Genomic DNA, 56116 nt, shown 5'->3' on the forward strand with positions numbered 1-56116 from the left:
CCAACGGCTGCGTAGATATAAAAGATGATAAACATCAACAACATCACGTAAGACAGTTGCGGCAGGGCCTTAAACAACGACACCAGCAAAATACGCAGTTCGGGGATGATAGATATCATCCGCAGTACCCTGAATACCCTGACCAGACGTGCCACCAGTGCTAAATCTGTGTCGTCAGCTGGGATTAAACTGACCAGCACGATCAGGGTGTCGAAAACGTTCCAGAAATCCCGGAAAAAATGCTTTTTATTCGGTTCCGCGATAAAACGTATGGTGATTTCCAGCAGGAAAAAGGCACTGATAAACCAGTCCAGCAGCAACGTGACAGACTGAATGGTTGGTGGCATCTCGTAGGTTTTTGCACCAACCAGTAAGGCGGAAGCAATGATGACGGCAACAACAATGGACTCAAAAAGTTTGTTGCTGCGAATGGCGATAAAACGTTGTTGTAAGCCGCTAATACGCATAGACGTGTGGGGTCTGAATGAAAATTAGCGGCTTACTTTATGGATTTCCTGGTTAGTGTCAATGCCAGACGACTTTGTCGCTTAAGGCTTCAGCAAACAGGGCTTGATAATGGTTCTCGATCGCGTGGCGACGGATTTTTAACGTTGGCGTAATCAGCCCGTTGTCCGTGGTCCAGCTGTCGTGTAATACCCGAATGCCATCGAGTTTTTCATGCTTTTCCAGCTGTGGGTTGACGTCGTGCAACAAACTCAATAATTCATCGATGACGTCCTGCTTTGCCATCGCTTTGGCATGGTCAGACAGTACAACCAGCGCGACCGGTTGAGCGAGTTCAGTTCCAACCACACAGGTTTGTTCGATCAACACCGAGCGTGCCAGCATGGCTTCTATTGGTGCCGGAGCGACGTATTTGCCTTTGGCCGTTTTGAAGATGTCTTTTAGACGGCCGACAATATATACATAGCCATCGTCATCAATCTTTGCCTGATCTCCGGTTTTGAAAAAGCCATCTTCGGTGAAGCATTCTGCGTTTAGTGCGTCTTGTTGGTAATAGCCCTGCATGATGGCGCTGGTTTTGATTTGCAGCTCACCTTCGTCACTGATGCGCAGCTCTGTATTGGCTAACGGGCGACCGATGCTGGTGGCTTTATCGGCGCGAAATGGTAGTTGGGTGGTGCCTACTGCGTTGGTTTCTGTCATTCCCCAACCCTGACAGATATCGACGCCAATCCGCATGTACCAATCCAATAGGGACGGCGCAATAGGCGCGGAGCCAGATGCGAAAACTTTTGCCTTATGAAATCCCAGTGCTTTTTTAATTTTGTATTTAATCAGGCTGCTAAGTAGCGGGATGCGCAGCAAGGTATCGAGTTTTTTCTGTGGCATTTTGGCCAGTACACCAGACTGAAACTTTTGCCACAGCCGCGGTACGGAGACAAACAGGGTAGGTGCTGTATCACGCAGGTTATCGGCGAAGTGCGCCAGTGATTCGCTAAATGACACCTCAATTTTTGCCTGATATTCGGCAGCGTATAAACACAGACCTTCGCCCAGTACACGTTCAGTAATGTGTGCCAGTGGCAGGTAACTGAGCACTCTCTCATTATCCAGCGACAGCGCAGAGGTAAAATTAAGTAAAAAATTATGGCAACCATTAATGTAAGACTGGAATGTGTGCACTACGCCTTTCGGCACACCGGTTGAACCGGAGGTGTAGATAATGGTCATCACATCACTTAAGGATCGTGCCGGGAATTCCACCGTGTGGCTATTGTTTAGCAACTGCTGCCATTGATACTGACAGGCGATAGTGGGATACGGGAAAGAAATCGTGGCAACGTCAGACCCAAAGACACCTTCATAGGATGCGGCATTATCCAGCTTACCAACAAACGCTGCTTTGGCCGCACTGTGCTGCATGATATACGCAATGGTGTCGCGATCGGCAGAAGGGAAGATCGGTACGCTAATGGCGCCGGCTAGACCGATTGCCCAGTCACTCAACATCCATTCCTGACTGTTTTTGGCAAAAATCGCCACCCTGTCGCCCGGGCAAATATTGATACCGGATAAGCCCGCGGCCAAAGCCTGAACCGTTTGCCAGGCCTCACCATAGGTCATGGTGTGCCATTGGCCATCTACAGGCTGGCGGAAAAACACGGTATCAGGATGTTGGCTGGCAATGTATGCGAGTTGCTGGGCGGGTAATCGGGGTTCAGACATGCGGGGCTCCCATATAATTATTTTTTTGGCCGATTTCTTTAAAAATCGGCTGACTGATCTATAAACCTTGGTACAGCTTTTTACCTTGTTTCCTAATTAATTCAAATACTCAGCTATATTTTTGTGAGTTTATACACAGAGTAACAGGTTTCCTGAGGTTGGTCGGTATTGGTCAACCGCTGGTTATACGGATTGAGTGAGGTTATTTGTTACATGGATTATCAAATATCGGCAAATACGTTTCGTCAGGCATTTAATCTCGCCCCAATGCAATGGGGCGTGTTGGCATGTTGTGCTGCCATTTCACTATTGTGTTTGATGTTCGGGTTAGTCTGGTTGGGCTGGGTGCTGCTGTTGTTGGGCATCCCTGTCGCCGTGGCAAAAACATCGGGACCGGCACAGGAGCAATCGAGTGCAAATGAAGAGCGGGAACGACAAACTCAACGAGATAATTTACAAGCGGTTGGATTACTGACATCGGAATTAGCTAAGGTGTTGGCTGAGTGTGAAAGTAATCTGAACGATATCAATTCCACTCAGGATGACGCGATTAATACCCTGAGTGAGTCGTTTATTAATCTGCAACGATTGGTACGCGAGCAAAACGCCTGTATCGGTGCGCTGATTAAAGCCGATCAGCAAAGTGGCGAATTATATTCAGAGCGGATGCGCAGATTTGCCGGAAGCACTGAAAAAACGCTGGATCAGTTCATTCAGTCCACCGTGCAGATGTCCGCGTCCACGATGGAGCTATTGGAAAAGGTTAATAAGATTTACGAGACCATGCCCACTGTGGTCAAAGCCTTAAGTGATATTGATGACATTTCCGCCCAAACTAACCTACTGGCTTTAAATGCAGCGATCGAAGCGGCGCGTGCTGGTGAGGCGGGACGAGGTTTCGCGGTCGTCGCCGATGAGGTCAGAGCCTTGTCCAATCGCTCCACGCAGTTCAGTGGTGTTATTAAAAAACAAATGGAAAGTATCCGCAGTCAGATTGACCAGCTTACTCAAGACGTGGGCGTAGTTGCCTCTCAAGATGTTAGCTATGTAATTGAGGCCAAAAAAGAGATTCAGAAAGCGTTAGATGACATCATTGTTAAAGCTGAAGCGGACTCCAGCACTACGCGTACATTGGAAGACATTGGGATTCAGTTGGACAAAGCTCTGAATAATTCCATTCGCGGCCTACAGTTTGGCGATATCAATGGCCAAAACCTGACCTACACAAAAGAAACCCTCAGATTTGTAAAAGATCAGCTGCAGGATCTGCGTAACAAAGATGTCGACGAAATAGTCGATACGCTGCACAACTATCAGCAAAAAATGAAGCAACGGGTCAATGTGGACCATAACCCGGTTTCTCAATCCAGCGTTGAAGCTGGCGAAGTTGAACTGTTTTGATAAGGAGCTAGTACGTGTCAGATGAAAGAGTAATAAGCTTGCCGGAACGTTTTGATTTTTCATATCACAAGCAATTTACCGAGGATTATCAGGGGGTATTGGCACATCAGGATGTAAAGCGGGTTGTACTGGATTTCACCCGCGTGTCTTATTTGGACAGTTCGGCACTGGGCATGATGGTATTGCTGCATAAACGCGCCAAACCGCGGGGAATTGAGACCATCGCGCGCGGTGCAAAAGGCACGGCGGCCGAAATTCTTGAAATGGCCAATATGAAGCACCTGTACCGGATTGCCTAACGATGAAGCCAAAGTCTGTCTTGCTTGCAGACACAGATCCCGAGTTTTCCTCATGCGTTAGGGAGTTTCTGCGCCAACATGAGGTCGCGTTGATCTATTGGGTTTCGGCGATTCCCATGTCACTACAAGTGAAGGAGTTTAATCCGGACTGTGTAATTATCACCTCGCGGATGTTTGCCACTATTACCCCTGAGCAATGCGGGCAATTAGCTAAACACACCCGTGTGTTGCTATTGCTGGAAGAGGATATCGAACAGACCGATTTATTAGCCTGGATTGATGAGGGAGTGGCTGATTTCCTCGGGCTGCCAGTTAATTTAGACCTGCTGTGGGCCAAGATTAAGCGCATGACGGAGTTGAAACGGGTTTATACCCGTTTGGAAGAGCAGGCTAAGTTACAACAGGTTTTGATAGACGAGAAAAAACAGGAAGAAGAGTTGGCTCGTCACGTTTTGCATCACATCAGTAAGTACGATGATGACGCGGAATCTGATAATTACTATCAAATTTTTATTCAACCCTCAGATACCTTTAACGGTGATTTTGTTGCCACTATGCAAAGTCCTGGTGGCAATATTTACTTTTTATTGCTTGATGCCACAGGGCACGGTCTGGCGGCTGCTATCAGTATCTTACCAATCACCGGCGCGTTTCGTGCCATGGTCAGCAAAGGGTTAGAGGTAGCCGCCATCGCCCATGAATTGAATCGTAAAATTCATAATGAGTTGCCGGATGATCGATTTGTTGCCGCCTGCTTGCTTGAAGTCAATCTGCATACCAACGAGTTATTGGTGTGGAACGCCGGGATGCCGGACGTGCTGTTAATTGATGACAATCAGGAGTTGCAGGTTCGGATTAAATCCAGTCACCTGCCGCTGGGCATTTTATCACCACAAGAATTTTCGCCAAAATTTGCAAAATTCGGACAAGAGCTTATACATCATATTGTTGCCTGTAGTGATGGCTTGATTGAGCAAAGTGGCACGAATGGCGAATTATTTGGCATGCGAGGATTACTCGAAGGAGTGCAGCATTTCAATCTGGATGACAAATGGGTAGACAAGTTAATTGGCGAACTGCGCGAGTTTTCAGAAGGGGTTCCGCAGGAAGACGATATCACTCTGTTTCATCTGGACCGTCGCAAAATTGAGCCCTTCCGGGAAACGTTAGGGGCGCAGGTTCAAAGTGAGCATGGCGAACTGCGGCTGGAATTGTTGGCTAAAGGGACTCAGTTAAAACGATTTGATGCACCCGGTCTGATTGCGAAAGTTCTTGAATGTACTAGTCTTTTTGTTGATATCAGGCAGCGAGCTTTTACCGTTGTCAGTGAACTTTTTAACAATGCACTTGAACATGGCGTGCTGGGGTTAAGTTCAACGCTGAAACAGGATCCAGAAGGGTTCGCAGATTACTATCAGCAGCGCGAAGACCGGTTAAACAACGTAAAGGAAATTGATTGGGTGCGCATCACAATGCGGTACGACCCGCGTGAACACTCACTGTCTTTTGACGTGGGTGATTCAGGATCGGGCTTTGATGTTGATGCGCTGAATCATACGCAAAATGAGTTTTCAGGTCGCGGACTGGCGTTAGTGCGCAAACTAGCCCACACCGTGACTTGTATTCCACCAGGCAATGTAACGCAGGTGATTATTAAATGAGGGAGCTATGAGCAAGAGTATCTTAATTGTCGACGACTCTTCATCAATTCGGCAGATGGTAGAAGTGACCCTGAAAAGTGCCAGTTATCAGGTGACTGCAGCAGTTGATGGGCAGGACGCATTAGATCAATGCAAATTTAAGCGGTTTGATTTTGTATTGACCGATCAGAACATGCCTCGGATGGATGGTTTGACGCTGATTAAGAATTTACGCGCGATGGCAGCCTATAAAACCGTGCCGATTGTAGTGCTAACCACCGAAGCCAGTAACGATATGAAAATGCAGGGCAAAGCAGCAGGAGCAACCGGCTGGATGGTCAAGCCCTTCGATCCGGATAAGTTGCTGGAAGTATTGAAAAAAGTCTTGGGCTAAACGGGAGCTAGCGGATTATGTCCATCGATATGGAACAGTTTCATGCGGTGTTTTTTGATGAGAGTCAGGAGCATCTGGATGACATGGAACAGCTATTGATGGAATTGGATTTGGGCGATCCGGATCCAGAACAATTGAACAGTATATTTCGCGCTGCACATTCAATTAAAGGCGGCAGTGGTATTTTTGGTTTTGACGCACTGACTGGTTTGACTCATGTGATGGAAAACCTGTTGGATCGGGCGCGTAAGGGCTCTATGCAACTGACGGTTCCCGTGGTTGACCTGTTTTTACAGACCGTCGATTTGCTTAAGGGAATATTGCAGGCTTATCGCAGCGACAGCGCGTTACCCGAGGAAGCAATCGCTGAAGGCATTCAGGCTCTGGAAGCGGTACTAAACAATGAGAATCCGCCGGTTGCCAACGATGAGGCGGAAGAAGACGCCGGCTTCGGTTTTTTCACTGACATAACCCCAGCGGAAAGTGATAACGGCGATGGTTCACAACCCAGTGAACAACAGGATGAGTGGGAAGGCTTTGGCTTTTTTGAGCCGGTTGCGGAGGTGCAGCAAAAGGCCAGTGAAGAACAGGGTTATGGCTTTTTTGAAGAGCCAGATCCAGCCAAGTTTAACAACGAACCGCAATATGGTTTCCATAAACCGCTGGACGAAATCAGGCAGGAAGCTAAATACGCGGCGGTGCAATCAGAGGGGCCGAGTACCACAGGTGAGGCTATTCCAAGGCGAGAAGGACAGGATAATGCCAGAGTTGCGCGTCAGTCCACGGCCACTAAGGAAAACACGTCAATCAGGGTCGACACCTTAAAAATTGACTCCATGGTCAATTTGGTCGGCGAACTGGTGATTACCCAGTCCATGCTATCCATGATTAGTGAGGAAGTGGTGGGGCATTGCCGGGAAAAACTCCAGTCTGCCATCGCCGAATTACAGCGTAACACCCGTGAAATTCAGGAATCCGTGATGTCGATGCGGATGTTGCCTATCAATATGACCTTTAACCGTTTCCCCCGTGTAGTAAGGGATTTATCCAGTAAGTTGGGTAAAAAGGTGGAATTGATTATTGAAGGTGGCGCTACTGAGATTGATAAAAGCATGATCGAAAAGCTGGTGGATCCGCTTACCCATCTGGTGCGCAACAGCATCGATCATGGCATTGAAAAAACCGATGTGAGAGTCGAACAGGGCAAAAGCGAGACCGGCACCGTTATCCTGCGTGCGGAGCAAAAAGGCAGTTCAATTGTCATCAGCATTATCGATGATGGTGCCGGCTTAAACCGCCAACGTATTCTGTCCAAAGCCAGCGAAAATGGTCTGCCATCAGATCCGGGCATGTTGGATAAAGAAGTATGGCAGCTCATCTTTCAGCCCGGTTTCTCCACTGCCGCAGAAGTAACCGATGTGTCTGGGCGAGGCGTTGGCATGGATGTGGTGAAACGTAACATCGAAGAGATCGGTGGGCGTATCGAGATTGAGTCCAGCGCCGGCAAAGGCTCGGCATTTTATATTCACTTACCGCTAACTCTGGCCATCGTCGATGGTATGTGCGTTTCCATTGGCGAACAAATTTATGTGATCCCTTTGGTCAACATTCTTGAGTCCCTGCAACCGTTGGCAAAACAGCTTAAGCAAATTGGTAACGACTCGCTGTTATGGATCCGTGAGCAATACTGGCCACTGGTAAAGCTGTATGAGCTGATGGGTGTCGAGGGCGCGATTGAACAACCCACCGGAGCAATTGTGGTACTGCTGGAAAGCAGTAAAAAGCGTTTTGGGGTACAGGTGGATGCGTTACTTGGCCAGCAACAGGTTGTAATTAAAAGTCTCGAGCGGCACTACCGGCCTGTGCCGGGCATTTCCGGCGCAACCATCATGGGCGATGGACGGGTTGCGATGATCCTCGATGCGGAGTCCATCGCGGATTTTGCCAATGACCGTTTGATTCAGGAGTGACATCATGAGTTTTGATTCTCATCTGCATAACGATAATTCGGGCAGTACCATCAATGAGTATCTGAGCTTTGTGCTTGGTGATGAGCACTATGCGCTGGATATTATTACGGTCAAAGAAATTCGCGGCTACGAGCCGGTGACTAAGATTGCCAATGCGCCACCTTTCATTAAAGGGGTGATTAATCTGCGCGGCGATATCGTGCCAATTATCGATCTGCGTCTTAAGTTTGACGTGGGCGAGGCCACCTATAACCAATTTACTATCGTCATTATGCTCAATGTGCTGGATCGCATTGTTGGCATTGTGGTTGACGGCGTTTCGGATGTTGTCCGTCTGGCAGATGATGACATTCGTCCACCTCCAGAATTTGGTGTCGCATTTGATTCCCGTTATCTGCGCGGGTTAGCGGCTGTCGATGACAACATGGTCATTCTGGTCAACATTGAGCGCCTGATTTCCAGTGAGGAATTGGGCTTGTTTGAAGCCAAATCCGGCTCAGATGAGGAGTAACAGATATGGGAATTCTCAATTGGTTAAACAATCTATCCAACGTGTCTGACACCGCTCAGGCATTGCGGAATGCCCAGGCACTGGATGCCAGTACCACTTGCATTATGATGGCCGACGCAGAGCGCAATATTATTTATGCTAACCGCGCGGTCAGAGACCTACTCAAACAATGCGAGCCTGAGTTACGTAAAGCGTTACCCCAGTTCTCTGCGGATAACCTCATCGGTCAGAATATCGATCAATTTCACCGTAATCCGGCTCATCAGCGTGGCATGCTGGCGAATCTTAAAGATACGATGTCGTCGGTCATTCATGTGGGGTCGTTAACCTTTAAGCTAACCCTCAGTCCATTGCGCGGTACTAATGGTGAGAATCTTGGTACGGTCGTCGAATGGGTTGACCAAACAACCCTGTTGCAATCGGAAACAACGCGGGCGCGACTGTATTCTGCACTCAATTCCACCAGCGCCAATGTGATGGTGGCGGATGAACACCGCGAAATTATCTTTATGAACAAAGCGGTCGAGCAAATGCTGCGCTCGGTGGAGGAAGAGCTTCGTGAAGAACTGCCTGATTTCTCCGTCGACAGCGTGGTGGGTAGTAACATGGATATTTTCCATAAGAATCCCAAACACCAGTCCAAATTGCTGGAGCGGCTGACTGACACTTATCAAACTCAAATCACGGTCGGCAAACTTAAATTTAAGCTAACCGCCAATCCAATCTTTGACGATAACAACAAACGATTAGGTACGGTGGTGGAATGGCTGGATGTCACCCAGCTCGTCGCCGAGCAACAGCGCACGCAGCGTATTCTTTCGGCACTGAATGCCACCACCACCAATGTGATGATTGCCGATCAACATCGCGAAATCATCTTTATGAACGATTCGGTACGGGTGATGCTGAAAAGTATTGAGATGGATTTACGCAAAGCGTTGCCGCACTTTGCGGTGGATAAAATCATCGGTTCAAATATGGATATCTTCCATAAAAACCCTGCGCATCAGTCACGTTTACTGGCAGAACTCACTACCACCTATGACACGCAGATCCAGGTGGGCAATTTGTACTTCCGCCTGATTGCCAATCCCATCTTCGACACCAGCAATAATCGCATTGGCTCGGTAGTGGAATGGCAAAACCGCACGGAAGAAGTCCGGGTTGAAAAGGAACTGGCCAAACTGGTCACCGCAGCCACTCAGGGAGATTTCAGTGAGCGTGCCAGCACCGAAGGCAAAGAAGGCTTTATGCTGCAAATGGCCACGGGCATCAACGAATTGCTGGAAACGACCGAACAGGGGCTGAGTGATATTGCCTATATTCTGCAGGCCATAGCTGATTGTGACCTGACCAAACGAATTGACCGTCAGTATGCCGGTACCTTCGATGAGTTGGTTAATTACTGCAACACTACCAGTAGTAACCTGGCGCAAATCATTGGTGATATCAGTAGTGCCGTTGAGACTATCACGGGGGCATCAGGGGAAATCGCCAGTGGCAATGCAGATTTGTCCAGCCGCACCGAGCAGCAGGCGTCCAGTCTGGAAGAAACCGCCTCCAGTATGGAAGAGTTAACCGGCACCGTGCGTCTTAATGCGGAAAATGCCGAACAGGCCAGCAGTCTGGCTTCGCAGGCATCTACTGTGGCTGTCGAGGGGGGCAATTTGATCAGTCAGGTAGTGACAACCATGTCATCCATTAATGAATCGGCCCAGCGCATTTCCGATATTATCGGCGTGATTGATGGTATTGCCTTCCAGACTAACATCTTAGCGCTGAATGCCGCGGTTGAAGCGGCACGCGCGGGTGAACAGGGGCGGGGTTTCGCGGTGGTCGCATCGGAGGTGCGCACACTGGCACAGCGCTCAGCAGAAGCGGCGAAAGACATTAAAGAGCTTATTTCTGACTCGGTCAGTAAGATTGCCAATGGTAATACTCTGGTCACCCAATCCGGTGCGACTATGCAGGATATTGTTACCGCGATTAAACGGGTCAACGATATCATGTCGGAAATTGCAGCGGCATCGGCCGAGCAGTCGACTGGCATTGATGAGATCACCAAAGCGGTCAGTCAGATGGACGAAATGACCCAGCAAAACGCTGCATTAGTTGAGGAGTCTGCCGCGGCGGCTGAAAGCATGCGTCAACAAGCCGAGCAATTGGCAGATAGGGTCAATGCCTTTAAGGTAACAGACGAGGAACCGCAAAAAATGTCACGGGCATCGAGTACGCCCGTTGCCAAAAAGCCAGCCGCAGCAAAGAAGCCAGCTGCGGCAAGAGCCCCAGCTAAATCTGCTAAGCCTGCGGCCTCAAAAAATGACAAGTTGTCGCCACAAGCTCCGGATGATGATGAATGGGAGAGCTTCTAAGTCCTGAATGAGGCCGTATGAAACAATCATCAGGACAAGAGTTTTCCTTCAGTAAAAAGGACTTTGAACGGGTTCGGCAGGTGCTTTATGCCAAGGCAGGCATAAAGCTGGCCGACTCCAAAGACTCGCTGGTGTATAGCCGCCTGGCGCGCCGTCTGCGGATACTGAATATTCAAAGTTTTCAGGCTTACCTGGATTATCTGGAAAAAACACCGGAAGAGCAGCAGCCGTTTATTAACGCGCTGACGACTAACCTGACCGCGTTTTTTCGCGAGCCCCATCATTTCGATGCGCTGGCTGAGTATCTGAAGAAAAACAAACGTAAGTTGACCATCTGGTGTGCAGCCAGCAGTACCGGAGAAGAGCCGTATTCTATCGCGATGATAGTTGCGGAATGTTTTGGCAGCTTTGATACACCTGTGAGCATTGTCGCCTCGGATATCGACAGTAATGTGCTGGAAAAGGCCAGAAACGGTATTTACTCAGTGGATGCGGTAAAAAAACTCAGTGCTCAGCGTTGCCGACAATTTTTTCATCGCGGCACTGGCCGCAATCAGGGCAAAGTGCGCATCGTGCCCGAATTGCGCAAAATGGTGCTATATAAACAAATAAACCTGATGCATTCGAATTGGGCACTTAGTTACCCCATCGATATTATTTTTTGCCGTAACGTCATGATTTATTTTGATAAACCCACGCAGGTCTCGATCTTAAAACGTATGATTGCGCTCATGCCAGCCAATGGCATGTATGTGGCGGGCCATTCTGAAAACTTTAATCATCAGCGCGAGTTGGTAACGCCTATGGGTCAAACGATATATGCACCAGTCAAAAGCGCTCCAGAGTAAGCCGACTGCAATTGTGCACGCTCAGGACAAGTTACCCGGCCATTATTTCGATACTCGCTTTGGCTATAAAGCGGTAAAGATCCTGCCGGGGGAGTATTTTGCGACCCGTGAAGATTTAATGATTGTTACGGTATTGGGTTCCTGTGTGTCGGTATGTTTGCGCGACCCTAAGCTTGAAATAGGCGGGATGAACCACTTCCTGCTGCCTTCGGATAATTCCGGCTTATCCGGGCCGTTTGAGGTATCAGCAAGATACGGTATGTATGCGATGGAAATGTTGATCAACGACCTGCTTAAACTGGGTGCAGAACGTAGTCGCCTGGAGGCCAAAGTATTTGGGGCCGGCAATGTGTTGAAACATGTGAAATACATCAATGTGGGACAGAAAAATGCGGACTTTGCGCTGGAATATCTGCATAACGAAAAGATCCCAGTTTTAGCTCGCGATTTGCTGGATATTTACCCGCGTAAGGTTTTTTTCTTTCCCTCCAGCGGTAAGGTGCTGGTGAAAAAGATTAAAGAGTTGCACAACGATACCTTGCTTGAACGTGAGACGGCCTACCAGGCTAAGCTCAAACATAGTGTAACAACACCCGATCCTGACCTGTTTTTGGAGTGAAACATGACGATAAAAGTGCTGGTGGTGGATGACTCAGCATTAATCCGAAATTTGTTAGGTGAAATTATCCGTAGCGAGCGGGATATGGAGTTGGTAGGAACCGCACCGGATGCCTTTGTGGCGAAAAAGCTGGTCAACGAGCGCAGTCCGGATGTGATTACACTTGATATCGAAATGCCCAAGGTTGATGGCTTGCGTTTTCTTGAGGTGTTAATGAAGGCAAAGCCGACCCCGGTGATCATGATCTCCACCCTCACCGAACAAGGTGCGGATGCAACGTTGCGCGCGTTGGAGTTAGGGGCGATCGATTATATTGCCAAACCTAAGCTTAGTGTCGCCCAGGGTATTGAAGAATACCGCCAGTTAATTGTTGAAAAGATCCGCACCGCGGCCATGTCTAAAGTGCGTAGTGTGCAATCTGCGCCGAAATCGGTCAGTACGTTGCAATATACCGGTACCGAAAAAATCATTGCGATCGGCGCGTCCACCGGTGGTACCGAAGCGATTAAAGAAATTATTGAGGTGCTGCCGGCCAATGCACCGGCGACCGTGATTACCCAGCATATGCCCCCCGGATTCACAACTACGTATGCCAAACGCCTGGACAGCCTGAGCAGGTTAAGAGTTGTGGAAGCAAAAGGCGACGAACGCCTGTTACCTGGCAATGCCTATCTTGCTCCCGGCGATCGGCATATGCGTATTGTCAGAAGCGGCGCGGACTACCGCATTAAACTGGATGATGGCGATCGGGTCAGCGGACATAAACCTTCGGTAGATGTGATGTTCGACTCGTTGGTGGAGTCCGCCGGTCAGAATGTGGTGGCCACACTGTTGACCGGTATGGGGCGGGATGGCGCACAGGGTTTGCTGAATTTGCGTAAAGCCGGTGCGCATACTATCTGTCAGGACGAGAAAAGTTGCGTGGTGTTTGGTATGCCTAAAGTTGCGATTAATCTGGGCGCAGCGGCGCAAATACTGCCACTGGGTGAGATTGCCGAAGCAATGATTCAGTACCTGCAGAAAGTTAAGGCTGGTAGCCGCCTCTAGGATAAAGCGACTATTTCACGGATTTCTCCCACTTGCTAGTTGCACAGCCTGACACGGCGATTTACTCTCGGGGTAGCTGTGTTTAACCCTTTAAAATCGAGGACTTCCCGTGCAAGTGAGTGTACCTAAGCATATTGTGCCATTGGACAATATTCTCCCCGAAGAACCGTTATTGATGATGGGCGCAGGCCCGGTTCCGGTACCCGCGCGGGTGGCAGCCGCCAATGCCATTGTGATCAATCACCTTGGCGATACCATGTCGCAGGTTATCGAGCAGGTCAAAGCCATGTCCCGCTACGTGTTTCAGACCGAAAAAGGCCAAATTTTAGGGGTCGCCGGCCCCGGATCGGCGGCCATGGAAATGGCCGTGGCTAATCTGGTCGTGCCGGGTAGTAAGGTACTGAGTGTTATTAATGGCTTTTTCAGTGGTCGGTTAGCGGAAATGGCCCAGCGACTGGGTGCCGATGTAACGCGTCTTGAAGTTGCCGAAGGCCAGGCGGCGCAAGCGGAAGAAGTTGAGCGTTATTTGCGTTTACATCGCCCTCAGGTACTGACCATAGTACAGGGGGAGACATCCAACACCATCTGCAATAAGCACCTGCAGGCCATTGCCAGAATAGCGCGTGAGTATGACTGTCTGGTGATTGTTGATGCGGTCTGTACCCTTAGCACTATGCCACTGGAAATGGATGCCTGGGGAATCGATGCGGTGATCACCGGTGGCCAGAAAGGATTATCCTGCATTCCGGGTATATCACTGGTGGCGTTCTCTGAACGGGCGTGGCAACACATTAGCGCCCGCACCGATACGCTGCGTCACTGGTGCCTGGATGCCAAACTTGCCGATAAATTCTGGTATCAGAAGTCTTATCACTATACGGCGCCGGTTTCCGGGATTCTGGCCATTCATGAAGCACTGCGCCTGATATGTATCGAGACGCTGGAAAGCCGGTTTGAACGCCATTTGCGCTGTTCTCTTGCGCTGCAGGCGGGGCTGGAGTCAATGGGCCTGAAATTATTTGTTGCGCCATCTTCGCGCCTGAATTCCGTAGTGGGCATCGAGGTCCCCAATGGAATTGAGGGCAAACAACTGCTCAGCTACATGTCCCAGCGCTATCGGGTAGAAATCTCTGGCTCGTTTGGTGCCAATATTGTGCGTATCGGGCAAATGGGCGAGCAGTGCCGCTCGCATAACCTTTTCCGTACCTTGCACGCGCTGGGCAGCAGCCTGCGTGCTCTGGGAAGTGACGTGGATGTGCCAGCGGGTGTGGCCGCGCTGGAAGCGACGCTGGATAAATTCGAATTTCCACCGGCATCGCCCCGGCAAATTGCCTGACCAGCTCATGGACGAAGCGATTGTCAATTACCTGAATAAGCACGCCAACTGGCCGCAGTTGGCGCTGGCTCATAATCTATTATTGGCGCACGGATTCAGTGCCGCGATAAAATGGAATGCGCCTGTATATATGCTGGATGGTAAAAACCTGGTTGGCCTTGGCGGTTTTAAACAGCACTGCGCGGTTTGGTTCTTTAACGGCGTGTTACTCAACGATCCACAGAACAGACTGCTCAATGCCCAGGAAGGCAAGACCCAAACCTTGCGCCAATGGCGCTTTAGCGCCGGCGATACACTCGATGAAGCGTATCTTGCCGGGTTGCTGGCACAGGTCAAACACGCCCATCAACAAGGTACCGGGACTCCTCAGCTGGCACCCAAGCAACTGACTATCACTGAACCCTTTTGTCAGGCACTGGCGGGCGATGCCGCGCTGCAATCGGCCTTTGATAGCCTGTCTCCGGGTAAGCAGCGGGACTATGCCGATTACATTACTGAGGCGAAACAGGAAGCCACCAAGCACAAACGTTTGGATAAGATTATCCCGATGATAAAAGCAGGGATGGGCCTGAACGATAAATATAAAAACTGTTAATCGCGCCAATAGCAAAGATTAAACAAAGCAGAGATTAAAAAAGCCGGTTAAGTTAACCGGCTTTTTTGTGTTTGGCTGAAACTATTTACAGCGCTTCGATGGTGGCTTTTTGCTCATTCAGCTTATCGATTTGCAGCTGGAACTCGGCCAGTTTGGCGCGCTCCTTGGCGATAACTGCCTCCGGTGCTTTGCCCACAAACGCCTCATTAGACAGCTTGCCATTGGTGCGGTTGAAGTCACCCTGCAGCTTTTCCAGCGCCTTATTGATACGCGCCAGTTCGGCATCTTTATCAATCAGGCCGGCCATCGGGATCAGCACTTCCATTTCACCGACGATAGCACTGGCAGACGCTGGGCCTTTTTCGCCAGCAGGCAAAATGTCCATACTTTCCAGACGTGCCATTTTGGTCAGCAGCAAACGGTTATCTTCACTGCGGCGCAGATCGTCGCTGGTAGCGTTTTTCAGTAATACATTCAGTGGCTTACTCGGTGCGATATCCATTTCACCACGGATGTTACGCACGCCCACGATGACCTGTTTCACCCACTCGATATCCGCCAGTGCTGCTTCGTCCAGTTTGCTGGCATCGAACTGCGGGAATGGCTGCATCATAATGCTGTTTTCACCGCTGACGGAGGTCAGTGGTGCCACACGCTGCCAAATTTCTTCGGTGATAAATGGCATAATCGGGTGCATCAGACGTAGCAGGCTTTCTAACACGTTAACCAGCGTATGACGGGTACCGCGCTTCTGCGCCTCAGTGCTGCTATCTGCATTAAGAACAGGTTTAGCCAGCTCCAGATACCAGTCACAGAATTGGTTCCAGGTAAATTCATACACTGCCTGTGCGGCTAAGTCGAAACGATAGGTGCCAAGCGCCTGTTCGAATGTTTGCAGGGTCTGTTGGAATTTGGCCCAGATCCACTTATCGGCTAATGACAGCACCATTTCGCCACCGTCTTTACCCGTGTCTTGCTCCTCGGTGTTCATCAGCACAAAGCGCGAAGCATTCCACAGCTTGTTGCAGAAGTTACGGTAACCTTCCACGCGGCCCATATCGAAGTTGATATCGCGGCTGGTCGACGCCATGGCGGCGAAAGTAAAGCGCAGCGCATCGGTCCCGTAGGCAGCAATGCCATCCGGGAACTGTTCACGGGTGCGCTTAGCGATTTTTTCCGCCAGTTGCGGCTGCATCATGCCCGCGGTACGTTTTTCTACCAGCGTGTCCAGTTCGATACCGTCGATCAGATCGATAGGATCCAGCACATTACCCTTGGACTTGGACATTTTGTTGCCCTGTTCGTCACGGATAAGACCGGTGATATAGATTTCCTTGAACGGGATTTTGCCGGTGAATTTTTTGGTCATCATGATCATGCGGGCAACCCAGAAGAAAATGATGTCAAAACCGGTTACCAGCACGGAAGACGGCACAAAGGTTTCCAGTTCTGGTGTTTTTTCCGGCCAGCCCATGGTCGCAAATGGCCACAGGGCAGAGGAGAACCAGGTATCCAGCACGTCTTCATCCTGACGCAGTGCAATATCGGCACTCAGATTATGTTTGTTGCGTACTTCTGCTTCGTCGCGGCCAACATAGACATTGCCATTGTCGTCATACCAGGCTGGGATACGGTGGCCCCACCACAACTGACGGCTGATACACCAGTCCTGAATGTTGTACATCCACTGGTAGTAGGTTTTGCTCCAGTTCTCCGGTACAAACTTGATTTCGCCGCTTTCCACCGCTTCAATCGCCGGCTTGGCCAGTGACTCCACCGCCACATACCATTGATCGGTCAGGTAAGGTTCAATCACCGCTCCGGTGCGATCACCGCGTGGTACTTTCAGTTTATGCGGTTCAACTTTTACCAGTACCCCGGCAGCTTCTAAATCGGCGACGATTTGCTTACGCGCATCGAAACGATCCAAACCACGGTAGGCCTCTGGGGCGTTGTTGTTCACTTTGGCATCGGCAGTAAAGATGTTGATCATTTCCAGATCGTGGCGTTTACCGATGTCATAGTCGTTGAAGTCATGGGCCGGGGTGATTTTCACGCAGCCGGTGCCGAATTCCATATCTACGTAATCGTCCGCAACGATAGGAATTAAGCGGCCGGTAATTGGCAGTTTGATCTGTTTGCCAATAAATGCCTGATAGCGTTCATCATCCGGGTGTACCGCTACCGCGGTATCGCCGAGCATGGTTTCCGGGCGGGTAGTGGCTACCACTAACTCACCGCTGCCATCGGCCAACGGGTAACGCATGTGCCACATGAAGCCGTCTTCTTCTTCATTCAACACTTCTAAATCGGATACCGCGGTGTGCAGCACCGGATCCCAGTTCACCAGACGCTGGCCACGGTAAATCAGGCCTTCTTCGAATAATTGAACGAACACTTCTTTGACGGCCTCAGACAGGTCGTCATCCATAGTAAAGGCTTCACGGGTCCAGTCACAGGAGGTGCCCATACGGCGCATTTGCGAGGTAATGGTGCCGCCGGAGTGTTCTTTCCATTCCCAGATCTTTTTCACAAAGTCTTCGCGACCTAAGTCGTGACGGGTTTTACCCTGCGCGTTCAGTTGACGCTCAACCACCATCTGGGTGGCAATACCGGCGTGGTCGGTACCACATTGCCACAGGGTGTTATCGCCTTTCATACGATGGTAACGGGTCAGCGCATCCATAATGGTGTGCTGGAATGCATGGCCCATGTGCAAGCTACCGGTCACATTGGGTGGTGGCAGCAGAATACAGTACGGATCGCCTTTTCCACTGGCGGCAAAATAGCCTTGCTGTTCCCACTGCTGGTAACAGGCCTGCTCAATATTATTGGGATTAAAGGTTTTATCCATGGTTCGTCTCAAAAAGTTCATGTGCCGGGCGGGTATCCAGTTGATGGCCAGCGGCCCGGTATTGTTTATAACGTTCTCTTGCTGCCTGCTTACCTGCTTCATCCGCAGGTACCAGGTCATAAATAAAGCGATAGCCAGATAAACTGGCTGGCATGCTGTGGCTGACGTTGATTAGCACCTGGCATTGATTGGCCTGACGCCATTGCCAGCCGATTTGCACTGGTGCGCCATTGGCCGGGCCTTCCCCCGGCAGGTTGTGTGGTACGAATCCCTCGGCGGGGCGTTGCCACATCAGTTCGTCCACAGCTTCTGCGCCAGTTTGATCGGCACAACATACAAAGCTGCGCTGACGCTGGCGGAAATGCCGGGCGGCAAGTAAACAGGCCAGTTCACTGGCCTGTTTGGGATCATCCTGCTCCAGCAGGTAAAAAGTGACGTTAGCCATTAATCTTCAGTTTGAATGCCTGCACGATTAATCAGGAACTGGGTCAGCATAGGCACCGGACGACCGGTCGCCCCTTTGTTTTTACCACTGTTCCATGCGGTACCGGCAATATCCAGATGCGCCCAGTTATATTTGCGGGTAAAGCGCGACAGAAAGCACGCGGCAGTAATGGTACCAGCCGGGCGACCACCTAAGTTGCTCATATCCGCAAACGGGCTTTCGATTTGTTCCTGATACTCATCCCATAAAGGTAAACGCCACGCGCGGTCACCACTTTGCTCAGAGGCATTCAGTAGCTCATGAGCCAGCGGATTATGGCTGCTTAGCAGGCCGGTGGCATATTTGCCCAGCGCGATGACACAGGCACCGGTCAGGGTTGCCACGTCGATTACCAACTCCGGCTCGAAACGCTCCACATAGGTGAGGGTATCGCACAGCACCAGGCGGCCTTCCGCATCGGTATTCAGCACTTCGACGGTTTGACCTGACATTGTGGTGAGAATATCGCCCGGGCGATAGCTCTTACCGTCTGGCATATTTTCACAGCCAGCCAGTACACCGATAACATTCAGTGGCAAGTTCAGGGCGGCGATCGCATGCATGGTACCCAGTACCCCGGCTGCACCACCCATATCGTATTTCATCTCGTCCATGCCTTCGCCGGGCTTGATTGAAATACCACCTGAGTCAAAGGTCAGGCCTTTACCGACTAAGACAATCGGTGCCTGATTCTGAGAGCCGCCTTCATAGCGCATGATTGTCATCACTGACTCATTCTCAGAGCCACGGCCAACGGCCAGATAAGCGTTCATGCCTAATTCCTGCATTTGCGCTTCGCCGACGCGCTCAATACTCAACGGCGAATACTGTTCAGCCAGCTTAGCGGCCTGATCGTGCAGGTATTGAGGGTTGCAGATATTCGGCGGCATATTCGCCACATCACGGGTGGTTTTCATGCCCTCTGCTACAGCCAAACCGTGAGTAATGGCGCGCTCACCGATAGACAGTTCGCGGCGGGTAGGGACATTAAAAACCAGTTTACGCAGCGGACGACGTTGATCCGACTTTTTACTCTTGAGCTGGTCAAAGGTGTACAGCGAGGCCTGGGTGGTTTCTACAGCCTGACGGACCTTCCAGTAGGTATCGCGCCCTTTCACGTGCAGTTCAGTCAGGAAACACACAGATTCCATCGAGCCCGTTTCATTCAGGGTGCTGATGGTCTTGGCGACGATTTGCTTGTACTGACGTTCGTCCAGTTCACGCTCTTTACCACAACCAACCAGCAAGACGCGCTCGCTCAGTACATTGGGAATATGGTGCAGTAACAGCATCTGGCCGGCTTTGCCTTCCAGATCGCCACGACGGATCAGGTTACTGATGTAGCCGCCGCTGATTTCATCCAGTTGCTCAGCAACCGGTGTTAAACGACGTGGTTCGAAGACACCGACAACAATGCAGGCACTGCGTTGTTTTTCCGGACTGCCACTTTTTACACTGAATTCCATGGCTGATTAGCCCCCTCAAAAGCTCTGTGTTTATCAGACTTTACTTGCTGATTCGCGAAAAAAAGCCCTTCTGCGGGCGCGGATTAGCAAATTAAACTTGTGAAAATGGTAAGTTTACTTAAAATTTTGCAGTATGCCACCAAAAATGGCAGTTTTCATTGTTTGAACCGCGCGCTGTAACGCGGTTTAATAGGCCGTAATTTATTTGCGCCGGGCCGCAACAAAACAGGGTTAATTGTGCTGATTTTCCGCTATCTGTTGTCCGAGACATTAAAGTCTCAGGTGGCAGTTTTTCTGGTCTTAATGGCCATATTTATTACGCAAAAGTTTGTGCGTGTACTGGCTGAAGCCACCAACGGCGATATTCCGGCCAATACCGTATTAAGTTTTCTTTCCTTGCAATTACCTGTGCTGGCGGCACTGGTGTTACCGCTGAGTTTATTTTTAGGCATTATGCTGGCCCATGGCCGTTTTTACGCGGACAGTGAGATGGCTGTGATGCGCGCCTGTGGCATCAGTGAATGGTATGTCACCCGCGTAACACTGGCGCTGGGTGGGCTAATGGCGCTGATTACTGCCTTTTTAACCCTGTGGCTGGCACCACTGGCGGTAGAGCAGGAATATCAGCTGGAAGACAAATTAGGTGCCGAAACCGGATTGACGACCCTGATTCCGGGGCGTTTTCAGGAAACCGCTAATAAACAAGCCGTGATGTTTGTGCACGACATCGGTGATGAAGACAACCAGCTGGAAGGGGTTTTTTTGGTGCGCCAAAAGGCGCCAGGCAGTGAAGACTTACATTTGATTTATTCTCAGACCGGCAAAGTGGAAACCGAGTCTAATGGTGCGCAAAAACTCGTTCTGGCCGAGGGCGCTCAGTATGAAGGTAGCCTAGGCCAGCGTGACTTTCAGGTGGTGGAATTTGCCGAGTATCAGGTGCAGATTGCCGAGCAGCAAACTGAACAACAACGGCGTAAGTTAACCGCCTATCCAACCCAGGAACTGATTGGTGACGATAGCCTGGATGCACTGGCCGAATTACAGTGGCGGATTGCGATTCCGCTGTCTATTCCGTTTCTGATTCTGATCGCCGTGCCGCTTAGCGCGGTCGAGCCTCGCCAGGGGCGTTTCGGCAAAATGTTCCCTGCACTGATGCTGTATCTGGGGTATTTCATGCTATTGATGGCCGGGCGCAAATTACTCGAAGATGGCAAGATCCCCGCCAATCTGGGCCTGTGGTGGGTACATGCTGTGATGTTATTGATTGGCACCTTCCTGCTGGTACGTGGCCGCACCTTCGGCGTGAGAATCCGCGCCCAGCTCAAGGGGAGAAAGGCATGATCAAGATATTAGATCTGTATCTGGCGCGCACCCTTATCGGCACCACCTTTATGTCATTGATGGTGTTGGTGGGGCTGAGCAGTTTGCTGAAGTTTGTCGAGCAGCTTAAGTTTGTCGGTCGCGGCACCTACGATATGTTAATCGCCAGCGTGTATATCCTGCTGAGTATGCCCCGTGAAATCGAGATGTTCTTCCCCATGGCGACCCTGATTGGTGGCCTGATTGGCATGGGCATATTGGCCAGCAATAGCGAGTTGGTGGTGATGCAGGCGGCAGGCATGAGCCGCGCCAACATTATCGGCTCGGCGATGAAAACTGCGCTGCTGATGGTGTTATTTGTGATGTCGCTGGGCGAATGGGTTGCGCCGGTGACTGAAGCGCAGGCCAAAGAATTACGCACCCAGGCAATTACTGGCGGTAGCCTGTTTACCGGCGGTAATGCCGTGTGGGCTAAGGATGGCGACGATTTTGTCAGTATCGGCGAGGTACGAAGTAAAACTGAACTGGCCAATGTCAGGATTTTACATTTCGGTGCTGAGATGGCATTGCAGAGCATTACCACCGCCGATTCTGCCATTTTTAGCGGTAGCAGCTGGCGTTTGAAAAACGTAGAAGTCACCGAGTTCAGTGAGGGCTATATTGATGTCGCGCCTAGTAAAGAAACCCGCTGGGAGTCGCAATTAACTCCGGATAAACTGGGCGTGGTGGCGGTTAAGCCGGAAGCCCTGTCCATTCGTGGCCTGCTGGATTATGTAGCGTATCTGCACAACAACGGTCAGGATGCCGGGCGTTATGAACTGGCGTTTTGGCGTAAAGTGCTGCAACCCGTATCCGTAGGGATTATGTTGTTGCTGGCGCTGTCATTTGTATTTGGCCCGCTGCGCAGCGTGACCATGGGCGCCCGGGTGATCATGGGAGTGCTAACCGGCTTTGGCTTCTTTATAGCTAACGAAGTATTCGGTCCCATGAGCCTGGTATATCAATTGCCGCCACTGGTTGGCGCGCTGTTACCCAGTGCGCTGTTTGCCGGACTGGCCGCGTATCTGGTCCGCAAATAGGCGTTAGCCGTTTAAACCACGCCAACTGCGATGGTGGTTGGCCTGCTCGCTGAGAAAGACCACCTCTGTGTTGGCGATGCGATCTTGCAGACTGAGGCGGTTTTTCCAGTCTATGAGCAATAACAGATTACCCAGTCCACCCAGCGCGCAGAGCATACGCAATGCCACGCGAGGGTAGGTGATGGGCTGCTCTGTGGTACTCAGAATCCGTAAACGCCAGGCACGCATGCCGATGGTCTGTCCGCCATTACGCCAAAACCACATAAAAAATACACACACCCAGAACAGCACCCAGCACTGCACCAGATGGGTATATAAAGGGCTGGATTTAAGCCAGTCACTCAAATGGGTGTGACCTTGTGTGTCTAGCTGACCATTTTGAAATAGCACCATAAACACCAGCAAAATGGCCAGAGCGGCGACCATGCCGATAGCAATGGCGACCAGGGTGTCATATAGCATTGCGGCAAGGCGGCGAATTAGCGTCGCGCGAGGAAAATTGGTCATAAAAACAACAACTTTGACTTGTGATTGGAGGCAGTTTACCAGCAAGCATGGGCATGAGTAAGAGAATGTGGAAAATCCATAATAAAACGCTTGCAAGGGTAAAGCACATCGCTATAATGGCGACCCTCGATAGCCGCTGGAAACAGTGGTAAAACGACAAAAATAAAATCTATGCCAGAGTGGCGAAATTGGTAGACGCAGCGGATTCAAAATCCGCCATCCTAACCGATGTGTCGGTTCGAGTCCGACCTCTGGCACCACCTTAAAGCCTTTAAAAATGCGGCCTACAGCCATTCAGTAGGTCGGCTTTCTTCAAAGTACCAAATACCCCGAAATACCCAAAAAACACCCCAAATACCCCTAAATGGTAGACAAAAATGGTAGACAAAAGGACGCGCGTTCGGTTGGGTCTTTTTTTATCATTATTTATCACTATTTTAAAACCCAAATTCGGCAAAAGGGCCGGAAAATAAGACTGATACCCTTGCCTTGTAAACAAAAGAATTGTCGCGTTTTGTACGCTTTTTGATTTGAGAGATTATTCCCAAAAAGCGTTTAAAAATTAGTCGTTTGCGCATTATTTCTACCGGTTTTTATTGCCTGATTATGACGGTTCCGTTAAATTCATTCCGTTCTAATTTAGACCTAAATGAAATAAGAAAGGGTGTAGGTGAGTTGTCATGCCTAATGGGAAAGTCAGTCAGGTCGTAAATACAGTAGCAATGATGGACGATATTGTGACCAGTCACATTGATGCCATGATTAGTGGTGAAGTTGTACCGGAAGCGTGCATTGCGCTAATAAAGATGCAGCAAGATATTATGCACACTATTGCTGATTTATTGGTTCAGCATGTAAGCGCTACCAATATATTTGAAACTGGCAGAAACTTCGCAGAAGCCTATGCTGGACAATTTATTAAATCGCAAGAAAACACGGCATCTGATGATGAAAAAGGATAAGGACTGGGATTTTTCCTGCGTTGGTCAATCTGGCTATCGTTTTATCAGTGTTCACCCGCAAGGTTACTGGGTGCGAATAAATGCCGTGCGCGATGGTAAGGGCCGCCATACCAAATTCTTTGGTATATCTTCCATGCGAACAGACAAACAAGCGCTTAAAGAAGCTGTTTCTTGGCGAAACCAAAAGATTGCAGAAATTGGATTGGTGCCTAAAACGAGAGCGAAACGTATTCGAGCGTGTCACCAGGATTTAATCACTGGTTTGCACCAAACAAAATCGTCAAAAATGCTTCAGGGTGGCAAAAAATACTATGACGTAATCGTCGTGTCGCATCCTTTTTTCCCTAATAAAAAGCGTTCATTTAGATTTGAAGAAAATCCGCGATATTGGCAACGGACGCGAAGCGAAGCGATTGCCTTAGCTGAAATGCAACGCATTGCATGGGAAATTGAATGCAATATGCAACCGCAAGAACCCAAGTATGCAGCACTGAAACCAAAACGGGGGCGTCGTAAAAATGCGCAGTGAATTTGTCAGGCAGTTTATTGAATCGGCACCGTATGTTGGCACGACAATCCTGTTTATCTTGCTGACTGAATATTCGCTCGACGATTGGCAGGCATGGGTGTTTGTGGCGTTTCACTTAACGGCGCTATTTCATTCTCACCGGTTGGTGTACTTGCGCGCTGCCAAGGAAGCGGCAATGATGGTGACGCAAGATTTAGGTCGTTTGCTGGACAATATGCGCGCAGAATTTGAAGCACGGGCCAGCCAAAAACGCGACTGATCCGGCGCGCACCGTAGTCTTTTAAGAGCCAGCTTCGCTGGCTTTTTTCTTACCTAAAATCTGTGGATAAGTGTGTTGATAATATGTGTGTATGCTCTGATCCGCTGATGATGTCTCTGACGTGTCACAGAGAAAATTTTTTGTGTGAATTGTGTCTCTGATCCGTTTTGGGACAAAAATCAGATGGATCAGAGAAAATGCAGCAGAATGCGGGTTGTAGTGGTATTCTTTGGTACTTGTTGAATCTCTGTGACACGTCTGATCCGTTAATTTCTCTGATCCGCAAAATCATGTCACAGAGGGGTAGAAACTACTTAAAAGTTTCTCCCCCCGATGAATTGACAGGCGGTGTGAATAAATGCGCTGAACAGGTATAATGGGCCGTGTTTTTAGCGGGGTTGATGTATGAAATTCAACTTGCCTTATCCTGTAAGTGTCAATGCGTTGTATCGGATGAATAAGCAAACCGGTCGGCTGTATAAAACAACTGCGGGAAAAGAGTACACCAAAGCTGTTAGGCTGATTTTATCGGCAGCGGGTATTGCCGATATAATGTTGTCCGGTGATTTAGTGATTAGTGTCACGTTGATGCTGCCAGATACAAGGCGGCGTGATATTGATAACTTGAATAAGGTGCTGTTTGATGCGTTGGTCGATGCGCGTGTAATTGAAGATGATGAACAATTTATCGGGGCCAATTTGTTGAAGTTGCGCAAAGGCAGTTATGAGGGTGATCCGCGTGTTGAAGTGGAAATAGAAAAAGCGGATTTGTTTGCTACTATTTAGGCAGATGATTAAGGGGGTGTTGTGTGGGAAAACAAACTCAATTACCAGGATTTTTCAGTGCAGTAAAAGCGACGTTTGAAATCGCCAGTTTTTTACTGGGCGTGTGGTGGTTTTATGCGTTTGCAGCGCTGACGTTATTACTGCTTGTCTACGGTACAGTTGTCATTGCATACAGCGTGATTGCGATTACTATTGTGTGGTTTTGCTGGTGGTTTTACGGTCACTTGTTTGTGTATATGGGCCAGAGTATCTGGCGAATGTTAACCGGACAAAAAACAAAGGCGCATTAAGCGCCTTTTTTGTTTATCGCAAGGTGCATTTTGGGTGTACCTAAGATGCACCACTCAAACGCTGATTTGTTGTGTGTAAAATCGGCTTCATCCAGAGCGATAAGTCGTCGCGGCCACTGTTACGATTTTTAAATGCTTTTTGTTCGGCTTCGCGCCAAGCGGCAATGACTTCGGGTGTTACGTTGTCGTTGTTATATACGACTGTTTTAAATGGGCCGTTATTGATAGAAACAAAAATATCTATCTTGGGTGTCCAACTGCATAGGCGGCGTGCAAACTTCACACGCGCACCATTGACTGAGCATAACAGTTCATCGGATTCAGGTTGTTCCCAGTCTGTGCCTTGTGCAAACAGGGTTAGTTCAAATTGTCCGTTAGCCATTGTTTGACTCCTTTTTAGGTGACGGTGTAACCGGTGTCAGTTTGTTAAGCAGATCGTGTGCGCTGATTGTTGCGCTGTCGATGAACTGGTAATGGGTGTTCGACGGGATATGCTTTGCGCCCCAGTGATACAGGGTGTCTGTGATGGGTTCCATCATGTAAAAGACTTCCCACACGCCAAGACGGCACCAACGGCGCGGGGGCAAGACTTCTAACAGATCCCAATATTCTTCTTCGCTGCACGGAGTAGGGTTTGTTGCTTTGTACTGTGTTGCTGTGTTCATTTTGGCTCACCTTATGCGACTGAATGTAATTTCGTGGACGTAGCAGCGCGATCCAGTAACTGATCGGTATGATAATCGGCGCAAATTCGCTCATATTGCGGCCAAGTCAACAAACGATACTTAGATCCTGGGGGGCGTTGTTTGAGCCATTCGTCCAAGTGAACACCGCCGGTATACTCGACAATGAAGTCCAGATTGCGCGGTTTGAAAGTGGCAGTTAACCGGCCACGAAACGGCAATTGAATGATGGGTAATCCGCGTCGGGTAGTTTTGGATAGCAGCAGTTCATAACCAAGCTGACAAAGTGACGGCTTGGGTTCATCGGCCAAGGCGCGATAGGCTACGTCGCGGTTTGCCATTGTGATTTCTATTTGTGCAGCATCTAAAAAGGAATGCACGTCGCACATTAGCTTATAAAGCATGTTTGAGTATTTCATATAGTTACCTTTGGTCATTGGTCTATGGTGTCGGTTTATATCAACCGTCAAAGCGCACCATTTAAGATGCGCTTTAGCTGTTAATATCCGGTTTTGAACCAAGTGATTTCTTGGATAGCTACACGAACTGAACTGTGTGAAATACCCAAATCAATCAATTCGCTTTCGACGTGTTCCAGCATCGCTTTTAAAACGTCCAGCTTATCTGGGTTTTCACGGTCGAAAACACGCATAGCGCTTGCAGCGTCAAACGCGGCTTGTCGTGCGTCGTGTAAGTAACCTTTGTCGTAAGCTACGTTGGGATCGGCTAAACAACATTCCGCCGATTCAGCGTTAGCTTTAAGCAGGGTTAACAGTTGAGTGAATGTCATTTGTTTACCCTCAATACTTACGTTCAACGGTTGGACAGATGCGCTTTAACGCGGTGTAGACGTGCGACGAGTCCAGATACTGAAACAGGGTGTCACAGATAAACCGCGTCAGACCGGCACCATACGCCAAGTCAAAGCAGAATCGCATTTGCAGGTCTTTGACTTTATCAGCGCGCGCAAATTGGCCGTGTTCGTATTCACGTATAAGCGCTTGCCGTCCATGACGATCCAACGTGGCGTTGATCTCTTTTTCTAAGACGGCATAGTGTTCGGGTTTCATTTTCATGCGCTTTTTTCCTCTGAGCGAAACACATCGCAAACATCGGATAACATGCCGGTGTATCTAAGATCGCGCTCTATGCGCAGGCCAAACGGGCCTTTAATTGCGGCCAGTTCGTTAAGCGACACTAAGCCAAACTCTTTTTCGTGGCCCTCGACAAAGCAGTACAGGTGCCAGTCACCATCGGGCTGTTGTTCGCCCTCTAGTACATACCACGTCCAGTTAGTCCATGGGGTGAAAAACTTGCAGATAATAGGTCTGTCACCGCTGCCGTCAGTTGAGCGCAGTGCGGGTAATTGCTTAATGATTGCTTGAGTTAATAATTTCATTGTCTTGTCCTTTGGTGTGTGTCTATTGGCAGATAGACGTTTAATCGGGTTGAAATTGGCCCGTCAATGCGCCGCCCTGGGGGGGACGCATTAGCTGGACAACTAGGCACCCGTGTAAGACACGACTTCGCGCAGGTATTTATCAGCCTGCACTTTGAGTTGATAACCGGCGATTATTGTGTCGATATGCACGTCATTTACATCGCAATTGAATGTCTCGCTAATGACTTCAACGGCAGCATCTTCAGCGTTTCCATCGTCCACGGCATCGCACCAAATATGGTGGGTACTATCGCCCTCTAAATGGAAAGTGACGTAGTAAGGCTGTAAGTCATGTGCGAAAAAATAAAGGTTTCTTGATGGGCTGTACCACACGGTAACGTCGAGCAGGTGAAAAACCTCGTACAATTCGAGATCGCCGGTTTCTTCCATGCGTACAAGTGGAAATTTTGGGGCCAACTTTGCTGCATCGACAATCGCGTTATGATGCGCATCGCTATCGGGATCACCCAGCGCAATAGCGCTGAGTGTCATAGTGTAAAAAATATCGGTATTCAGTTGCATGATACTTGCTCCCATTGGTGGTAGTGGACTAGAGCGCAATCGGATAATTTGCCGGTGATATGACAACGTTTAAAATCATCATGGCTTTCATCAGTCGGGTATTCCCATGAGCCATTGGCCCATGGGAGATTCGATTCAAAAATAAGCAGGCCCAGTTCTTCATATTCAGTCAGGCCCGATGTATCGCCATAGGCAAGCGCTGTAATAAAGTGCTTGGCGATGTAATAGCTAACAGATTGACGGCTCATATCAGACCCCGTTCAGCGAATGACACTACCGATCCATTACTACAACCGACTACCAGATGATCGATAATGCGAATATCAAAAAGGGCCAAAGCATCCTGTAACCGTTTTGTGATTGCCTTGTCTGCTTGGCTTGGTTCTGCTATGCCAGATGGGTGATTGTGCATCAGGATTAGTGCAGCCGCGTTTTGTTCCAGCGCTTTACGTGCGACAACGCGCGGATAGACAGCAGCAGAATCTATCGTCCCCTCAAAGACAATTTCAACGTCAATCAATCTATGCTGGCTATCCAGATAGACAACTGCAAAGCATTCATGGGCGCGATTAGATAGGGTGTTGAATGCGTAGTCTTTAGCGTGATTGCAACACGTAAAAAATTCAGGGTGTTTGCGTGCATACTTGTTCAAAATTTGATTAGCACGATAAACGGCGCGCTGTTCGGCAGCAGTCAGCGCAAATTGGGTAATTGTGGTCATAAATACTTGTCCTATGGTGGTATCGGGTAAAAGCCCCGTCAATGCGCCCAGTGACTAGGCGCATTAGCTGAGCCTATGCCGTCGCGCAATAGCGCTTTAACTCGCCACCAAGCCACCGGCCCAGTGGTACAGGTACGCCATTGCCGATCTGCTTATATGCGTGACTTTCAGCGACCGGAAAGCTAAACGAATCCGGTAAACCTTGCAGCCTTGCATACTCGCGCACACTGTATGGACGCACGCCACCTTTGAAACGTGGATCGGCAAGTAATCGCGTGGTCTTGTCTTTGCCATAGTGAGCCACTGCGCACGGCGCAATATCGCCCCGTGCAGGGTCAGAAATAATCGGCTTATCACGGTAATTGGCACCACCGTTTAACCGCGTGAACATCGACGGCGGTATAGATACCTGTGGATCCTTTTCGACTATCTCTGCCAGCGAAACGGGCCGAGTATTTACAGGTGGACGCGGCGCAAAGGGTGTCCGAGTCCCAAAGATGATTAAGCGGTCGCGCTTTTGTGGTAGCCACCATTGGGCCTTAACCGGCGCAAAGCACCAAATATAGTAATCAGGCAACTTCGTCAGGCATTCCATGACTACAGGGAATTTGCGCATACCCATAACGTTTTCGACTACATACGCTTTGGGCCGTTTAAGTGCCAAGTGGCGTAGAGCGTGCAAGAACAAGTCGTCACCGGTTCGCGTGCCGTGTATGTCTGCACTTGTCGCGTATTTATCACACGGATAAGTGAACACCATAGCATCGCAATCCGGTTGTTCAGTCACTAGCAACTGGCTTATATCTACTTGGGTAATGTGATCGCCCAGATTGGCCCGATACGTCGCGCACGCATTCTTATCAATCTCAAAAGCGGTTTGAATCTGGCAACCGGCTTGCATTAAGCCAACGTCCATCAGACCGGCCCCCGAAAAGTAGCTATTGATTTTAATGCTCATTCGGCTTCTCCGGTTTTCGACCCGGATAAGCGATCTTGGTACGCGAAAAAACGTCCCAGAAGCCAGTAGAGCGCACTTGCTATAGCAGGCATAAATGCTAGGTGAGGTTGAGAAAACAGCGCTAAGGCCGTTACAGCCCCAAATATGGCGGAAAGTACATAGCAGGTAGAGTCTGCATTATTGTCCATTGTTGATCCTTTGGTCTTTTGGTCATTTCTATGGTGTATGGATAGTTGCTGTTTGATACTATCCCGTTATCAATATAGTGCGTCCCTGTACACTAAATCAACAATAAATGTACATAAATGTACAAATAAGCGCACTAAACATACATATACCCACCATGGCCTACTGACCAAAGCTGACAAGAACACACACGTTTAACCCAGTAAAAGGCCCATACAATGAAGATACTCACCCAATTAACCGCTAAAGGAATGTCATTAGAACCCAGTGCCTTTGGTGGCCCGTCTAATGAGCGCTTAACCCGTACAGAACATGCCGACTTACTATCTGGCTTGGACGAAACAGAGCTACTGGCCGTCTACGCCATTGAACTATTGGATCGTTCTAGCCAACTCAAGCTGAAAATCTACGCGGATATGTGGTTTAGGGCAGAATTCTATGCAATCCATGGCAAGGAAATACCACCAAACGACGATTCATCGTTCTACAGGGTCGCATCTGGCGTGGTCGAGATGATTGTCCGGCACCCCCATGGCGTCCTGTGCCGATGCGGGGGGGATGCCGACTGTACTAGGTGTCTGGGTAGCAATTTACGTCCTTTTTCAATTACCAGTCTCGCCAAGGCCGCAGGAATGGCGCGCCAGAGCCTGTATAACGGGAAATTTCGGGAATGCTACGAAAAAATTTACGAGCATGTTTTCGGCATTTATAACAGCGCGATGCAAAAAATTTCGGCGCGCTATCGTCAAATGAAGAACGAATAAACAAAATAAATATTTTTCGGATTGACGCTGCGACACAAAACGGTTATCTTTTAACCATGCTAGGGGTGTTGATTCTTGGTTTGCTTTGGTCGGCTTCCTTTGATGAACCCTTAGCATCTATGGTGGAAAAAGCCCCTTGTATGTCCTTGCTTGGGGCTTTTTTTTGCCCCGCCATTGACCAAAAAAAACCGAACTATCTTCATTGTGAGTACCTCGCTCCCTTATGGGGTGGAGTCGTGTCCACCCCTTTTTTCCCAAAAAAAATTTTTTCAATTTCTGGAAAACACTATGGTTCCTTGGCTTACGTCCCTGCTGAAAGGCGGGTTGGGTTCGCTTGTGTCCGATGTGGCAAACGTGGCGGATCGGTTTATCACCACCGACGAAGATAAACAGCGCTTTGCTGTGGAAATGGAAACCCTTATCCAGAAACGCGAAAGCGAAATGGAACAAACCCTGCGCGCGAATCTGCAAGCTAAGGAAAGAATCCTGGTAGCGGAATTGTCCCAAGGGGACACCTACACAAAGCGCGCGCGTCCAACTGTGGTCTATTTCGGACTATTCATCATATTTATCAATTATGTCGTTGTACCCCTCGTAAACTTATGGGCAACCGGCGCTGCCACGCCGTTTGATCTTCCGTCCGACTTCTGGGCGGCGTGGGGTGGCATTGTGGCAACGTGGTCGCTTGGTCGCTCGTATGAACGGGCCAGCGGCAACACCAATAAACTTAGCCGTCTAGCAACCGGTAGCAGTGAATCCCAATGGCTGAAATAAAGTTCATCACGCCATGGGTGCATTGCGAAAACTGCGACGACTATATGTGTTCCTTGCATGACGTTCACGCGGCAGATTGTCCCTGCCCAGGCATAGAAGATTGGTATATCTACGACCGTTCACCTTACGACCAGTTTAGCGTCGAAGAATTGACCGAAATCATTTTGGATATGGCCCAGACAGACGTTATCGACAACGAATTCTTTATGGAAATCTCGCCTTTGCTGGTGGGAACGTTTGGGGATGCTTTTTAGCGTTGTCGGTTAAGGGGTCATTGTGGAAATAAGTTTTTATCACGTCATTGTCATGGTGATCGCACTACTTAACCTAGTGGCGGTGCCGTTTTTTCACTCACTTTTCGGACGGATCAACAAGGCTACGGAGTTAGCGGCGGAAAACAAATCAAACCTATCTGATTACAAATTGCATGTGGCGGAAACGTTTGTGACACAACACCAATTACTTCAACACCTTGCCCGTATCGAAAAAACCCTCGATGAACTGAAACAACTCATCTTGGAACAAAAGCGATAACAGGAATTCCCCATGGCCGGTCAAATCATTGCTAAGTCTGTCGAACAGTCCATGACAGTGCTTGAAGAACTGGCAGAGGATCTGAATAAGCGGCAGCTAGAATTTGCGCAACAGTACCTTGCCGACCCGAAGCGTGACCACGCAAAAGCGTACATGGCGGCGTATGAAAACTGCGGTTCGCTTGCCACGGCTGATGCCTGCGGCAAACGACTGTTACGTCATGGCACCCCGACGCGCGAATATATTGATGCGTGTCTACTGGAAGCGCGCACACACGGCTTTATGAAGCTGCGCATCAATGAAGAATTTGTGTTGAATGAGCTGTTTAAGCTGGCAGCGGTCAACATCAAAGATTTCTACGACCACAACGGCAACATGCTGCCGATTCACCAGATTGCCGATGAAGCGGCGGCTGGTGTGTCGAAAATCCGTGAACGGGTCATTAAACGCACCCGCGACGACGAGGAAGGCGTAGAAGAAGAATTGGTGCAGCGTGATCTTGAAATCGCTGACAAGAAAGGCGCGCTCAATCTATTGGGCCAGCACCTTGCCATGTTTACCCAAAAACACCAGCACGACATTAGCGGTGAAATGAAAGTGGCGCAGTTCTTTGATGCCATTTCCCAAGAAGTCACCGACTCGCTGGTATCGCCGCTGCCTGCGGATAATCTGAGACTGGACACCACAATTGACAGCGGAAACGGCTAATTCCACCAGCGTTGAATTCGACTGGGGGTTAATGCGCGAAAAGCTGTCCGATTGGGAATGGCGCGTTAATAACCTTTACTGGATCACTGACAAGAACGGTAAGCGGGTCAAATTCCACATGAATGAAGCGCAATTGGCGCTGTTTCGGGGAATGCACTACCGCAATATCATCTTAAAGGCCCGTCAGCTTGGGTTCACTACCTTTGTCATGATCTTTATGCTCGATGCGGCGCTGTTCACCAAGAACACCAAATGCGCGGTAATCGCTCACAGTAAAGACGACGCGACCCGTCTGTTTCGGGAAAAAATCAAATACGCTTACGACGAGTTGCCTGCGGCAATCCGCGATAACGTCAGGGCCACCAACGACCGAGCCGGTGAACTGGTATTCAGTAACGGGTCGTCTATCACAGTCGGTACGTCCTTTCGTGGTGGTACGCTTAAATACCTGCACATTTCTGAATTCGGGAAAATCTGTGCCAAGTACCCCGACAAGGCCCGTGAAATCGTCACGGGTGCCTTTGAAGCGGTATCGAAAGATTGTGTGATCTTTATCGAGTCCACCGCCGAGGGTAAGGCCGGTTACTTCTACGAATACAGCCAGCAGGCCGAGCGTAACGCGAAACGCGAAATTAACCTGTCACGGCTGGACTGGAAGTTCTTTTTCTTCCCCTGGTACAAAGACCCGTCTTATAAGCTGGACAACGACGCGATCCCTATCCCTGAACGGCTTAGGGACTACGCGAACACCTTGGCGTCTAAGCATGGCGTCCACCTGTCGGATGAGCAATTAGCGTGGTATGCCGCCAAGGAACGTACCCTTGGCAACGATATGAAACGGGAATACCCGTCCATACCGGAAGAAGCCTTTGCCCAGTCTATCGAGGGGGCTTACTACCAGCGCCAGATAGAAGATATTTACGAACAGCAGCGTTTAACCAAAGTCCCGCACGAAACGTCTGCCCTTGTGCATACATTCTGGGACTTGGGGGTGTCGGACGAAACCTGTATCTGGTTTATCCAGCAGATAGGCCGCGAATACCGCGTCATTGATTACTACCAGAATTCAGGCGAGGGCTTACCGTTTTATAAACGGATGCTGGACGATATAGCGTCCGAAAAGAAGTATATGTATGGCTTCCACGTTGCCCCGCACGACATCAACCACCGCGAATTCGGCACGGGTCTGTCCCGTATCGAACAGGCCGCGTCCTTGGGGATCAACTTTGAAGTAGCCCCAAAACTGGCGGTCGTAGACGGTATCGAAGCGGTGAGGGCGGTATTGCCCCTGTGCTGGTTCGATGAAGCCAGTACCGAACAGGGTTTCGCCGGTCTGCAAGCCTACCGTAAAGAGTGGGACGACAAGCGCGGCGTCTGGAAAGACCGCCCATGCCATGACTGGGCTTCACACCCTGCCGATGCGTTCAGAACGTTTGCGGTAGCCCTGAATTACCTACAAGACCAAATGAGTGACTTCCACGGCGGGTACTTCTCCGGCGTGCGCGTCATTAGTTCCGGTGGATGGACATAATGAACCTGGATCAACGTTATGCGGTAGGCGCGAAATTCCACACCATGCCTTACCTGTGGAAACTCACTATTGGCGATATGTGCTTTTATTCCCGTCACCAGTACCACTGGTGGCAACGTTTTTGTTTGCGCCTGTTAGGCTGGCGTGTTGAAAGGGTTGATGAATAATGATTGAGCCAACAGGCTTGTCCGGTGGCGTGTCCGACGAGGACGAAAACGCCCCGATGCAACCGGTCATTATCGACCGGCTGGCGCATCATGTTGCCCAGTGTTGGGATATTGCCAAACGTCACAAATTCTCGCTGTCCACCCGTCTGACCAATTGCTTGCGCCGCCGTAAAGGCGAATACGATCCACAAAAGTTGGAAGAAATTAAGAAAACGGGCGGCTCACAGATTTACATGAACCTGACCGGCGCGAAATCGCGTGCGGCCAAAGCCCTGTTAACGGATCTGTTTTCTACGTCCGGTGATCGGCCTTTTTCTCTGGCCCCGACCCCGATTCAGGAATTACCCCCTGAAATTCAGGAAGAAATGATCACCACGGCCTTGCAGGCGGTTATGCAGTATGGCGTCCCGCCAGAAGTGGCCGAACAGCTACTGATGCAGCATGAAGCACGCATAAAAGACGAAATGCAGCGTGAGGGTGAACGCCGCATGGAAAAAATGGCTGAATACGTCGAGGACGTATTGATCGAGGGTGGCTATCGTCAGGAATTTGAAGAATTTTTGGAAGATTTAGTCACTTACCCTTTTGCCATTTTGAAAGGCGTTGTTTACAAGAAAAAGCATAAGGTTAAGTGGGTGCCTGACCCGCAAACCGGCAAGCATGTTCCCAAGGTGGAAGAAAAGATCCTGCGCACCTTTAAACGGGTATCGCCGTTCAACTTCTACCCGTCACCGTCTACCGTGCGGATTGGCGATAACTGGGACATAGAGAAAATCAGCATGACCCCGCACGAACTGGAAAAGATGCGCGGCATGATGGGCTACAACGCCAAGAATATTGCGCTGGTCTTAAACCAGTACCGCATGAACGGTCTGCGTGAATGGGTGTTTGAAGATGGGGAACGGGAACGCCTAGAGGGCCGCAACGACCAGCTTCATACCAACTATGACCTGATCGACGGTCTTATCTGGACGGGCTGGATTCAGGGCAAGATGCTGCAAGACTGGGGTGTTCAACAGATGATTGAAGATCCCTATAAAGAATACAGCGTATCGCTGACCGTGATTGGCAGCTACACCATACGCGCCGTGATTAACCCCGATCCGACCGGCAACCCGCCTTATACCAAAACCTGTTTCCGCAATGTGCCTAACTCGTTTGCCGGTGAAGCGCTGCCGGAAATTCTGGCGGATATTCAGGATGCGGCCAACGCCACGGCACGGGCGCTTATCAACAACATGGCGATAGGCTCAAGCCCTCAAGTGGCGGTCGATATTTCGATGGTGCCAAAAGGGCAGGACATTACCAACGTCTACCCGATGAAAGTGTGGCCCTATTCATCCAAGGCGAACCCGCAGGGTGGGGGCCGCCCAGGCGTGGTTTTCTTCTCGCCTGAAATCAAAGCCAATGAACTATTGGCGGTATATGAGCGCTTTGAACGTTACGCCGACGAAAAATCCGGTATTCCTGCCTATTCCTACGGCTCCGACAATGCCGCAGGGGCAGGTAAAACGGCGTCCGGCTTGTCCATGCTGATGAACGCGGCAAGTAAAACCATGAAAGACGTGGTGCGCTCTATCGACATCAATGTGATTGAGCCGCTAATCGAAGCGGTGTACCACTCGCTGATGCTCGACCCTACCGTGCCGGAAGATATTAAAGGGGATGCGTCCGTCCATGCGCGCGGCTCCGATGCCCTGATGCACAAAGAAGCCATGACGATCCGAATGCAGGAACTGTTGGCAATCACCAATAACCCAGTGGATCTTCAAATCCTCGGTCTTGAGGGCCGACGCGAACAACTACGCGAAGTGTTTAAAAACACCAGCATTCCGGTGGATCGCGTCGTTCCGACCCTAGAACAGATGCAGGCCCGTCAGCAAGAACAGGCCATGGCCCAACAGGCGCAGGGACAAAATGAACCAGTACAGTGAAGAACAGACCCGCCAGCTTCGGGCGATTAACCGGATGCGCGCGGCCTGTCACGATGAATACGACGCTTTACTGCAATTTATCCGTCAGTTGGAAATCGACCACACCGAAAGTCTGATTTATGCCAACGACAAAACCACCAGCGATTTTCAGTCGCGCATTCTCGAACTGCGCGACTTATTGGACGTGTTAAGCGATCCAGAAAGCGCCGCCAATGACGGCGAAAACTAACCCTTACGATTAACCGAAGAAACCCGCCTTGTGCGGGTTTTTTCATTTTAACCACCCCAAACGTGAATACCGGCTGGAACACCGCACTGGCTCCGCTACGACCGGCTCACCCATGGAGTACCAATGGCCTTACCAAGCGCTTTACGAAAAGCCGAAGAAGAAGCCAATGCGCTGATTCAATCCGGCAACCAGCCACCAACTGCCGCTAATGACGACAACACTGGTGATCCGACCCAAACCCTGACCCCTGAACCGCTGAAACAGCAAGGAACACCGGCCCCTGCCGACTCCGACGACTGGAAAGCGAAATATCAGGTCTTGCAAGGCAAGTACAACGCCGAAGTACCGCGCATGAAAGACGAACTGGACGCATTGCGCCAGAAAGTCGAAGCCGGTGCCAAACCCGATCCAGAAACCACTCGGATGCTGATGGATCTGAAAGCGGCCAATGACGAGTTGAAAAACCAGTTAGCGGAAGCCCAGAAACAACCAGCACAACTGAACCAGTATCTGACGGACGAATACGGCGAAGAATTTGCCCAGGCAGTAGCAGAACAAGCCGAACAACTGGCAGAGCAGAAAACGTCAGCACTTCGCAAAGAACTGGATGCGATTCGTAACGAAATCGGCAGTGTGCAGAAAACCAACAAGGAAGCGTCGAGCAATATGTTGCTCACCACGATTGCGACCAAGTTGAAAGCGCACAACATTGATTTCGACCAAGTAGATCGTGATCCCATGTTCCGCGAATGGCTAGGCGAACCCGATCCCTTTTCAGGGATGCCGCGCGGCTCACTGTTACACCAAGCATTTAATCAGGGTGATGTGGACAGGACTGTTGGTTTCTACACCGCTTACAAGGCCCACGAACGTTCCCGCTTGGGAAAACCCAATTCGCCTTTTGAACAACACGTAGACCCAGTAGGGCGCAACAATCCACCCGATATGGGTACGGACGGTGACTTTTGGAGTACCGCCCAGATTGACGCGCTTTATAACGCCTACAGCAAAGGTCAGATCAGCGAAGCGGAGTTTGCCAAACAGGAACAAAGTCTTTTCAGGGCTTTGAATGCAGGCAACGTGCAGTAAGCACACCTGTTAAGCCCCATGTGGAGTATCTAAAATGGGCTTTCCTATTGATGCCAGTGCAAAGAACTATTCCAGCACTGGTGCAAACAACACCAGCAAATTCATTCCTCAAATCTGGTCGAAAAAACTCTTAGTTAAGTTTTACGATCAAACCGTGTTTGGCGCTATCGCTAACACCGATTACGAGGGCGAAATCAAAAACTACGGTGACGAAGTAATCATTCGTACCCGTGCCGATATTACCGTCAATGATTATGTCAAAGGCGCTGGTATCACCTACGAACAACCTGAATCACCAACGACCAACTTGGTGATCAATCAGGGCAAATACTTCGCGTTTAAATTGTACGATGTAGATCGCGTCCAATCAGACTTAGCGCTGATGGATGAATGGTCGCAAGACGGCGCGGAGCAAATGAAGATCAAGGTGGACACCGATATTCTGTCGGCTATCCCTGCTATGGCCGGTCACGCTGGTCTGACGGCGGGTGCTGACTCGAATATTAGCCTGGGGACAACGGCCACGCCGCTGTCTATCACCAACCAGAACATCGTTGAAACCATCGTTGAGAAATACGGCGTCATTATGGACGAACAGAACATGCCGGAAAGTAACCGCTTTGTGGTACTTCCACCAGCATTGTGCGCGCGTCTGAAAACGTCTGATCTGAAAGATGCGTCTATTACCGGTGATGGTAAGTCCACTCTGCGTAGCGGTCGAATCGGTATGCTGGATCGTTTCACGATCTACTCAAGCAACAACCTGAACCGTCCTGCGGCTGGTCAATACGATGTGGTGTTCGGACACCAGTGCGCGTTGACCTTTGCAGCGCAGATTTCCTTTATGGAAAAACTGAAAAACCCTGATGACTTTGGCGATTTAGCCCGTTCCCTGATGGTGTACGGCTACAACGTCATTAAGCCAGAGGGCTTAGGTCACTCAGTCTTAACCCTTGGTGCCTAATCGTACTGGGTTATCCCTTAAAGGGACGCTTTATGCGTCCCTTTTTTTATGGAGTGTTTACGCATGTCTAATCAACGTCCTGTGGGATTCAAAAACAAGTTTGGCCGCACGGTGCCGTACAATCCTGGGCTTGCCAAAGTAGCCGCTACGTTTGGTTTATTGCCGGTATTCGATGAAGAAGAACTGGAAGCCAATATGAGTGGGCCGGTCAAAGTGACCAAAGCAAAAGCCAAAGCCCCTGCCAAAGTCACCAAAGCTGCCGCTGAACCTAAAGCGGAGTAAGTTAAATGGCAACCACCAAAATCATTGATCTGATCTCGCGCGCTGAAACCATTGTGCAGGATAAAACGTCTGTGCGCTGGCCGAAGCAAGAATGGTTGAACTGGTTTAACGATGCCGTGTTGGCGGTCATTATTGCCCGTCCTGATGCGTCGGTCGTTAACGAAGATTTTACGCTGGATGAAACGGACAGCAAACAATCTCTGCCCAATGATGCGCTTCGGTTAATGACTGTGGTGCGCAATAAGGCCAGCGGTGTGCCGGTTCGCCAGATTGCCCGTCACCAGTTGGACGATCAGTTACCGGACTGGCATACCAAAACCGCGTCAACCGTTGACCATTATGTGTACGACGAGCGCGACCCCAAGCACTTCTATGTGTTCCCGCGTCCAAGTGCAGCAAGCCATGTGGTCGAGTTGATTTATTCGACGGCCCCTGCGGCGGTCACTATTGCTGACTTTACGACCGACACCCAAACCCTGTCGCTCGACGATAGCTACTTAAATCCGTTGCTGGATTTCATGCTGTACCGCGCGTATTCCAAAGATGCGGAATATGCCGAAAACGCGCAACGCGCTGCCGGTCACTTAAACGCTTTCAATTCCCTGCTAGGTATCAAAACGCAATCTGACACGGCTATGGCGGGTCAGGCCAAAAATCCTTAACCGATAGGAATGCACCATGGCGGAAATCACCAGCTACGCGCATCTGGTTGCGCATTATTGCCCCAATTTGCCCAAGCTGATCTTTCGTCGCGCGTTTATCAGTGCGGCACGGCATTACTTCACCCAAACCCAAGCATGGGAAGAAGTGATCAAAGTCTCGTTAGTGGCAGCCAAGCAACGCTATGCGCTCGATACACTGGCCGATGATGCTGAAATCGACACCATTATCGACGTGTACTCTGACACCGGTAATTTGACCGGGCTAACCGGACGGCCTTTTGCCATGGGGCAGGATGCGCCACGAAGTTACTACGCCAATGCCAAGCGCACCGTCGGGTTCTATCCGATCCCCAAAGAAGCGGGGGTGGTGTACGTGCAAAGTTGCGTAAAGCCGGTACTGGAAGCAGACACCATCGACGACGATGTGTTCAGCGACAATGCCGAGGGCATTCTTGCTGGCGCCGTCTACGAACTGAAAATGATGCCCAATACCGATTGGTACGACCCCCAAGGGGCGTTGTACTACAAGGCAGAACGCGACCGGTGCATTGATGAAAAGCGCATCGAAATCGCCACCCACTACGCCAATCACTCTCTGATCATGACCTACCCCAACATTCTATAAGGCGCTTTTATGAGTTGGTTCCGTGGCAATGTCACACTGACACAAGACAGTCAGAGTGTGACGTACAACAGCGGTGATCCGATTGATAAGCTGAAAGTCGGCTTTTTGTTGGTGGTTGATGGTGATTTCTATGAAATCATCGGCGTGGACAACACCCCAGGATCTGAAACTGTTACCCTGTTCAGTGCCTTTTCTAAGACGGGTCTGAACAGCGGTGATCCCCTCACCGTTGATGTGATAGGCATTCCTACCGCCTATGACTTTGCCGACGCCACGCTGTCTATGCGTGAATTAGCCGTACTTGGCACTAATACCCTGTCAGCCCTCAATGCGTGGGCCACCTCTACCAACGATACCGTTTCCATTACCGATGCGTCCGGCACCGTGCATGTGATTAACACGCTCTACAAAATGCAGAGCGATTATGCCTTGCCGGTGTATGGCGGTGTCAGTTCAAACAATGGTTTAGCATGGGTCAAAGCCCCCAATGGTGGAAGCTGGACACCGGCTACCACCACCACCGATCTGACGTTCACGTTTTCACGCGGGGCGTCGGTGGTATCTACTCACGTTATCCGCGCCACACTCGACCCCGCGACCGGCTATATCACAACCGCCACCGAGGGCGCACCAAGCGGTGAAGCGACGACCTTTAGCCGGATTGGTAATGGCACGTCCAATGTCACCGTTACGATCACCCACAACAACACCGGCATTGCTGTGCCTGTTACCGTGCAAACGACCCAAGGCGGGACAGCGATTGCGCCGGAAGTGGTGGAAGTCAGCCCAGGCGTTTACAAAATTATCGGCGCTAACGGTGAAATTACCGTTAAAGACGGCCTGAACGGGGATGTGCCTACGCTGACAGATAACGGCGATGGCACCTACACCATTGATAACGGGCAGGGTCAAACGCTGGTGGTATCAGACGGCGAGGACGGCTACAGCCCGATCCACGGCGTTGATTATTTCGACGGTGCGAATGGCGATTTTCATAGCATCATCTTTAAGGTGTCGGTTGACGGTACACCCCCCGCAACTCCGACCGGTGGTAGCTTTAATGGCACCCTTGAAATCGTGCCTGACGGGTGGACTGATACCAGCCAGTATCAGGGAATTGGTATCGAATACTGCGCCAAGGCGGTGTATCGCCACAACCGGCAAACCGACACATGGGCGCGCACCTCTGCCAATTGGTCGGCTCCGGCTATCTTCTCAAAAGCCGGTATCGACGGTGCCAGTGCCTATCAAACATGGATAGCCAATGGCGGCGTAGGGACAGAAGAAGATTTTTTACTGTACCTCAACGGCAATGACGGCACCCCTGGTAATCAGTGGTTCACCTCTGCCGGTGGCCCCCCTGCGTCGGGTACGGGTATTGCCGGTGACTTTGCGTTGGTGGATGGGCGCTACGTCTATAAAAAGACGGACGAAACAACGTGGACGTACCAATCTGATCTGCTAGGCCCACAAGGCCCACAAGGGCCGCAAGGCGAGCAGGGGCCGCAAGGTGTGGCAGGTGCGAAAGGGGCAGACGGCCAAACGACCTATACGTGGATCAAATATGCCGATGATGCTACTGGCACCGGCCTGTCCGACGACCCGACTGGTAAAGCCTATATCGGTTTTGCTTACAACAAAACGACCGCTACTGAGTCCACCACGGCAGGGGATTATACGTGGTCGCTGATCGTCGGGCCGCAGGGTAATACCGGTGTGCAAGGGCCAAAAGGGGATGATGGGCAAACGACCTACACATGGGTTAAATACTCTGCCAACAGTGACGGCACCGGTTTAACCGATACCCCGCAGGCGAACACGGCGTACATCGGGATCGCGGTAAACAAAACCACGGCAACCGAATCAACTAACAAAGCTGATTATGTGTGGAGCCTGTTCAAAGGCCCACAAGGCGATCAAGGCCCACAAGGGCAAACTGGTGCCACTGGTTCACGCGGCGCAGCAAACTATGAAATCGTGGTTACGGCAGCGTCATGGAGCGATACCGCTGCCAATAACGTGACCACGGGCGCAAATGTGACCTATGACACGGTGACGCAATCCAATGTGACCGCAGGGCAGGAATGGTCGGTTACAAAATACTGGAACGGTAGCGCATGGGTGGCAATCAGCCGCGTGATTGATGCGTCGTGGATGTTCAATAAAACCACGTTCTTTGCTGATCTGGTGGCCGGTAGTGTGACCGCCGATTTTCTGGATGTGTCGTCAATAGACATTGAGCAGGCGAACTGGGGCGATAACGTCACAATCAATGCCAATGGCGTGAATTATGACGGCTCGTACCTTGGCAAAGCGTCCATGGCTGTGAACGTGGACAACTATGTACCCTGCGGGTCGTACTACGATGTGATCTATGGTGCGGGGATCTCTATGAGCATCGACCGTACTTTAGGTGGTGTAGGGGGAAACCCTAATGCGGTGGGCCTGTTCATAGAACAGAACAACGGCAAAGGCATTCAGATTTTTGCCCAAGATACCACCAGTGCAGGGGATTACGGCATTTATGTGACTGCCTATCCTGGGTGTGCCGGTGGCGGGATTTATAGTTACCGGTCAGACGGCACGGCAGGCTATTTTCAGTCGGACAATTACATCGCACTTTATTGTGCGTCGTCGCACACGTCTTTGCCTGCACTGCGCGTCAGCGGCAACCTAGAAGTGATTGCCGGTGGCACCCCTGGTAATGTGATTATCAGCGGTGAATACTCCGGTGATGATTTTGTCATTTCGTCAGATCGCAACCTAAAAACCAATCTCAAGCGCATCGACAACCCGCTGCAAAAACTCGACGCGATCCATGGTTACACCTTTGATTGGGTCGATACCACCAAAGGCAGCGCGTCACACACGGTTGCACAGGAAGTACAGGCCGTATTTCCAGAAGCGGTCAGCACCAAGGCCAATGGCTATTTGCAGGTGTCGCAGGCAGCGGAAATCGCCTTGTTAGTGGAAGTGTGCAAAGCCTTGCGTGAGGAAATTGAATTACTCAAGGCGGCGCGCTAGTGGCTTCCTACTATATCGACGCGCTTTATATTGGCGGAAACATATCGCTCTATGACAATCTGCCTGCCAGTTTGGCGGTCGGTGATACTGTCAACATTACCAACGGTGACATTGACGAATTTCTTGAAATCACGTCGATTAGCACAACCTTTTGGGATATTGGCCCCAGTTATTTCTTAGAGCCTGATGCGTCCGTTATGCTCACCGTCACAGGCACGGGGTCTGGGTCTGACACCATTAACTTTGCTTTTGGTGTATCAAGTACCGGCAAGGTATTCAATTTTACCGGATCTGCCGTTCCGCCGGTTGCGCCCAATGCGCCGGTAGCGTCCATTGTCAGCGGGTCGTCTACGTCCGTAGCATGGACGGCTCTATCTGATCCGTCTGTCACAAAATACGAAATGCAGGTCAGTGTTGGCGGCGGGGCTTATGGCACTACCACCAATGTTGGACTGACTTCGCCAAAGGTTTGGACGGGCCTTGTTGACGGTAGCTACAAGTACCGTATTCGTGCGGTTAACAGCTACGGTAACGGGGCATGGAGTAGCGACAGTAATACCGTTGTACTGGACGATACGCCCAATTCGTTTGGCTTTACCAATAAATCCAGCGCCAATTTAAGTACCTACTACGAAGCCACGACAACTATCAGCGGCTATGTGCAGCCGGTAACGGTCAGCGCGACCAATGGTGCGCAGGTCAGAATTGGTACGTCCGGTAACTGGTATTCCAGCGTCACGGCAAACCCGACAACGCAAACGATTGGCGTGCGAATGCAATCGTCTGCCAGTTATTCCACCGCCAAGACAACCACCGTAACAGCCGGTGGCACCAGTGCGAACTGGACAATCACAACGGCGGTGATGGATGAAACCCCAAGCGGGTTTAATGATCCGACCGATATAACCGGCGCAGAACTGGACACGTACTATTACTCTGTTCCCTATACGGTAACGGGGATCAACACGTCCGTCGCAGTGACAGCCACGGCAGGCGCAGCGGCCAAGATCAACAATGGCAGCTATATAAGCGGCTATGCCGGTACGGTAGTAGCCGGTGATCAGGTTACGTTCCGAATTGCCTCGTCGTCCAGTTACCAGACCGCCGTAAATGCGTCGATTGGGATTGGTACGGTCAGCCACACATGGACGGCTACTACCCGCGCGAAAGACACTACCCCGTCTGGGTTTACTGCGCCGTCTGCTGTAACCGGTGCGCAACTGTCTGAATACCGCTACACCGAACCCTATACGATCACCGGTATCGATCCTGCGGTGACAGTCAGCGGTAGTAGTGGGGTCGCGTTTAAAATCAATTCAGGCTCGTATGTTACCAGCGGCACGGTCAACAGTGGCGATACGGTCATATTCAGGCAACAGGCGTCGGGTAGTTACTCTACGCTTGTCAGCCGCACGATCACGGTCGGCAGCACCAGCTACACATGGAACGTTACGACCCGCGCCAAAGACACCACGCCTAGCGGTTTTTATCAGCCTTTGGCGGTGGGTTCACTGGTGCCGAATGCGTGGGCCTATACCGACACCTATACCATTACCGGTATCGATCCCGCAGTACCTGTAACCGGTGGGCCGAATGTGGAATTTTCAATTGCTGGCGGCAGCTATGTTACCAGCGGCACCATCAATAGCGGTCAGACCGTGCGCTTTCGTGGCAAGGCCGCAAGTACCTATAACACAACCGTACAACGTATGGTGGCAGTGGGTAGCACTACCTATACGTGGTATCTGGACACACTGGCTAATCCACCGACTTCTACGATTGGGATTTCTGAGCCGCCCATTGCGCTAAGTGATGTGATTACGTTCTTTGGGGGCGGGACAAAGTTAAGCCAGTTTGTCAGGGCAGGTGCCTATGTACCTAACCTGGTTGAAAACGCTGACATATCTACAACGGCCACCGGCCTAAAGCTCTCGCAATTCTTCGATTGCGCCAAAAACTAACCTTTCAGGAATCCCGTATGAAATACGTCGCTATGGCAAAGGCGGTCTGCCTTTATGTCTTTATCGTTGTGTATTGGGCGCTGCTTATCGTCCTTTATTCACCCGTTCAATTGCCCGTAACCCTGATCGCAATTTGGGTTGAGAAAACCGGCGAAGTCCACTGGCGCAAGTGGCGCTACAACCTCTGGATCGGGCAAGACCAGTCCCTTAACGCCCTGCTAGGGGGGGACAGAGACATTACCCTTTCGTCCCGAATTGGCTGGAACGCCGAGCGCGGCAGCCAAACCGCATTGTATATGGAAGCGTGGCTAAACCCCGTCTGGGAACTGTTTACCGGCATCGACAACCATTGCCGCCGTGCGATTGAGCGCGACGAACAACATAACAAACACTGGGGAGCCTAACGCATGAATCTGACTGAATTTCTGACACAAGCTGTCTATGACGCTATCGATCCGCAAGACAACCCCGTTACGTTGAATTTCACCCTGCCAGATATAGACGGAAATTTTGTTACTGATGCTGAGTCCCTTTGGTACGCGCACCGGTATGCAGTGACGGAAACCAACTATATCGACTCCAATTTAATGAATGCGCTACTGGCGCAACACTCGCTGGCCGCGTTCTTCGAATGGGAAAAGGGGAATTTAACCAGCCCTTTTGCTGATGCCTGTATCGCATTCACCAATGCGGTGAAGCAGCCCAGTAATTTCAATTTTAATAGTGCCACCATTAACGGCGCGGCAAATGTGAATATTTTGCAAGCGATGATTGATTACTACGGCACCCTGGGCAGTGGTGCAGTAACTGAACTGAATACCACCTATGACGTGATCACAACCCGCTTGACGGCGTTTCGCAATTTAGTCACCGTGATTGGGGTTAAGACCTCTTATCCCTTGGCAAATTCGACGCTGGTTCAGGTCATGCACGCCAGAAACCGCATGACGTACAGCACGCCCACCATTTCAGGGCGCTTCGCTGTGATTGAACAAAATGCAACAACCGATAGCTACGACCCGATTTTATGGGGTTACAACCCCCGTACACTGCAATGGCAATCCATCAACGTGTTCAGAAACGTGGATGCAATAGGCATGTATGAAGCAATCATTCCGTCTGAATGCAGCGGGTGGTCGCTGCGGGTAGACAATCCGTTCAATTCGCACACTGAGAATGCCTAATGTCAATTTATGGTCTGAACTGTAACGGCTCTACGCAATATGCCGCACTGGACACGTCCGTTGCGTCACTTGCGGGGGATTTTGCGTGGCTGTTCTGGGCAAAGCTGGAAAGTAAGGCCACCGACTTTCATTACATGCTGTCAACAGGGCCAATAGCGGTAGGGCAAATCAACGTAGCCTTTCAGGAGTCTACCGGCAAACTGGGCTTAAATATGTTGGGTGGCGGCTTGGCATTCCACCCAACGGCAGTTCCCAGTTTGATTGGCACCTACCACCTGATCGTAGCGGGTCGAAGAACTAGCGGGGGCCGACTGGCGTTTTGCGTTAAGGACGGGACAGTTGATTTATCAACTGAACTGTTTGGCTCTACGACCACGTTTACCAATAAAGATTTCGAGTTTATGCGCCGCGCTGACGCTAACGTGGATCGTTACGCCAAAGGGGTGTTCAGTCAGCCTGTCTTGCTTGACCGCTGGCCGTCAGACGCGGAGATCGAAAGCATTGCAGCGGGAAGCGACCCGTTGACCGTGTTCAGCGGGAACATTGTTCATTACTTCCCCATGCCGAATAACACGGACACTTCGACCACCGACACGCAAACGTCAGTCTCACTGTTGCAGGTAAACATGCCGGTGGACAATACCCAATGGGTATTGGTTGAGGGGCCAGCAAATCTGCTTTCCGGCACCTTTGCCAGTGTGACCACTTCTGTTACCACGATCACGCCTGCTGGCGGGGTTTATGTGCTGGCATCCTTTGACAGCAATAACACCAGTGCTGATGTCATTAACGGCTTTGTGCGCTTATCTACACAGATGGACAGCCAAACGTCAACGAGTGACAACATGGCTGGTCTGGGCGTGTTGTTTGGTCAATTCACGACCTCTGCTGCCAGTAGCAGTGCCTTTAGCGCTGATGGTTATACCACGTCTGGAATTACCAGTATCACGGTGTCCGACTCAAATATGGATGCCAAGATCCGGTTACTGGGACAGGCGATTAGCCAAACGACCAGCGCAGATGCACTGACCGGTCGGCCCCGATACTCCGGCACAGTAACCAGTTACGTTCAAAGTCAGGCCAGCATTGCTGGCCTGATTCGTTATGGCTGCTCAATTACCTCTAGCACCGGCTCTTTGGCGCAGTTCAACGCGCTGCTGACCGGTGAGCGCAACACACGCAACAGCATCTTTCTGACCACTGATATTAACGGCATTTCACTAAGCAGTGACATTCAGCCCGTCAGGCTGACCGCAGACATTAGCTAATCACAAGGCTTGTTTATGAAAAAAGTAACGATCAGCGATTTATTTCAGGCTGAAGATAAGCAGATCGTGGTGAATGCCACGATTGACAGCAATCCAATCATAGATGTTGCCAGCGCTTTACTTGTCGTCCAAGACGCTGACGGGAATGAAGCACTGCGACTTACGTTAGGCAGCGGTATTACGTTCAGTAATAGCGCATTCACTCTGCAATTAACCGACACCAACACCGCCGATCTGGTGGGCAAATACCAGTTTGAACTTTGGTTCACCGACTCTGCCGGTGTGGACACCCTTGCTATTTACGGCTCCATGAAATTTGCACCTACCTTTGGGAGATACAACTAATGCCATTAACTACTGCTGGCAAAAATACTGCGCTTGACGCGCTAACCATTACACACATGAGTCTGCACACAGGCGATCCATCCGATACCGGTGCAGCTAACGAAGCAACCGGTGGCAGCCCTGCCTACGCACGCCAAGTCCCGACCTTTGGTGCAGCCAGCGCGGGTACACGCACACTAAGCGCCAGTGTCACCTTTGACGTACCTGCGGGTACATTTGGCTGGTATGCCCTATGGAATAACACTACCTGCTTGGATAAGGGACAGCTAAACAGCGATAAGGTTTTAGGCGAACAGGGCCAGATTGAAATTACATCCGGTACGGTCAGCCTGACTTAATGACACCGCTTAAACACGTTGGGCTAATCGTGGTGCATTGTGCCGCGTCTAGCCCTAACCGGCGCGTCAGTATTGATGAAGTAAGGCGCTGGCATGTTGAGGGGAACGGGTGGGATGAGATCGGTTATCACTATTACATTGATAAAGACGGTGTTGTTCATCCTGGTCGTTCCACTACCTTTCAGGGCGCGCACGAACCCAAGATAAATACCTGCTCGTTGGCAATCTGCCTAGAGGGGGGATTTCAGGGGGACGTGGACTTTACCCCCGCCCAGTTTTCCGCATTACGCACGCAACTTATGTCACTACGGCTTCTTTACCCGACAGCGGTAATCGCCGGTCACAACAATTTTCGGGACGATAAAACCTGCCCGAATTTTGATGTGGCTACGTGGTGGGAACAAGACGCGATTATCAAGGTGTAATATGAAGATTGTCATTCACCCGATTAAGGGCATGTTGCCGATCATTGAGTCGGCTAAGTTGCCACTGGAAAACGCAACACTGGCGATCAATTGCCGCTTTGATAGTGGCAGCTTGGAACCCTATGCTGACTTGGTGGCGAAAGCAGCAACGTTGGCTACCAATACCTCATCCATCTATTTGTATGGTGACACGCACTGGTTTTCTTGGTCGGACGATGTTGACCTAGTTGAATCCCCGATTAACAACGACCAGTATAGCCGCGCCTATTTTACCGGCAGTGGCAGTTACCCCAAGATAACAGCGGCGGCGATTGCAACCGGTGGCGGGGTGATGCCTACCGCGTCATATAAAATGGGGGTGCAACAACCGACCGCACCCATTTTAAAGGGCTATCTCAACAACACTGATGATGCCGACGCTGAAAACGACATTACCCGCTTTTATGTGCAGACCTATGTAAACGCCTATGGCGAAGAAAGTATGCCAAGTGACATTTCGGAAGAAATCACTTTGCTTAATCCTGACGCCAGCGTGGAACTGTATTTTGATGCTATCGGCGTCAATGATCAGAACATAACCAAGCGCCGCTTGTACCGGACTAACGGGGACGCCTACCAGCTTGTTGCTGAATTGGATGTGGGCTTGCATACCAGCAGTGCGACCGCGTTTGAAGATAACGTGGCAGACGCCGGTTTAGGCATTGTGCTGGAATCGTGGGGCTACAGTGAACCGAATAGCGCAATGAAAGGCTTAACCGCCATGGCTAACGGTATCTTGGCGGGGTTTTGGGGTAACACCGTTGCATTCTCGGAACAGTACCAGCCCCACGCATGGCCCACCGACTACCAACAAACCACCGAATTTGATGTGGTGGCGATTAAGGGAATTGGCAACTCGATTGTGGTTGGCACCACCGGCAACCCGTATCTGTTTGCCGGTGTCTCACCTGATGCGGTCAGCGGTCAGAAGCTGGAAATCGCGCAATCGTGCGTGTCTAAGCGCTCAATGGTGGATATGGGTAACTACGTTATCTACGCCAGTCCTGACGGCTTAGTGGGGATCGGCCCAGGCATGGCCCGATTGTTGACTGAGGGCATGTTTAATAAGAAAGCGTGGGCCAATTACAACCCTGAAACCATTGTGGCTACCTACTACGAAGATAAGTATGTCGCGTTTTTTGATGGGGGCGGTTTCATCTTCGACCCGCGCACACAGGATTTTATTGAACTGGATTTCAGCGCTGATGCAGTTTACACCGACCTCAAACGTGACACCTTGTATATCGTACAAAGTGACAACCTGTTTGCCATGGATGAAGCGTTAGCATCCATGCCGTTTACATGGGAAAAGGTTGTCAGGCTCGATTACCGGCCCATGCCAAGTTGCGTTTATATCGACTGTGAACGACCGCAGGATCTGTCCTTTAGTCTTTGGCTTGATGGTGCCTTAGTGGCGGATTACGCGGATTTATCCGCTGCACCTGACGATGTGGTGTTAGACCACCCGTGCTTCCGGCTTCCACAGGGACGCGGCAAGGAACTGCGCTTGCAGCTTGCGGGGACGGGACAGGTGCATCGACTTATGTTTGCTTCCAATTTGCGGGAGCTGATGAATGGCTAAGAAGCGCTTATATCCAGCTATCCCGCGAGGGAACGATCAGCGCCAGATTGAAAGCCTAACCCAGATTGCCGAAATCCTGATTGGAGCCAGTGGCAATAAACTGGAAAAGGCGGTCACATACCGCGAACTGGAAACGTTGGGGATCACCTCGTTGCTGGTGGCAGCGGGGGGTAAAAAGGTAACAGGGGGCGGGGGTGGCGATCCGGCGATTGACTTGCCTGATGTACCAACTAACTTGCAGGCATTTGGCACGTTTAGCCATGTGATCTTGAGTTGGGACACCCCGCAATACAATGGACACCAGTACACCCGCATTTACCGGAGCGATACGGATAATCTGGCAGGCGCGGTCGCTATTGCGACCAGTATTGCGTCAGTGTACGCCGATGATACCGGCCCGTTGGGTGACGGGGCCGGTTACTATTACTGGATTACCCACGTTAACCTTAATGACGTGGAATCCGCGCATCATCCGGCGATTAACGGGGTGTACGCGGAAACGTCCCTTGACCCAGATATTGCCCTGTCAAAATTAACCCAGATGGTAAACAGTGGGCAGTTAAGTGAATACCTGCGCGGCGATATTGAATGGGTAATAAATAAATATGCCACGCTTGAAGCCCTGTTTAATGACGGCACCGGCATAATTGAACGGGTCGGCAATGCAGAGGGAACAATCTCAAACCATAACGGGATGATCTTCGCTAATGAAGAAAACCTTGCCGCTATGGGCATTGCAACCTTTGGGCTGGAAGATTCGATCACGTTAGCCAGAACAGATGCCGCTTCTTGGGATGGGGTATTAGTCGCAGAGATTAATAGCCTAAAAGCCGTGGTATATGAAATTGACGGGATCACGCCTAAGTGGCAAGCCGGTGTAAATGATATTAAAGCCGCGTTTGCGTATGACAATGGGGCGATTGCGATTTCCGCCCAGGATGTGTATGTCGATCAGGGTAATGGCCCAGAGGGCATCCAGACCTATGTAGAAGCACGGGCCGGTGAAGCGGATAGTACCGTCGCGCAGTGGGCGGTTAAATCGTCTGTTGCCAGTGTGCTTGACCCTACGGATAAGTTGGTCGGCGGTATTGGCCTTTGGAACGATGGTCAGCAGGTCTACTTTACGGTGTCTGCGAACCGCTTTGCCGTGATTAACCCGCTGGATAACACCGCCGAACCATTGCTAACGGTCGTACAGAACAGTGGCGATCCTGACGTACCCGATGGGGTGTATATCCCTGATGCGTACATTCGCACCGCGCATATTAAAAACCTGATCGCTCAAACGGTTGTGGCTGATTTTATTCATGCGCTGGAACTGACCGCCGTAGACATTACTGGCGGCACAATCGGGATTGGCGGGGATGCCTTTACTGTTGATGAAAACGGGCAGGTTGAAGCACGTAACATTACGATTAAAAACGATCTCGGTGAAATCGTCTTACAGGTCAATGATGTGGGCGCATATATCAGCGGGGCGTTTATTGAAAACCTGACCGTTGGCACGTTGGATATAGTGAACGGTGCGGTCACAGCTACACGGTTTTTTGAATCCCCGACCTATGGCCCGACAACCTCTGCCGTCACACTCTACGACGATACCATTTCAATTGGCTCTGATGCGTTTTTGACGGTGTGCGCCACCGTGGAAGTAAAACGCTCCGGTGACACCACAACTGCCTATGACTCGGTGAAATTTATAATTTGGCTGTACGACGATACCGCCCTTGTGAAAACCATTTCGCATACTGAACTGTACGCTGATGCCAAAGGCACCGAACAGCCAAAGTTTTTAATGCCCGTATCAGTGGCGGCCCCGATCACGTCAGGCAGTGCGCGCTTAAAAATTTCCGCACAGACAGACGGTTCGCCCGTGCAACCGTTCTTTTTCAAAGTGACAGGATTCTCAATCAGTGCAAAACGTTAATAGCTTTGTGGTTTATGAAGTGGCAACCGGTATCATCCGGCGCAAAATCCAGTGCCGACCCGACGAGATTGTATTGAACGTAGGCGAGGGCATGATCGAGGGGGACGTAGACCTAGATCAGTATTACGTTGACCCTACTCAACCTGCGCTGGTGCCACGTATGCAATTTGCAGAGGGGGTACTGGCAGACGGTTACTTTACTATCGCGCTGCCCGTTGGCACCACTGTACTTTGGCAATCTGAAATCTATACGGTGGATGATGGGGAATTAGACGTGCTGGTGGATCAACCTGGGGTGTTTTCGCTGCACCTGTCCCACCCCCATTACGTGCATAAGGTGGTGAACATTGAAAATCCATAAGAACATTGACCCGCGTAAATTGCGGGAACGGGCGTACAAGTCAACCGGTGATCAACTGGATTTAATCATTAAGACGTTTGATCACTTGCGCAAGCAAGGCATTGACGTTGGGCCTGCCGCGATTGAACTGATTGACCATGCCGCAGACGTAAAAGGCAAGTACAAAAAACAACCAGTATCACAACTAAGCGCTACCACAGGCAGACAGAAAAAGGTATAGTAATTTCTAGTCTGACCTAGTAGCCCCTGTTAACCACAGGGGCTTTTTTGTATGCGCGATCCTATCCTTGATTTCACTCCCGAACTGGCGCAATTGGCCCTTGATAGCGGCGAATTGAATCTGGTCGAACAGCTACAGCAGGCATTGGCTGACGGTACGGCAAACGTGGGTATCTGCGTTGGCGGGACATTAGCCATTATCCAACCACAAAAAGACAACACACTATTTATTTGGGCTGGCGTCAGCCGCGAATCTGGTGTGATTGTCCGTTATCAGGAAACGTTTGAAATGGTGGCACGCAAAACCGGCTTCCATCGCATTCGATTTAAAACAAAGCGCAAGGGGCTTAGGAAGCTGGCCCCGAAACTAGGTTACACAGAAACCCGTCTTGATTCAGACGGGTTTTTTGTTTTTGAAAAGGTGATTTCTCATGGGTAAAGGCAGCACAGACATCCCAGAAACCAAGGCCGAGCAAATGCAGGCCCAGGTCGCTATGCGGCGTTGGAATGATTACCAGACGTTGTTCAAGCCGTATGAAAACAAATTTATGCGCCGTGTTGATGCCATGAACGGTGAAGCGGAAATGAATGTGGCGTCTGATTTATCAATGCGACCGTTGGCAAACGCATTCGCTAAAGAGGGCTTGAAGATCCGTAACAGCATGATGCAAAACGGCGTAAACCCCAATTCAGGCCGGTTTCAATCCGGCATACGTGAGGGGGAAACCGGTTTGGCTGGCTCCAAAGTTGATACGGCCAGCCGTGGCACCTCAAGCCAGCAAGATCGGTATGTCAGCGGTATTCAGAATATTGTTGCCATGGGGCAAGGGCAAGCCGGTAATGCCATGCAAGGGCTGACGGATATTGCGTCTATGGCACAACAGGACGCGCAAAATAGCGTGCTGAACAGTATGCAAAATAGCGCGCTTCGACAAGAAGTAGCCGGTACAGCAATCGGCGCAGGGTTGCGGTGGGGTATCGAATCACCAACACCCCCACCGAAAGATACACCGACCCCGCCAGTTTCACCCCCACGATAAGGCTCTCGTATGGAACAGATATACAGATCACAAGTCAACATTGACGACATAAATTCCATGCAATCTTATTCAGATTACCAATCCTATCTTGACGTTCACCGCAACAGTGGCGGGGGCGGCTCGTATGGTGGCAATAGCCGCAGGGGTGACTACGGCGGTGGGTATGGTGGCGGCGGTGCAGGCGCAAACACAGCGTCAGGATCGTATCTAGGGGGCAATGACCCGCGCTATTTCCTGCCGTTGCGACAAACCTTTGGTAAGCATTACGCATCCGATACCTATGCAGCGTTGATCGGCAATGAATACAAGGATTATTGGGAGCGTTTTCAGCCTTACGAACAGCGCTTAATGCAGTTGTCCGACTCGACCGAACTACTGGATGCGCAATTGTCCCGGATTACTGCTAATTCTGCCCGTCAGTTTAATCAGGCCCGTGCCAATAGCGCCCTGATGAATCAGAAATACGGCATTCAAATGACCGACCGAATGCAGCAAACCAATGATACCCGCATGGCGGGTCAATACGGCTTAACCGTTGCCAACTCTAAAAACATGAGCCGACTGGCAGCGAAAGACAGAAATATGGGCATCCTGACCGGTTCAAATGGGCGTCAGGCAGTGGCTAATTACGTGAATACTGGGGGTTAACCATGGGTTACGGATTATTACAAACCGGTCAGGCAGTGAAAGGTCAGGCGATGCAAGGCATCCGTGACGCCGCCAAGTTAGAACAGCAACGCGAGCTGCAAGAAGATCAGAATAAACGCATGAAGAAACAGCAAAACGCCACCGCCGCAGGAACCGGCGCAATCGCTGGTGCCTATGCAGGGGCCGAAGCCGGTTCAGTGGGTGGCCCGTGGGGGGCGGTAATTGGTGCCGTTGCAGGTTATATCCTTTCGGAGATCATCTAATGAGTGGGTTAGTCAGCGGCTTTCAGGCCGGTTTCAATATGATGGATCGCTACTACCGCAACAAGGAAGATGATCGGCGCTGGAACATCCAAAACGAGCGTGCAGAAACGTTGCATGGATTACAAGTGGAGAACCTTACCCGTGATGGGCAGATTAAGCAGCACACGATTGACCGCCTACCTGAATTGGATCGGCAAGCCGACGCAAGTTTTAACGCCAAACTAACGTTAACTGGCTTGCAATCTGAAAATGCGGAAATGGAAGGCGAACTGAAAGGAAAGCAACTTAAAAACTATGACGCTGACCATGCGCGCAAGGTAAGGGCAGACAACGCGCAAATAGCGTCAAGTGAAGCGGCAACCGCAGCGTCTAAGGCATCGACTGAATCGTCAACTGTTGCCACGCGCGCCAACAACCTGCGGGTGCAAGAAGCAGAGCGCAAGGCCAAACTGGACGAAGCGAGAAATGCCTTTTCCGGCTTAGAAAATATCATGGCCGCGTATGAAGCGGGTATGGGAGTCAATTTTCAGGATGTGTACGAACACGCCAAAAAGCTAGAAGGTACGCAATATGACGTGTTGTTTAACCCCGTTTTACAGGAAACCGCACGCCTGATTCGCCGCGATATGAGCAATGGCGGGAAGTTATCACAGGAACTGTTGGTCAAGCTGAACAATGGCGGCCTGCCAGAACTGAAAAAATCGGTCGGCAAACCTGGGCGCTTTGGCGCACCGATCACGGACGTTGCCATTGTGAATATGGAGCCGGTGGGCGGCAACAAATTTAAGCTGCAAGTGATGGTGCGGGATGCTGACGGCAACGTGTACCCCTCAGAAGTCAACGAGGGACGGGACGCCAGCGGGGGGAATCCTATCATTTTGGATATGGACACCCTGATGCAGCACTATCAGGCCCAGAACATGATCCTTGATAAAGCTGAAGCCAGCGGGTTTATGAGTA

At 50.5% G+C, this 56116-nt stretch carries 66 protein-coding genes and 1 tRNA gene (2 of these 67 cut by a window edge); 51 read left to right on the forward strand and 16 right to left on the reverse strand.

The features are described 5' to 3' along the window. Both TK45_RS10290 and TK45_RS10295 read right to left on the reverse strand, forming a co-directional pair. A protein-coding gene (locus TK45_RS10290) for an ion transporter (RefSeq protein WP_131258569.1) crosses the window boundary here: on the reverse strand, positions 1-467 show its 5' portion. 334 nt of this gene lie to the left of the window's left edge; 467 of the gene's 801 nt are visible here — the first part of the coding sequence; the start codon lies at positions 465-467; its stop codon lies beyond the left edge, outside the window. 58 nt (positions 468-525) lie between these two features. Then, entirely contained in the window at positions 526-2190 is a 1665-nt protein-coding gene (locus tag TK45_RS10295) for an AMP-binding protein (protein WP_131258570.1), read from the reverse strand. 213 nt (positions 2191-2403) lie between these two features. Between TK45_RS10295 and TK45_RS16430 the strand changes: the two genes are divergently transcribed. The 12 genes from TK45_RS16430 to TK45_RS10355 all read left to right on the forward strand — a co-directional run bounded on the left by TK45_RS16430 (position 2404) and on the right by TK45_RS10355 (position 15222). Next, a complete protein-coding gene (locus tag TK45_RS16430; RefSeq protein WP_131258571.1) occupies positions 2404-3591 on the forward strand; it encodes a methyl-accepting chemotaxis protein in 1188 nt (395 codons plus the stop codon). Positions 3592-3605: 14 nt separating this feature from the next. Next, positions 3606-3890: an STAS domain-containing protein gene (locus TK45_RS10305; RefSeq protein WP_131258572.1), complete on the forward strand. Its 285-nt coding sequence runs from the start codon at positions 3606-3608 to the stop codon at positions 3888-3890. A gap of 116 nt (positions 3891-4006) precedes the next feature. Continuing rightward, positions 4007-5551 (forward strand): ATP-binding SpoIIE family protein phosphatase, encoded by a 1545-nt coding sequence (locus TK45_RS10310; protein WP_165490758.1) that lies wholly within the window; start codon positions 4007-4009, stop codon positions 5549-5551. A gap of 7 nt (positions 5552-5558) precedes the next feature. Beyond that, positions 5559-5924: a response regulator gene (locus TK45_RS10315; protein WP_131258574.1), complete on the forward strand. Its 366-nt coding sequence runs from the start codon at positions 5559-5561 to the stop codon at positions 5922-5924. A 17-nt stretch (positions 5925-5941) separates the two neighbouring features. Then, positions 5942-7894, forward strand: coding sequence for a chemotaxis protein CheA (locus TK45_RS10320; protein ID WP_131258575.1), 1953 nt, complete (start codon positions 5942-5944; stop codon positions 7892-7894). A 4-nt stretch (positions 7895-7898) separates the two neighbouring features. Continuing rightward, positions 7899-8405, forward strand: coding sequence for a chemotaxis protein CheW (locus TK45_RS10325; protein WP_131258576.1), 507 nt, complete (start codon positions 7899-7901; stop codon positions 8403-8405). Between the two features lie 5 nt (positions 8406-8410). Beyond that, a complete protein-coding gene (locus TK45_RS10330; RefSeq protein WP_131258577.1) occupies positions 8411-10777 on the forward strand; it encodes a methyl-accepting chemotaxis protein in 2367 nt (788 codons plus the stop codon). Between the two features lie 17 nt (positions 10778-10794). After that, a complete protein-coding gene (locus tag TK45_RS10335) occupies positions 10795-11625 on the forward strand; it encodes a CheR family methyltransferase (protein WP_131258578.1) in 831 nt (276 codons plus the stop codon). Then, the gene (gene cheD / locus TK45_RS10340; protein WP_165490759.1) at positions 11597-12244 is read left to right on the forward strand and encodes a chemoreceptor glutamine deamidase CheD; all 648 of its coding nucleotides are present in this window, start codon (positions 11597-11599) and stop codon (positions 12242-12244) included. The genes TK45_RS10335 and cheD overlap by 29 nt, the downstream gene beginning before the upstream one ends. Positions 12245-12247: 3 nt before the next feature. Next, entirely contained in the window at positions 12248-13291 is a 1044-nt protein-coding gene (locus TK45_RS10345) for a chemotaxis response regulator protein-glutamate methylesterase (RefSeq protein WP_131258579.1), read from the forward strand. A gap of 109 nt (positions 13292-13400) precedes the next feature. Next, on the forward strand, positions 13401-14627 hold the full coding sequence (locus TK45_RS10350) for an alanine--glyoxylate aminotransferase family protein (RefSeq protein ID WP_131258580.1): 1227 nt from the start codon (positions 13401-13403) through the stop codon (positions 14625-14627). A gap of 7 nt (positions 14628-14634) precedes the next feature. Then, positions 14635-15222 (forward strand): YdeI family protein, encoded by a 588-nt coding sequence (locus tag TK45_RS10355; protein WP_165490760.1) that lies wholly within the window; start codon positions 14635-14637, stop codon positions 15220-15222. A gap of 85 nt (positions 15223-15307) precedes the next feature. Here the strand turns inward: TK45_RS10355 and TK45_RS10360 are convergent, their stop codons facing one another. From TK45_RS10360 to pepA, 3 genes are read right to left on the reverse strand one after another with little or no spacing between them, the layout of a single operon-like run. After that, a complete protein-coding gene (locus TK45_RS10360) occupies positions 15308-18076 on the reverse strand; it encodes a valine--tRNA ligase (protein WP_131258582.1) in 2769 nt (922 codons plus the stop codon). Continuing rightward, positions 18069-18521: a DNA polymerase III subunit chi gene (locus TK45_RS10365; RefSeq protein ID WP_131258583.1), complete on the reverse strand. Its 453-nt coding sequence runs from the start codon at positions 18519-18521 to the stop codon at positions 18069-18071. Before TK45_RS10365 ends, TK45_RS10360 begins: the two co-directional genes overlap by 8 nt. Further along, complete coding sequence (gene pepA / locus TK45_RS10370; RefSeq protein WP_131258584.1) at positions 18521-20026, reverse strand: leucyl aminopeptidase; 1506 nt, start codon at positions 20024-20026, stop codon at positions 18521-18523. Before pepA ends, TK45_RS10365 begins: the two co-directional genes overlap by 1 nt. A gap of 237 nt (positions 20027-20263) precedes the next feature. Here pepA and lptF point away from each other — a divergent pair, with 237 nt between their 5' ends. Together lptF and lptG are read left to right on the forward strand one after the other, a co-directional pair. After that, entirely contained in the window at positions 20264-21367 is a 1104-nt protein-coding gene (gene lptF / locus TK45_RS10375) for an LPS export ABC transporter permease LptF (protein ID WP_131258585.1), read from the forward strand. Next, positions 21364-22425: an LPS export ABC transporter permease LptG gene (gene lptG / locus TK45_RS10380; RefSeq protein ID WP_131258586.1), complete on the forward strand. Its 1062-nt coding sequence runs from the start codon at positions 21364-21366 to the stop codon at positions 22423-22425. Before lptF ends, lptG begins: the two co-directional genes overlap by 4 nt. A gap of 3 nt (positions 22426-22428) precedes the next feature. Here the strand turns inward: lptG and TK45_RS10385 are convergent, their stop codons facing one another. Then, positions 22429-22932 (reverse strand): RDD family protein, encoded by a 504-nt coding sequence (locus TK45_RS10385; protein WP_131258587.1) that lies wholly within the window; start codon positions 22930-22932, stop codon positions 22429-22431. Between the two features lie 173 nt (positions 22933-23105). Between TK45_RS10385 and TK45_RS10390 the strand changes: the two genes are divergently transcribed. The 6 genes from TK45_RS10390 (at position 23106) to TK45_RS10415 (ending at position 25758) form a co-directional block, all read left to right on the forward strand. Then, positions 23106-23192 (forward strand) — tRNA-Leu (locus tag TK45_RS10390). A 420-nt stretch (positions 23193-23612) separates the two neighbouring features. Beyond that, positions 23613-23894 carry a hypothetical protein gene (locus TK45_RS10395; protein WP_131258588.1) on the forward strand — a complete coding sequence of 94 codons (282 nt, stop codon included), beginning with the start codon at positions 23613-23615 and terminating at the stop codon, positions 23892-23894. Beyond that, complete coding sequence (locus tag TK45_RS10400; RefSeq protein ID WP_131258589.1) at positions 23836-24423, forward strand: hypothetical protein; 588 nt, start codon at positions 23836-23838, stop codon at positions 24421-24423. The genes TK45_RS10395 and TK45_RS10400 overlap by 59 nt, the downstream gene beginning before the upstream one ends. Next, complete coding sequence (locus TK45_RS10405; RefSeq protein WP_131258590.1) at positions 24413-24682, forward strand: hypothetical protein; 270 nt, start codon at positions 24413-24415, stop codon at positions 24680-24682. Before TK45_RS10400 ends, TK45_RS10405 begins: the two co-directional genes overlap by 11 nt. Before the next feature lie 405 nt (positions 24683-25087). Further along, positions 25088-25468 carry a RusA family crossover junction endodeoxyribonuclease gene (locus TK45_RS10410; protein ID WP_131258591.1) on the forward strand — a complete coding sequence of 127 codons (381 nt, stop codon included), beginning with the start codon at positions 25088-25090 and terminating at the stop codon, positions 25466-25468. A gap of 23 nt (positions 25469-25491) precedes the next feature. Continuing rightward, positions 25492-25758, forward strand: a complete 267-nt coding sequence (locus TK45_RS10415; protein WP_131258592.1) for a hypothetical protein — start codon at positions 25492-25494, stop codon at positions 25756-25758. Between the two features lie 40 nt (positions 25759-25798). Here TK45_RS10415 and TK45_RS10420 read toward each other — a convergent pair whose 3' ends face one another. The 10 genes from TK45_RS10420 to TK45_RS10465 form a co-directional block, all read right to left on the reverse strand. Further along, positions 25799-26140 carry a hypothetical protein gene (locus TK45_RS10420; RefSeq protein WP_131258593.1) on the reverse strand — a complete coding sequence of 114 codons (342 nt, stop codon included), beginning with the start codon at positions 26138-26140 and terminating at the stop codon, positions 25799-25801. Continuing rightward, positions 26133-26423 (reverse strand): hypothetical protein, encoded by a 291-nt coding sequence (locus tag TK45_RS10425; RefSeq protein WP_131258594.1) that lies wholly within the window; start codon positions 26421-26423, stop codon positions 26133-26135. Before TK45_RS10425 ends, TK45_RS10420 begins: the two co-directional genes overlap by 8 nt. An 11-nt stretch (positions 26424-26434) precedes the next feature. Then, the gene (locus tag TK45_RS10430; protein WP_131258595.1) at positions 26435-26860 is read right to left on the reverse strand and encodes a hypothetical protein; all 426 of its coding nucleotides are present in this window, start codon (positions 26858-26860) and stop codon (positions 26435-26437) included. An 80-nt stretch (positions 26861-26940) separates the two neighbouring features. Next, entirely contained in the window at positions 26941-27231 is a 291-nt protein-coding gene (locus TK45_RS10435; RefSeq protein WP_131258596.1) for a hypothetical protein, read from the reverse strand. Positions 27232-27241: 10 nt separating this feature from the next. Further along, a complete protein-coding gene (locus TK45_RS10440; RefSeq protein WP_131258597.1) occupies positions 27242-27517 on the reverse strand; it encodes a hypothetical protein in 276 nt (91 codons plus the stop codon). Beyond that, positions 27514-27840, reverse strand: a complete 327-nt coding sequence (locus tag TK45_RS10445) for a DUF2958 domain-containing protein (protein ID WP_131258598.1) — start codon at positions 27838-27840, stop codon at positions 27514-27516. Before TK45_RS10445 ends, TK45_RS10440 begins: the two co-directional genes overlap by 4 nt. 102 nt (positions 27841-27942) lie before the next feature. After that, complete coding sequence (locus tag TK45_RS10450) at positions 27943-28404, reverse strand: hypothetical protein (protein ID WP_131258599.1); 462 nt, start codon at positions 28402-28404, stop codon at positions 27943-27945. Beyond that, positions 28395-28652, reverse strand: coding sequence for a hypothetical protein (locus TK45_RS10455; RefSeq protein ID WP_131258600.1), 258 nt, complete (start codon positions 28650-28652; stop codon positions 28395-28397). The genes TK45_RS10450 and TK45_RS10455 overlap by 10 nt, the downstream gene beginning before the upstream one ends. Continuing rightward, complete coding sequence (locus tag TK45_RS10460) at positions 28649-29125, reverse strand: RadC family protein (protein WP_131258601.1); 477 nt, start codon at positions 29123-29125, stop codon at positions 28649-28651. The genes TK45_RS10455 and TK45_RS10460 overlap by 4 nt, the downstream gene beginning before the upstream one ends. Positions 29126-29198: 73 nt before the next feature. Beyond that, positions 29199-30083, reverse strand: a complete 885-nt coding sequence (locus TK45_RS10465) for a DNA cytosine methyltransferase (protein ID WP_131258602.1) — start codon at positions 30081-30083, stop codon at positions 29199-29201. 404 nt (positions 30084-30487) lie between these two features. Here TK45_RS10465 and TK45_RS10470 point away from each other — a divergent pair, with 404 nt between their 5' ends. The 31 genes from TK45_RS10470 to TK45_RS10615 all read left to right on the forward strand — a co-directional run. Then, a complete protein-coding gene (locus tag TK45_RS10470) occupies positions 30488-31033 on the forward strand; it encodes a hypothetical protein (RefSeq protein WP_131258603.1) in 546 nt (181 codons plus the stop codon). Positions 31034-31321: 288 nt separating this feature from the next. After that, positions 31322-31807: a 3TM-type holin gene (locus TK45_RS10475; RefSeq protein WP_131258604.1), complete on the forward strand. Its 486-nt coding sequence runs from the start codon at positions 31322-31324 to the stop codon at positions 31805-31807. A 53-nt stretch (positions 31808-31860) separates the two neighbouring features. Next, positions 31861-32061 (forward strand): hypothetical protein, encoded by a 201-nt coding sequence (locus TK45_RS10480; protein WP_131258605.1) that lies wholly within the window; start codon positions 31861-31863, stop codon positions 32059-32061. 22 nt (positions 32062-32083) lie between these two features. After that, positions 32084-32341 carry a hypothetical protein gene (locus tag TK45_RS10485; protein ID WP_131258606.1) on the forward strand — a complete coding sequence of 86 codons (258 nt, stop codon included), beginning with the start codon at positions 32084-32086 and terminating at the stop codon, positions 32339-32341. Positions 32342-32353: 12 nt separating this feature from the next. Next, on the forward strand, positions 32354-33049 hold the full coding sequence (locus TK45_RS10490; RefSeq protein ID WP_131258607.1) for a terminase small subunit: 696 nt from the start codon (positions 32354-32356) through the stop codon (positions 33047-33049). After that, entirely contained in the window at positions 33030-34580 is a 1551-nt protein-coding gene (locus TK45_RS10495) for a terminase (RefSeq protein ID WP_254426590.1), read from the forward strand. Before TK45_RS10490 ends, TK45_RS10495 begins: the two co-directional genes overlap by 20 nt. Beyond that, positions 34580-34747, forward strand: a complete 168-nt coding sequence (locus tag TK45_RS16235; RefSeq protein ID WP_165490761.1) for a hypothetical protein — start codon at positions 34580-34582, stop codon at positions 34745-34747. The genes TK45_RS10495 and TK45_RS16235 overlap by 1 nt, the downstream gene beginning before the upstream one ends. Then, positions 34747-36681, forward strand: a complete 1935-nt coding sequence (locus tag TK45_RS10500) for a hypothetical protein (RefSeq protein ID WP_131258608.1) — start codon at positions 34747-34749, stop codon at positions 36679-36681. Before TK45_RS16235 ends, TK45_RS10500 begins: the two co-directional genes overlap by 1 nt. Then, positions 36665-36910: a hypothetical protein gene (locus tag TK45_RS10505; RefSeq protein WP_131258609.1), complete on the forward strand. Its 246-nt coding sequence runs from the start codon at positions 36665-36667 to the stop codon at positions 36908-36910. The genes TK45_RS10500 and TK45_RS10505 overlap by 17 nt, the downstream gene beginning before the upstream one ends. Positions 36911-37033: 123 nt before the next feature. Then, on the forward strand, positions 37034-37999 hold the full coding sequence (locus TK45_RS10510; protein ID WP_131258610.1) for a hypothetical protein: 966 nt from the start codon (positions 37034-37036) through the stop codon (positions 37997-37999). A gap of 34 nt (positions 38000-38033) precedes the next feature. Further along, entirely contained in the window at positions 38034-38963 is a 930-nt protein-coding gene (locus tag TK45_RS10515; RefSeq protein ID WP_131258611.1) for a hypothetical protein, read from the forward strand. Positions 38964-39026: 63 nt separating this feature from the next. Next, complete coding sequence (locus TK45_RS10520) at positions 39027-39245, forward strand: hypothetical protein (protein ID WP_131258612.1); 219 nt, start codon at positions 39027-39029, stop codon at positions 39243-39245. 5 nt (positions 39246-39250) lie between these two features. Beyond that, a complete protein-coding gene (locus TK45_RS10525) occupies positions 39251-39907 on the forward strand; it encodes a DUF6682 family protein (RefSeq protein WP_131258613.1) in 657 nt (218 codons plus the stop codon). 16 nt (positions 39908-39923) lie between these two features. Beyond that, the gene (locus tag TK45_RS10530; protein ID WP_131258614.1) at positions 39924-40532 is read left to right on the forward strand and encodes a hypothetical protein; all 609 of its coding nucleotides are present in this window, start codon (positions 39924-39926) and stop codon (positions 40530-40532) included. A 9-nt stretch (positions 40533-40541) separates the two neighbouring features. Next, the gene (locus tag TK45_RS10535; RefSeq protein WP_131258615.1) at positions 40542-43556 is read left to right on the forward strand and encodes a tail fiber domain-containing protein; all 3015 of its coding nucleotides are present in this window, start codon (positions 40542-40544) and stop codon (positions 43554-43556) included. After that, positions 43556-45517 (forward strand): fibronectin type III domain-containing protein, encoded by a 1962-nt coding sequence (locus tag TK45_RS10540; RefSeq protein ID WP_131258616.1) that lies wholly within the window; start codon positions 43556-43558, stop codon positions 45515-45517. Before TK45_RS10535 ends, TK45_RS10540 begins: the two co-directional genes overlap by 1 nt. A gap of 17 nt (positions 45518-45534) precedes the next feature. Continuing rightward, complete coding sequence (locus tag TK45_RS10545) at positions 45535-45921, forward strand: hypothetical protein (RefSeq protein WP_131258617.1); 387 nt, start codon at positions 45535-45537, stop codon at positions 45919-45921. 3 nt (positions 45922-45924) lie between these two features. Further along, the gene (locus TK45_RS10550; RefSeq protein ID WP_131258618.1) at positions 45925-46701 is read left to right on the forward strand and encodes a hypothetical protein; all 777 of its coding nucleotides are present in this window, start codon (positions 45925-45927) and stop codon (positions 46699-46701) included. Next, positions 46701-47969, forward strand: a complete 1269-nt coding sequence (locus TK45_RS10555) for a hypothetical protein (RefSeq protein WP_131258619.1) — start codon at positions 46701-46703, stop codon at positions 47967-47969. Before TK45_RS10550 ends, TK45_RS10555 begins: the two co-directional genes overlap by 1 nt. A gap of 15 nt (positions 47970-47984) precedes the next feature. After that, a complete protein-coding gene (locus tag TK45_RS10560; RefSeq protein ID WP_131258620.1) occupies positions 47985-48314 on the forward strand; it encodes a hypothetical protein in 330 nt (109 codons plus the stop codon). Then, positions 48314-48652 (forward strand): hypothetical protein, encoded by a 339-nt coding sequence (locus tag TK45_RS10565; protein ID WP_131258621.1) that lies wholly within the window; start codon positions 48314-48316, stop codon positions 48650-48652. The genes TK45_RS10560 and TK45_RS10565 overlap by 1 nt, the downstream gene beginning before the upstream one ends. After that, on the forward strand, positions 48652-49077 hold the full coding sequence (locus tag TK45_RS10570) for an N-acetylmuramoyl-L-alanine amidase (RefSeq protein ID WP_131258622.1): 426 nt from the start codon (positions 48652-48654) through the stop codon (positions 49075-49077). The genes TK45_RS10565 and TK45_RS10570 overlap by 1 nt, the downstream gene beginning before the upstream one ends. 1 nt (position 49078) lies before the next feature. Next, entirely contained in the window at positions 49079-50698 is a 1620-nt protein-coding gene (locus TK45_RS10575) for a hypothetical protein (protein WP_131258623.1), read from the forward strand. Beyond that, positions 50691-52625, forward strand: coding sequence for a DUF1983 domain-containing protein (locus tag TK45_RS10580; RefSeq protein ID WP_131258624.1), 1935 nt, complete (start codon positions 50691-50693; stop codon positions 52623-52625). Before TK45_RS10575 ends, TK45_RS10580 begins: the two co-directional genes overlap by 8 nt. After that, complete coding sequence (locus TK45_RS10585; protein ID WP_131258625.1) at positions 52612-52986, forward strand: hypothetical protein; 375 nt, start codon at positions 52612-52614, stop codon at positions 52984-52986. Before TK45_RS10580 ends, TK45_RS10585 begins: the two co-directional genes overlap by 14 nt. Continuing rightward, a complete protein-coding gene (locus tag TK45_RS10590; RefSeq protein WP_131258626.1) occupies positions 52973-53206 on the forward strand; it encodes a hypothetical protein in 234 nt (77 codons plus the stop codon). Before TK45_RS10585 ends, TK45_RS10590 begins: the two co-directional genes overlap by 14 nt. 51 nt (positions 53207-53257) lie before the next feature. After that, positions 53258-53644, forward strand: a complete 387-nt coding sequence (locus tag TK45_RS10595) for a hypothetical protein (protein ID WP_131258627.1) — start codon at positions 53258-53260, stop codon at positions 53642-53644. After that, positions 53637-54245, forward strand: coding sequence for a hypothetical protein (locus TK45_RS10600; RefSeq protein ID WP_131258628.1), 609 nt, complete (start codon positions 53637-53639; stop codon positions 54243-54245). Before TK45_RS10595 ends, TK45_RS10600 begins: the two co-directional genes overlap by 8 nt. Positions 54246-54302: 57 nt before the next feature. Next, a complete protein-coding gene (locus tag TK45_RS16285) occupies positions 54303-54893 on the forward strand; it encodes a hypothetical protein (RefSeq protein ID WP_174719781.1) in 591 nt (196 codons plus the stop codon). Positions 54894-54895: 2 nt separating this feature from the next. Next, positions 54896-55156 (forward strand): Blp family class II bacteriocin, encoded by a 261-nt coding sequence (locus tag TK45_RS10610; RefSeq protein WP_131258629.1) that lies wholly within the window; start codon positions 54896-54898, stop codon positions 55154-55156. After that, positions 55156-56116, forward strand: partial view of a hypothetical protein gene (locus TK45_RS10615; protein WP_131258630.1) — the 5' portion only. Its footprint extends 431 nt past the window's final position; 961 of the gene's 1392 nt are visible here — the first part of the coding sequence; the start codon lies at positions 55156-55158; its stop codon lies off the right edge, out of view. The genes TK45_RS10610 and TK45_RS10615 overlap by 1 nt, the downstream gene beginning before the upstream one ends.

It is taken from the genome of Bowmanella sp. JS7-9 (assembly GCF_004329715.1).
GTDB classification, from domain to species: Bacteria; Pseudomonadota; Gammaproteobacteria; order Enterobacterales; family Alteromonadaceae; genus Pseudobowmanella; species Pseudobowmanella zhangzhouensis.

What these genes read in the sequence shown, in the direction of transcription:
- TK45_RS10295 (WP_131258570.1), bottom strand. Translation starts at nt 2,190, where the DNA reads ATGTCTGAACCCCGATTACCCGCCCAGCAACTCGCATACATTGCCAGC.
- TK45_RS16430 (WP_131258571.1), top strand. Translation starts at nt 2,404, where the DNA reads ATGGATTATCAAATATCGGCAAATACGTTTCGTCAGGCATTTAATCTC.
- TK45_RS10310 (WP_165490758.1), top strand. Translation starts at nt 4,007, where the DNA reads ATGTCACTACAAGTGAAGGAGTTTAATCCGGACTGTGTAATTATCACC.
- TK45_RS10315 (WP_131258574.1), top strand. Translation starts at nt 5,559, where the DNA reads ATGAGCAAGAGTATCTTAATTGTCGACGACTCTTCATCAATTCGGCAG.
- TK45_RS10320 (WP_131258575.1), top strand. Translation starts at nt 5,942, where the DNA reads ATGTCCATCGATATGGAACAGTTTCATGCGGTGTTTTTTGATGAGAGT.
- TK45_RS10325 (WP_131258576.1), top strand. Translation starts at nt 7,899, where the DNA reads ATGAGTTTTGATTCTCATCTGCATAACGATAATTCGGGCAGTACCATC.
- TK45_RS10330 (WP_131258577.1), top strand. Translation starts at nt 8,411, where the DNA reads ATGGGAATTCTCAATTGGTTAAACAATCTATCCAACGTGTCTGACACC.
- TK45_RS10335 (WP_131258578.1), top strand. Translation starts at nt 10,795, where the DNA reads ATGAAACAATCATCAGGACAAGAGTTTTCCTTCAGTAAAAAGGACTTT.
- cheD (WP_165490759.1), top strand. Translation starts at nt 11,597, where the DNA reads ATGCACCAGTCAAAAGCGCTCCAGAGTAAGCCGACTGCAATTGTGCAC.
- TK45_RS10345 (WP_131258579.1), top strand. Translation starts at nt 12,248, where the DNA reads ATGACGATAAAAGTGCTGGTGGTGGATGACTCAGCATTAATCCGAAAT.
- TK45_RS10355 (WP_165490760.1), top strand. Translation starts at nt 14,635, where the DNA reads ATGGACGAAGCGATTGTCAATTACCTGAATAAGCACGCCAACTGGCCG.
- TK45_RS10360 (WP_131258582.1), bottom strand. Translation starts at nt 18,076, where the DNA reads ATGGATAAAACCTTTAATCCCAATAATATTGAGCAGGCCTGTTACCAG.
- TK45_RS10365 (WP_131258583.1), bottom strand. Translation starts at nt 18,521, where the DNA reads ATGGCTAACGTCACTTTTTACCTGCTGGAGCAGGATGATCCCAAACAG.
- pepA (WP_131258584.1), bottom strand. Translation starts at nt 20,026, where the DNA reads ATGGAATTCAGTGTAAAAAGTGGCAGTCCGGAAAAACAACGCAGTGCC.
- lptG (WP_131258586.1), top strand. Translation starts at nt 21,364, where the DNA reads ATGATCAAGATATTAGATCTGTATCTGGCGCGCACCCTTATCGGCACC.
- TK45_RS10385 (WP_131258587.1), bottom strand. Translation starts at nt 22,932, where the DNA reads ATGACCAATTTTCCTCGCGCGACGCTAATTCGCCGCCTTGCCGCAATG.
- TK45_RS10395 (WP_131258588.1), top strand. Translation starts at nt 23,613, where the DNA reads ATGCCTAATGGGAAAGTCAGTCAGGTCGTAAATACAGTAGCAATGATG.
- TK45_RS10400 (WP_131258589.1), top strand. Translation starts at nt 23,836, where the DNA reads ATGCTGGACAATTTATTAAATCGCAAGAAAACACGGCATCTGATGATG.
- TK45_RS10405 (WP_131258590.1), top strand. Translation starts at nt 24,413, where the DNA reads ATGCGCAGTGAATTTGTCAGGCAGTTTATTGAATCGGCACCGTATGTT.
- TK45_RS10410 (WP_131258591.1), top strand. Translation starts at nt 25,088, where the DNA reads ATGAAATTCAACTTGCCTTATCCTGTAAGTGTCAATGCGTTGTATCGG.
- TK45_RS10420 (WP_131258593.1), bottom strand. Translation starts at nt 26,140, where the DNA reads ATGGCTAACGGACAATTTGAACTAACCCTGTTTGCACAAGGCACAGAC.
- TK45_RS10425 (WP_131258594.1), bottom strand. Translation starts at nt 26,423, where the DNA reads ATGAACACAGCAACACAGTACAAAGCAACAAACCCTACTCCGTGCAGC.
- TK45_RS10430 (WP_131258595.1), bottom strand. Translation starts at nt 26,860, where the DNA reads ATGAAATACTCAAACATGCTTTATAAGCTAATGTGCGACGTGCATTCC.
- TK45_RS10435 (WP_131258596.1), bottom strand. Translation starts at nt 27,231, where the DNA reads ATGACATTCACTCAACTGTTAACCCTGCTTAAAGCTAACGCTGAATCG.
- TK45_RS10440 (WP_131258597.1), bottom strand. Translation starts at nt 27,517, where the DNA reads ATGAAAATGAAACCCGAACACTATGCCGTCTTAGAAAAAGAGATCAAC.
- TK45_RS10445 (WP_131258598.1), bottom strand. Translation starts at nt 27,840, where the DNA reads ATGAAATTATTAACTCAAGCAATCATTAAGCAATTACCCGCACTGCGC.
- TK45_RS10450 (WP_131258599.1), bottom strand. Translation starts at nt 28,404, where the DNA reads ATGCAACTGAATACCGATATTTTTTACACTATGACACTCAGCGCTATT.
- TK45_RS10455 (WP_131258600.1), bottom strand. Translation starts at nt 28,652, where the DNA reads ATGAGCCGTCAATCTGTTAGCTATTACATCGCCAAGCACTTTATTACA.
- TK45_RS10460 (WP_131258601.1), bottom strand. Translation starts at nt 29,125, where the DNA reads ATGACCACAATTACCCAATTTGCGCTGACTGCTGCCGAACAGCGCGCC.
- TK45_RS10465 (WP_131258602.1), bottom strand. Translation starts at nt 30,083, where the DNA reads ATGAGCATTAAAATCAATAGCTACTTTTCGGGGGCCGGTCTGATGGAC.
- TK45_RS10470 (WP_131258603.1), top strand. Translation starts at nt 30,488, where the DNA reads ATGAAGATACTCACCCAATTAACCGCTAAAGGAATGTCATTAGAACCC.
- TK45_RS10475 (WP_131258604.1), top strand. Translation starts at nt 31,322, where the DNA reads ATGGTTCCTTGGCTTACGTCCCTGCTGAAAGGCGGGTTGGGTTCGCTT.
- TK45_RS10490 (WP_131258607.1), top strand. Translation starts at nt 32,354, where the DNA reads ATGGCCGGTCAAATCATTGCTAAGTCTGTCGAACAGTCCATGACAGTG.
- TK45_RS16235 (WP_165490761.1), top strand. Translation starts at nt 34,580, where the DNA reads ATGAACCTGGATCAACGTTATGCGGTAGGCGCGAAATTCCACACCATG.
- TK45_RS10500 (WP_131258608.1), top strand. Translation starts at nt 34,747, where the DNA reads ATGATTGAGCCAACAGGCTTGTCCGGTGGCGTGTCCGACGAGGACGAA.
- TK45_RS10505 (WP_131258609.1), top strand. Translation starts at nt 36,665, where the DNA reads ATGAACCAGTACAGTGAAGAACAGACCCGCCAGCTTCGGGCGATTAAC.
- TK45_RS10510 (WP_131258610.1), top strand. Translation starts at nt 37,034, where the DNA reads ATGGCCTTACCAAGCGCTTTACGAAAAGCCGAAGAAGAAGCCAATGCG.
- TK45_RS10515 (WP_131258611.1), top strand. Translation starts at nt 38,034, where the DNA reads ATGGGCTTTCCTATTGATGCCAGTGCAAAGAACTATTCCAGCACTGGT.
- TK45_RS10520 (WP_131258612.1), top strand. Translation starts at nt 39,027, where the DNA reads ATGTCTAATCAACGTCCTGTGGGATTCAAAAACAAGTTTGGCCGCACG.
- TK45_RS10525 (WP_131258613.1), top strand. Translation starts at nt 39,251, where the DNA reads ATGGCAACCACCAAAATCATTGATCTGATCTCGCGCGCTGAAACCATT.
- TK45_RS10530 (WP_131258614.1), top strand. Translation starts at nt 39,924, where the DNA reads ATGGCGGAAATCACCAGCTACGCGCATCTGGTTGCGCATTATTGCCCC.
- TK45_RS10535 (WP_131258615.1), top strand. Translation starts at nt 40,542, where the DNA reads ATGAGTTGGTTCCGTGGCAATGTCACACTGACACAAGACAGTCAGAGT.
- TK45_RS10545 (WP_131258617.1), top strand. Translation starts at nt 45,535, where the DNA reads ATGAAATACGTCGCTATGGCAAAGGCGGTCTGCCTTTATGTCTTTATC.
- TK45_RS10550 (WP_131258618.1), top strand. Translation starts at nt 45,925, where the DNA reads ATGAATCTGACTGAATTTCTGACACAAGCTGTCTATGACGCTATCGAT.
- TK45_RS10555 (WP_131258619.1), top strand. Translation starts at nt 46,701, where the DNA reads ATGTCAATTTATGGTCTGAACTGTAACGGCTCTACGCAATATGCCGCA.
- TK45_RS10560 (WP_131258620.1), top strand. Translation starts at nt 47,985, where the DNA reads ATGAAAAAAGTAACGATCAGCGATTTATTTCAGGCTGAAGATAAGCAG.
- TK45_RS10565 (WP_131258621.1), top strand. Translation starts at nt 48,314, where the DNA reads ATGCCATTAACTACTGCTGGCAAAAATACTGCGCTTGACGCGCTAACC.
- TK45_RS10570 (WP_131258622.1), top strand. Translation starts at nt 48,652, where the DNA reads ATGACACCGCTTAAACACGTTGGGCTAATCGTGGTGCATTGTGCCGCG.
- TK45_RS10575 (WP_131258623.1), top strand. Translation starts at nt 49,079, where the DNA reads ATGAAGATTGTCATTCACCCGATTAAGGGCATGTTGCCGATCATTGAG.
- TK45_RS10580 (WP_131258624.1), top strand. Translation starts at nt 50,691, where the DNA reads ATGGCTAAGAAGCGCTTATATCCAGCTATCCCGCGAGGGAACGATCAG.
- TK45_RS10595 (WP_131258627.1), top strand. Translation starts at nt 53,258, where the DNA reads ATGCGCGATCCTATCCTTGATTTCACTCCCGAACTGGCGCAATTGGCC.
- TK45_RS10600 (WP_131258628.1), top strand. Translation starts at nt 53,637, where the DNA reads ATGGGTAAAGGCAGCACAGACATCCCAGAAACCAAGGCCGAGCAAATG.
- TK45_RS16285 (WP_174719781.1), top strand. Translation starts at nt 54,303, where the DNA reads ATGCAATCTTATTCAGATTACCAATCCTATCTTGACGTTCACCGCAAC.
- TK45_RS10610 (WP_131258629.1), top strand. Translation starts at nt 54,896, where the DNA reads ATGGGTTACGGATTATTACAAACCGGTCAGGCAGTGAAAGGTCAGGCG.